Annotated in this window: 48 protein-coding genes and 4 pseudogenes (2 of these 52 cut by a window edge); 4 read left to right on the forward strand and 48 right to left on the reverse strand. The window is 31.7% G+C overall.

Annotated elements, in window-relative coordinates:
- From BQ7474_RS05560 to BQ7474_RS05595, 8 genes are all read right to left on the reverse strand, one after another.
- Positions 1-93 carry the 5' end (the start) of an IS3 family transposase gene (locus tag BQ7474_RS05560; RefSeq protein ID WP_159429564.1) on the reverse strand. 759 nt of this gene lie to the left of the window's left edge, so 93 of the gene's 852 nt are visible here — the first part of the coding sequence; its start codon is at positions 91-93; its stop codon lies off the left edge, out of view.
- Entirely contained in the window at positions 57-623 is a 567-nt protein-coding gene (locus BQ7474_RS05565) for a helix-turn-helix domain-containing protein (RefSeq protein ID WP_073997051.1), read from the reverse strand. The genes BQ7474_RS05560 and BQ7474_RS05565 overlap by 37 nt, the downstream gene beginning before the upstream one ends.
- Before the next feature lie 149 nt (positions 624-772).
- Positions 773-1,630: an Abi family protein gene (locus tag BQ7474_RS05570; RefSeq protein WP_073997985.1), complete on the reverse strand. Its 858-nt coding sequence runs from the start codon at positions 1,628-1,630 to the stop codon at positions 773-775.
- Positions 1,631-1,787: 157 nt separating this feature from the next.
- Entirely contained in the window at positions 1,788-2,273 is a 486-nt protein-coding gene (locus BQ7474_RS05575) for an NUDIX hydrolase (RefSeq protein WP_073997986.1), read from the reverse strand.
- A gap of 41 nt (positions 2,274-2,314) precedes the next feature.
- Complete coding sequence (locus tag BQ7474_RS05580; RefSeq protein WP_073997987.1) at positions 2,315-2,734, reverse strand: GNAT family N-acetyltransferase; 420 nt, start codon at positions 2,732-2,734, stop codon at positions 2,315-2,317.
- A gap of 45 nt (positions 2,735-2,779) precedes the next feature.
- The gene (locus tag BQ7474_RS05585) at positions 2,780-4,447 is read right to left on the reverse strand and encodes a recombinase family protein (protein ID WP_073997988.1); all 1,668 of its coding nucleotides are present in this window, start codon (positions 4,445-4,447) and stop codon (positions 2,780-2,782) included.
- Between the two features lie 93 nt (positions 4,448-4,540).
- On the reverse strand, positions 4,541-4,714 hold the full coding sequence (locus tag BQ7474_RS05590) for a hypothetical protein (RefSeq protein ID WP_040397510.1): 174 nt from the start codon (positions 4,712-4,714) through the stop codon (positions 4,541-4,543).
- Positions 4,715-4,978: 264 nt separating this feature from the next.
- A complete protein-coding gene (locus BQ7474_RS05595) occupies positions 4,979-6,154 on the reverse strand; it encodes an IS110 family RNA-guided transposase (protein WP_073997050.1) in 1,176 nt (391 codons plus the stop codon).
- An 824-nt stretch (positions 6,155-6,978) separates the two neighbouring features.
- Between BQ7474_RS05595 and BQ7474_RS05600 the strand changes: the two genes are divergently transcribed.
- Positions 6,979-7,944, forward strand: coding sequence for a phage integrase SAM-like domain-containing protein (locus tag BQ7474_RS05600; RefSeq protein ID WP_073997989.1), 966 nt, complete (start codon positions 6,979-6,981; stop codon positions 7,942-7,944).
- 77 nt (positions 7,945-8,021) lie between these two features.
- Here BQ7474_RS05600 and ltrA read toward each other — a convergent pair whose 3' ends face one another.
- From ltrA to BQ7474_RS05675, 16 genes and pseudogenes are all read right to left on the reverse strand, one after another.
- Positions 8,022-9,278, reverse strand: a complete 1,257-nt coding sequence (ltrA, locus tag BQ7474_RS05605; RefSeq protein WP_073997990.1) for a group II intron reverse transcriptase/maturase — start codon at positions 9,276-9,278, stop codon at positions 8,022-8,024.
- Positions 9,235-9,414: a hypothetical protein gene (locus BQ7474_RS05610; protein WP_073997991.1), complete on the reverse strand. Its 180-nt coding sequence runs from the start codon at positions 9,412-9,414 to the stop codon at positions 9,235-9,237. The genes ltrA and BQ7474_RS05610 overlap by 44 nt, the downstream gene beginning before the upstream one ends.
- Positions 9,411-9,563 (reverse strand): hypothetical protein, encoded by a 153-nt coding sequence (locus BQ7474_RS10605; RefSeq protein WP_159429550.1) that lies wholly within the window; start codon positions 9,561-9,563, stop codon positions 9,411-9,413. Before BQ7474_RS10605 ends, BQ7474_RS05610 begins: the two co-directional genes overlap by 4 nt.
- Before the next feature lie 296 nt (positions 9,564-9,859).
- Positions 9,860-16,720, reverse strand: a complete 6,861-nt coding sequence (locus tag BQ7474_RS05615) for a S8 family serine peptidase (RefSeq protein ID WP_073997992.1) — start codon at positions 16,718-16,720, stop codon at positions 9,860-9,862.
- 195 nt (positions 16,721-16,915) lie between these two features.
- Positions 16,916-17,083: pseudogene (locus BQ7474_RS05620) on the reverse strand (replication initiator protein A); the annotation flags it as partial.
- Positions 17,084-17,191: 108 nt separating this feature from the next.
- Positions 17,192-18,472: a hypothetical protein gene (locus tag BQ7474_RS05625; RefSeq protein WP_218188976.1), complete on the reverse strand. Its 1,281-nt coding sequence runs from the start codon at positions 18,470-18,472 to the stop codon at positions 17,192-17,194.
- Between the two features lie 773 nt (positions 18,473-19,245).
- A pseudogene (locus BQ7474_RS05635) lies at positions 19,246-19,566 on the reverse strand (23S rRNA (uracil-5-)-methyltransferase RumA); the annotation flags it as partial.
- Positions 19,517-21,307: a recombinase family protein gene (locus BQ7474_RS05640; protein ID WP_073997993.1), complete on the reverse strand. Its 1,791-nt coding sequence runs from the start codon at positions 21,305-21,307 to the stop codon at positions 19,517-19,519. The gene BQ7474_RS05640 and the pseudogene BQ7474_RS05635, both read right to left, overlap by 50 nt.
- A gap of 55 nt (positions 21,308-21,362) precedes the next feature.
- Positions 21,363-21,500, reverse strand: a complete 138-nt coding sequence (locus BQ7474_RS10685) for a hypothetical protein (protein WP_004838640.1) — start codon at positions 21,498-21,500, stop codon at positions 21,363-21,365.
- A 298-nt stretch (positions 21,501-21,798) separates the two neighbouring features.
- Entirely contained in the window at positions 21,799-23,151 is a 1,353-nt protein-coding gene (locus BQ7474_RS05645; protein WP_073997994.1) for an MATE family efflux transporter, read from the reverse strand.
- Between the two features lie 21 nt (positions 23,152-23,172).
- On the reverse strand, positions 23,173-24,918 hold the full coding sequence (locus tag BQ7474_RS05650; RefSeq protein ID WP_073997995.1) for an ABC transporter ATP-binding protein: 1,746 nt from the start codon (positions 24,916-24,918) through the stop codon (positions 23,173-23,175).
- Positions 24,919-26,631 carry an ABC transporter ATP-binding protein gene (locus BQ7474_RS05655; protein WP_019117373.1) on the reverse strand — a complete coding sequence of 571 codons (1,713 nt, stop codon included), beginning with the start codon at positions 26,629-26,631 and terminating at the stop codon, positions 24,919-24,921.
- 15 nt (positions 26,632-26,646) lie between these two features.
- The gene (locus tag BQ7474_RS05660; protein ID WP_073997996.1) at positions 26,647-28,155 is read right to left on the reverse strand and encodes an ABC transporter ATP-binding protein; all 1,509 of its coding nucleotides are present in this window, start codon (positions 28,153-28,155) and stop codon (positions 26,647-26,649) included.
- Entirely contained in the window at positions 28,143-28,817 is a 675-nt protein-coding gene (locus BQ7474_RS05665) for an energy-coupling factor transporter transmembrane component T family protein (protein ID WP_073997997.1), read from the reverse strand. Before BQ7474_RS05665 ends, BQ7474_RS05660 begins: the two co-directional genes overlap by 13 nt.
- A gap of 17 nt (positions 28,818-28,834) precedes the next feature.
- On the reverse strand, positions 28,835-29,437 hold the full coding sequence (locus BQ7474_RS05670) for an MptD family putative ECF transporter S component (RefSeq protein WP_019117833.1): 603 nt from the start codon (positions 29,435-29,437) through the stop codon (positions 28,835-28,837).
- Positions 29,438-29,578: 141 nt separating this feature from the next.
- Entirely contained in the window at positions 29,579-30,550 is a 972-nt protein-coding gene (locus BQ7474_RS05675) for a helix-turn-helix domain-containing protein (protein ID WP_073997998.1), read from the reverse strand.
- 325 nt (positions 30,551-30,875) lie between these two features.
- On the opposite strand from BQ7474_RS05675, the gene BQ7474_RS05680 reads away from it, so the two are divergent.
- Together BQ7474_RS05680 and BQ7474_RS05685 are read left to right on the forward strand one after the other, a co-directional pair.
- Positions 30,876-31,232: a plasmid mobilization protein gene (locus tag BQ7474_RS05680; RefSeq protein WP_073997999.1), complete on the forward strand. Its 357-nt coding sequence runs from the start codon at positions 30,876-30,878 to the stop codon at positions 31,230-31,232.
- A 1-nt stretch (position 31,233) separates the two neighbouring features.
- Positions 31,234-31,494: pseudogene (locus tag BQ7474_RS05685) on the forward strand (relaxase/mobilization nuclease domain-containing protein); the annotation flags it as partial.
- Between the two features lie 122 nt (positions 31,495-31,616).
- On the opposite strand, the gene BQ7474_RS05690 reads toward BQ7474_RS05685, so the two are convergent.
- The 20 genes and pseudogenes from BQ7474_RS05690 to murB all read right to left on the reverse strand — a co-directional run bounded on the left by BQ7474_RS05690 (position 31,617) and on the right by murB (position 53,384).
- On the reverse strand, positions 31,617-32,747 hold the full coding sequence (locus BQ7474_RS05690; RefSeq protein WP_073998000.1) for a toll/interleukin-1 receptor domain-containing protein: 1,131 nt from the start codon (positions 32,745-32,747) through the stop codon (positions 31,617-31,619).
- Between the two features lie 221 nt (positions 32,748-32,968).
- Complete coding sequence (locus BQ7474_RS05695) at positions 32,969-33,460, reverse strand: TIR domain-containing protein (protein ID WP_073998001.1); 492 nt, start codon at positions 33,458-33,460, stop codon at positions 32,969-32,971.
- Between the two features lies 1 nt (position 33,461).
- Positions 33,462-34,925, reverse strand: a complete 1,464-nt coding sequence (locus BQ7474_RS05700; RefSeq protein ID WP_073998002.1) for an SIR2 family protein — start codon at positions 34,923-34,925, stop codon at positions 33,462-33,464.
- The gene (locus tag BQ7474_RS05705; RefSeq protein ID WP_073998003.1) at positions 34,922-35,131 is read right to left on the reverse strand and encodes a helix-turn-helix domain-containing protein; all 210 of its coding nucleotides are present in this window, start codon (positions 35,129-35,131) and stop codon (positions 34,922-34,924) included. The genes BQ7474_RS05700 and BQ7474_RS05705 overlap by 4 nt, the downstream gene beginning before the upstream one ends.
- Positions 35,132-35,305: 174 nt before the next feature.
- Positions 35,306-35,592 (reverse strand): annotated as a pseudogene (locus BQ7474_RS10690) (DNA-binding protein); the annotation flags it as partial.
- Positions 35,593-35,704: 112 nt separating this feature from the next.
- Positions 35,705-36,874, reverse strand: a complete 1,170-nt coding sequence (locus tag BQ7474_RS05715; RefSeq protein ID WP_073997053.1) for an IS256 family transposase — start codon at positions 36,872-36,874, stop codon at positions 35,705-35,707.
- A gap of 93 nt (positions 36,875-36,967) precedes the next feature.
- A complete protein-coding gene (locus tag BQ7474_RS05720) occupies positions 36,968-37,522 on the reverse strand; it encodes a hypothetical protein (RefSeq protein WP_143179986.1) in 555 nt (184 codons plus the stop codon).
- 284 nt (positions 37,523-37,806) lie between these two features.
- The gene (gene istB, locus BQ7474_RS05725; protein ID WP_073998005.1) at positions 37,807-38,550 is read right to left on the reverse strand and encodes an IS21-like element helper ATPase IstB; all 744 of its coding nucleotides are present in this window, start codon (positions 38,548-38,550) and stop codon (positions 37,807-37,809) included.
- 1 nt (position 38,551) lies between these two features.
- Complete coding sequence (istA, locus tag BQ7474_RS05730; RefSeq protein ID WP_073998006.1) at positions 38,552-40,015, reverse strand: IS21 family transposase; 1,464 nt, start codon at positions 40,013-40,015, stop codon at positions 38,552-38,554.
- Between the two features lie 93 nt (positions 40,016-40,108).
- Positions 40,109-40,603, reverse strand: coding sequence for an FRG domain-containing protein (locus BQ7474_RS05735; protein ID WP_235821482.1), 495 nt, complete (start codon positions 40,601-40,603; stop codon positions 40,109-40,111).
- A 172-nt stretch (positions 40,604-40,775) separates the two neighbouring features.
- A complete protein-coding gene (locus BQ7474_RS05740; RefSeq protein ID WP_073998007.1) occupies positions 40,776-41,618 on the reverse strand; it encodes a nucleotidyl transferase AbiEii/AbiGii toxin family protein in 843 nt (280 codons plus the stop codon).
- A complete protein-coding gene (locus BQ7474_RS05745) occupies positions 41,615-42,202 on the reverse strand; it encodes a type IV toxin-antitoxin system AbiEi family antitoxin domain-containing protein (RefSeq protein WP_073998008.1) in 588 nt (195 codons plus the stop codon). The genes BQ7474_RS05740 and BQ7474_RS05745 overlap by 4 nt, the downstream gene beginning before the upstream one ends.
- A gap of 313 nt (positions 42,203-42,515) precedes the next feature.
- Positions 42,516-43,766: a 23S rRNA (uracil(1939)-C(5))-methyltransferase RlmD gene (gene rlmD / locus BQ7474_RS05750; RefSeq protein WP_073998009.1), complete on the reverse strand. Its 1,251-nt coding sequence runs from the start codon at positions 43,764-43,766 to the stop codon at positions 42,516-42,518.
- Complete coding sequence (pyk, locus tag BQ7474_RS05755; protein ID WP_407922700.1) at positions 43,766-45,544, reverse strand: pyruvate kinase; 1,779 nt, start codon at positions 45,542-45,544, stop codon at positions 43,766-43,768. Before pyk ends, rlmD begins: the two co-directional genes overlap by 1 nt.
- A 14-nt stretch (positions 45,545-45,558) precedes the next feature.
- Positions 45,559-46,518 (reverse strand): 6-phosphofructokinase, encoded by a 960-nt coding sequence (gene pfkA / locus BQ7474_RS05760; RefSeq protein WP_073998010.1) that lies wholly within the window; start codon positions 46,516-46,518, stop codon positions 45,559-45,561.
- 8 nt (positions 46,519-46,526) lie between these two features.
- On the reverse strand, positions 46,527-49,982 hold the full coding sequence (locus tag BQ7474_RS05765) for a DNA polymerase III subunit alpha (protein WP_073998011.1): 3,456 nt from the start codon (positions 49,980-49,982) through the stop codon (positions 46,527-46,529).
- A 30-nt stretch (positions 49,983-50,012) separates the two neighbouring features.
- Positions 50,013-50,906, reverse strand: a complete 894-nt coding sequence (gene whiA / locus BQ7474_RS05770; RefSeq protein ID WP_073998012.1) for a DNA-binding protein WhiA — start codon at positions 50,904-50,906, stop codon at positions 50,013-50,015.
- Between the two features lie 9 nt (positions 50,907-50,915).
- Entirely contained in the window at positions 50,916-51,632 is a 717-nt protein-coding gene (locus tag BQ7474_RS05775; RefSeq protein WP_073998013.1) for a tyrosine-protein phosphatase, read from the reverse strand.
- Position 51,633: 1 nt separating this feature from the next.
- Positions 51,634-52,482, reverse strand: a complete 849-nt coding sequence (gene rapZ / locus BQ7474_RS05780; RefSeq protein ID WP_073998014.1) for an RNase adapter RapZ — start codon at positions 52,480-52,482, stop codon at positions 51,634-51,636.
- Positions 52,482-53,384 carry a UDP-N-acetylmuramate dehydrogenase gene (gene murB, locus BQ7474_RS05785; protein WP_073998015.1) on the reverse strand — a complete coding sequence of 301 codons (903 nt, stop codon included), beginning with the start codon at positions 53,382-53,384 and terminating at the stop codon, positions 52,482-52,484. The genes rapZ and murB overlap by 1 nt, the downstream gene beginning before the upstream one ends.
- Positions 53,385-53,528: 144 nt before the next feature.
- Between murB and rpmB the strand changes: the two genes are divergently transcribed.
- The gene (gene rpmB, locus BQ7474_RS05790) at positions 53,529-53,717 is read left to right on the forward strand and encodes a 50S ribosomal protein L28 (RefSeq protein ID WP_073998016.1); all 189 of its coding nucleotides are present in this window, start codon (positions 53,529-53,531) and stop codon (positions 53,715-53,717) included.
- Between the two features lie 76 nt (positions 53,718-53,793).
- On the opposite strand, the gene BQ7474_RS05795 is transcribed toward rpmB, so the two are convergent.
- The 4 genes from BQ7474_RS05795 to pknB all read right to left on the reverse strand — a co-directional run.
- Positions 53,794-55,914, reverse strand: a complete 2,121-nt coding sequence (locus tag BQ7474_RS05795; protein ID WP_073998017.1) for a catalase — start codon at positions 55,912-55,914, stop codon at positions 53,794-53,796.
- A gap of 69 nt (positions 55,915-55,983) precedes the next feature.
- Entirely contained in the window at positions 55,984-56,646 is a 663-nt protein-coding gene (gene rpe / locus BQ7474_RS05800) for a ribulose-phosphate 3-epimerase (RefSeq protein WP_073998018.1), read from the reverse strand.
- Positions 56,640-57,509, reverse strand: a complete 870-nt coding sequence (gene rsgA / locus BQ7474_RS05805) for a ribosome small subunit-dependent GTPase A (RefSeq protein WP_073998019.1) — start codon at positions 57,507-57,509, stop codon at positions 56,640-56,642. The genes rpe and rsgA overlap by 7 nt, the downstream gene beginning before the upstream one ends.
- A protein-coding gene (gene pknB / locus BQ7474_RS05810; RefSeq protein WP_073998020.1) for a Stk1 family PASTA domain-containing Ser/Thr kinase crosses the window boundary here: on the reverse strand, positions 57,506-57,671 show its 3' portion. Its footprint extends 1,802 nt past the window's final position; the window shows 166 of its 1,968 coding nt (coding positions 1,803-1,968); the start codon falls outside the window, past its right edge; it ends in the stop codon at positions 57,506-57,508. The genes rsgA and pknB overlap by 4 nt, the downstream gene beginning before the upstream one ends.

The raw sequence follows: 57,671 nt of genomic DNA on the forward strand, positions 1-57,671 counted from the left end.
GTTTATTTCAAAATAGTATGTTGATCTTGGCATATCAATAGCTTTTAAAAGATATTTTAGTCTGTATCCTTCTTCTTTGAGTTCTTTGACAATCGCTGCTTTTTCGCCTTGAGTTGCGCAGCGTAACGTTCTTCTCTCAAGGCGATCTCTTTTTTTATTATTTCGTTTTCTGCTTTTATATATTCATTTTCTGCTCTAAGTTTTATTAGTTCTTCTCTTTCAGATTCATTAAGTTCTTTTGCTTTATGGTTATTATTATTTTTCATACTTGTATTTTTAGATTTACGGCCTTTCTTTTTATTCACAAGACCATTATATCCATAATTTTTATACTTGTTAACCCATGAATAAAGTTGTCCATCATTGATTCCATTTTCGATTGCTATAGATTTTATGGAATTTCCAGCTAACACTTTAGATATCATTTCTAATTTCTCATCAGCAGTCCAATTAATATTATTTCCGTGTTTTAAAATTTCTGGTCCATGAAGTTCTTCTAACTTAAACCATGTTCTAATTGAATCATGAAAGTTTTTTTCTTTAGCTCCTTCAGGTGTATCAGGCCATTTACCTTCTCTATACAATTGTACGCATTCTTTTTTGAATTCATAACTATATTTCATAAAAATACCCTCCTTACTGGTTTGTCCAGTAAAGAGGGTACATATCATTACTATTTTGCTGATTTTATTATACCATCCTATATTATGTAAAAAACAGCTCACTTGGAGCTTTTTTTCAGTACTTATTCCTTTGGCTTATCCTGAAATCATTAAAGAATGCTTTCCCATTTCTCTACAAACCCTAATTGCTTTAATTCTACTGATGGATATTTATTAATTATTTCTAACAAGTCACCATGAAATTTATCGTAATAATCATCTTCAGCTAGAATCTTAAGATTAATTATACTAGCAAAAATAGTATTATTAGATATTCCTTGGTTTAAATATTCTTTATATAACTTTGGAGTCTTGGTTAATTTAGCTCCATACAATCTACCATAATGAGCACATATATTTCTGACATAAGACAAGTTCTCAATCCAAGATTCTAAATAAATATAGTCAACCTCGAATTCTTTGGCAATCTCTTTCTTATCTTCATTCTCCATATTCTTGTACATTTTAGAAAGTGTGCCAAAACTTGCTACCTCTATCGCAGCATAGAATGGAATCTCTCCGCCTTTATAATTTTTTTCGAAGTTATGTATAAATGGCGATTTCTGATTTTTTTTTATTTCTCTTTCTAGTTCCTTTATGGTACTCTCCTGAAAATTCTTTTTCTTATAGTTATTTAAATCTTTATATCCAAAGTTCCCATATTTTAATGAAAAGTAATTGGTAATTACAGCTCTTAAATGAACTTCTATATGCTCTATCAACGAAAACAAAATATGTCTAAGTTCCATATCAAATAAATATAGGTCAACTATATTTTCAAAAGTAGTTCCATCTATGTACTTTCCGTTTTCTTTTAAAGTTATACTATAAGCCTTTACAAGCCTATAATAGGATACTCTGTTAAGCACACTTATTGCATAATCTTTATCTTCTATTTCTAAATCTAAAGATATTAAATTTTCTATTTGCTCATTTACATCAATGGGAGCTTGATGAGATTTCTTCACGCTATTATTCCTTATAATCAAAAGACCCGACTTGGTCCGCATTGTTAAGAGGCGTGTCGGGTACTGTTAATTATTATAATATACCATTGGCGGTTATTTATCAATTATTATGAAATAATGTTTATGGAACGATCTATTGCCATAATAGTGGTATTCATTAATATCTTTCATCTGAAATTATATGCTCTATTCCACTATGCTCCGATTTAAGATATTCTTTAATAAATGTCGGGTATGCCTTGCATTTATCAAGCTCATCTATAGGCACCCAATGCATTGTCTCTTTAGCACCTGACGCTGTAGTGCTTTGGCTTGTAAAGTCTCTTTTACCCATGGGCTTCATTATATAGTAGAATGTAAGCTCATGAAAGTCTACTCCTTTTAAGCCAGAGCTTCCGATGAAGAAGTTCTCATGTATCACGGCAAAATGGTCGACTTCGTAATTAAGGCCTGTCTCTTCAAATACTTCTCTCTTCACGGCTTCTTCTGATGTCTCGCCCATGTGAACCGCTCCGCCAACTGAGTAGTAATAGTCGTCCTCATCATTTCTTGCAAGCAGAATGCAGTCCTCTTCTACTATTATGGCTGCCGCTCTATATCTAAATGCTTTTTTATCGTTAATAATAGCGCAATTATTCTCCATAGTTTTCTCCTTTATATACTTTCTCATCTAAGAACCGTAACTTATGGTTCAAATGCAAACAAGTTCCCAAGCTGAATTGAAAATCCAAGTGATTTATACATTTGTATATCGCATTGTGCACAAGCAACAGTCATTGAACTTATAGCACTTGACCTATATGCAAATTGAACTAGCTGGCGTGCTATTCCTTTATGACGAAAGTCAGGACATATGAAAAAATCTTCAAATATTCCACTTGGCATATAGTTAAAAGTTGAAAAACCAACTGTTATTGAACAGCAGCCTACCAATGAACTACCTTCCCATGCTCCGAAAAAGAATATTTCCCCTTTGCTTATTGCATCTTTCAGACGTTTCTTGGATATGTCATTCGGTATATCCTCTCCTATTTCTGCTTTATATTGCTTTTGAAGTTCCCACAAAAGATCAATTTGTGAAGCGTATATTTCCTTGTAATCCATTCATAACCTCCAGATAAACTCCTATTATATTATAAATCCAAATTCTTACTTTTTGGACATCAATACTACCGTCTCAACGGAACTATCATTGTCCAAACTTAAATTGATATCCTCATCTATCAATGGAAGCTTGAAAATAAGCGATTTAACCCATCTACCCGATTCGGTCTTTTCTTCATATATTTCTATTTTTTCTATCAATTGATTGAATAATCTCTTCTTATCGACGTCTGAAAGCACTGAATATAGCTTATGAAAATTAATCAAAATCTTATAAATATTATCAGAAGTTATCTTTTCTTCTAAGATAGCTTCTTTTCTTTTTCTGCTGTCTGAAATCTGTAATTCTACATAATCTAATTGATCATAGATTGCATCTAACCTTAGATTTAAATCTTCAAATTTTCTTTCATAATGTTTATCTTCAAAATATAAAGAATCAATTTGATTTATCAAAGATGCTTTTGTTCCCAATAATTGTCTTTCTTTAGCCATGTGCTTGTCAATGATTTTATCTATTTCATCAGTATCTATTTGTATATTAATTTTTTCTTCTAATTTTTTTGCGAAACTTGGATTACTAATTATTTTTGTTATTATTGTAGCAACTTCGTTATCGATTGCATCCGCCTTAATTTGTTTACTGAAGTTACATTTATGTCCATTCATCAATTGTCGATGTTTACATGAATAGTAGTAATAATCTTTGTAGTGTTCTCCATTCTTCTTGCGTTTGCGGCTTTTATTTCCATATAAACCTGCACCACAAACTGGGCATTTTATAAGGCTTGACAATAGATAAGTTTTCTCATCATTTCCTCTATTTATCTTTTCATATTTCTTGGCTTGTAACTTTCTCTTTTTCTGCGTTAATTCCCAAAGTTCATCGTCAATAATAGCTTCATGTATTCCTTTACTTATAATATAATTATCAGCTTTTTCTTGCGAAATTTTCCCTGTAATTTTATCCTTTTTTGTCTTTCTTCTACCATAGGCAATTTTCCCATTATATACAGGATTATCTAAAATTTGGCGAATTAATGAAGCAGAAAAATATGGTGATTTTCCATTTTGTCTGATAGGTTTTCTTATGTCTAATGATGCTAAATATTTTGCAACTCCATTTGCTCCCATATCTGAATTAGTGTATAAATCAAAAATCATTTTTATTGCTTTAGCTTCATTTTCATTAATTATCAATTCTCCATCTTGAAGCTTATACCCAATTGGAGCAAAACCACCATTCCATTTTCCTTCTCTTGCTTTTTGTTTTCTGCCTTCCATGGTTTGAGCGATGATGTTCTCTCTTTCCATCTCAGCTACTGCCGATAGTATAGTTATGACTAATTTTCCTGCATCTTTTGAACTATCAAGGCCATCATCAACTGATACCAAATATACCCCATGCTCTTCCATTACTTGCAAAGAATTTAATGTATCAGCTGCATTTCTACCAAATCTAGATAATTTGAATACTAAAACACAATCAACGTTGTCTTTTTCTTCTTTGATATCATCTAACATAGTTATAAAATTGTTTCTGCCAATTATTGATGTCCCTGATTTTCCAGCATCTTTATAAACATCTACTATCTCTATATCATAAGCTTTAGCATATTGTTTTATTCTTTCTTCCTGAGCATCTAGGGAATAGCCATCAATTTGCATAGAAGTAGACACTCTAGTATAAACATAGGCTCTTTTCTTTTTCATGGAAACACCTCCTTTAAATAAGTTTGGATAAAATAGCAAGTTCTTTTATACACTATATTTTACTATATTCCAATTTAAAAACCAACAAATAAACTAATTTGTTGGCTTTAAGTCCTCATTATTATTTTCATCATTTTTCTTATCCAAATCTAAATTAGATTCTAAAATTTCTGGTGGCATATCTAGGCTTTTAAAATCTATTTGATCTGCATATTTCTCTATAAATTCTTGTAGTAGACGAGCAAGCCCGTCTAACTCATCAGCCATGATAACCACCTCCTTAAAAAATTTCTTCACTTTTTATATGCCATAATTTTTTTAGAAAGGTGTTTTTTTAGTTTTTAATATTCATATTCTACTCTTTTTTTTATCCAAATGACTTTATTACATATTAAAAATAGAAGATTGAAGAAATGGAGATGAAAAAGACCAGCTATCAAATGTCAAGAGAAAATAAAAAATAATTTATCTTGAAATTTAATGCACGTCAAACAAGCCTAAAAATTTAGGCTTAGAAAAATTAAATAACAACTAAATATTCGGTACGTAAGTTTTGTTATCTCTTAAAACTGCAAAAATTATGTTAGTAAGTTTTCTAGCAACAGCACCAATAGCTGTACCATGAGCCTTACCCCTTTGTCTAAGTTTTTGATAGTAAACAGACAAAGCAGGGTCCTTAAAGGCAGCTACACTAGCAGCAAGCCAAATAGCACGTCTAAGATAAGGAGAGCCACGCTTAGAAATCTTCGTATCGGTTGCATTAAAATTACCAGATTGCTTAACAGCAACATCTAAACCAGCATAAGCAACTAACTGGTTAGCTCTCTCAAAACGAGAAATATCACCAATTTCTGAGAAAATAGCACCACCTAAGATATCGCCAATACCAGTGATAGAAGTAATAACAGGGCATAAAGAATTAATCATAGAAGAAATTTCATCTTCAATATCAGCTATCTGATCTTCAAGAAAAGAAATTTGAGCAATAATCTGTTTAATTTGAAAAGAAAAAGACTTCAAAGCAAACTTAACACCAAAAGAATTAGAAGCCTTCTCTTGAATTTCTTTAGCCTTATCAAGGCCAAAGTGCCCCTTACTACACTTAGACAACATCTTAGCAAGCTCATCAGCAGGAATAGAAATCATATCTTCAGGTAAAGGGAACTTACTCAAAAGCTCTTTAGAAGCAACACCATAAATATTAGAAAAAAGCGAAGAATACTCAGGGAAAACCTGATCTAAAATAGCAACAAGCTTTCTTTTCCAATCAGAAGCTTCATCAACAAGAGCAAACCTAAACCTAGAAAGATTTCTTAAAGCAAAAGTATCCTCATCAGAAAAATGAGAAACAGAAAACTCACCAAACCTAAGAATTTGAGCAATAACAAAAGAATCAACAGAATCATTCTTAGTCTGTCTAATATACATCTTTCTAAAAGCATCAGACTGAATGGGATTAATAACAACACAAGAAAAACCTAAATCAATCAAGAAAGAATAAAGAGAAAGCCAATAATGCCCAGTAGCTTCCATACCAATAATACAATTGTTAGAATCAATCGAAAAAGAGGAAATAAATTTCTGAAACTTCTCTAAACCCCTAATAGAATTAGAGAAAGAAAAAGACTCAGAAACAAGTTTCCCATTAGAATCAATTATTGAGGCTTCGTGGTTGTTCTTTGCAATATCAACACCAATGTAAAACATAAAATCACCTAGCTTAAATATAAATTTAGATAGAGAAAGAACCCTCAATAACTTTACGACAATCAAACCTCGTTAGACATACAGCAACGAAATGTGCTATCCAGCTCATACTGATAAAGACGTAAAGAAGAGGCGTAACCCTTTTTAAGGAAGACTAGCTTCAAGGAGGAAATCTACGACCTCTATCTATACAATTATTATCCCACAAGAAAGTGGGATAGAGAACAAAAAGTAGTATTAAATACTACAACTATAATATACGAGGAGGAAACACAATTTGACATTCGTAAAGGAAAAAAGAGATGATATAACTCTATTATCTCAAAAGGTATGTCTTAGATATACCTCAATTATATCACCAGATAAAAAACGGTAGTCCTACTTGCTAGGCTCAACTATTTTCAAAGTAATAAGGTCCGGCTACGGTAACTTTATTATTTCAAAATAGTCGAAGCTCTTGAATTGATGCCATTAAAATTCATGATCTCAAGGGTTCTTCGATATGTATTTATTAGAAGAACCTAAATGGTAATTTTTAAAGAGTCATCTTTGAAAATTACCAGTTTAGGCAGGAATATTATGGTTTAATAAATAATTTATGAAATATTAAGGATAAAATGAGGAAAAATAAAGAATGAAAATTACCTGTTTAATCAAATGGCAAAATCTAAAAGTTATATCAAGACGGTGTCTGCTGAATTGAAATAACAATAATATTTAAGCCTATATTATTTAGATTTTTTAGAGCATCTTAAGCTCGTAAAAAAAGGAGGAGGCTAATTAACAATAATATAGAAACCAAATTTATTTAGGAGGATTCCAGAATGTCAAGAAATAAAAATAGCTTACAATTTGAACTATTTAAGAGAGCATCTGAAGGATTAAAAGGAAATACAACCAGAAAGCAATATAAATATGCCTGTAAGAAATTTGCAAGCTGGTGCAAAGAACAAGGAATTAAACAAATAGAAAAAGTAGATAAAGATTTAATACAAAAATACTCAAACCATTTACAGGAAGATCCTTTTAAGTTTTCTGCTGGTACTATTCATACCTACCTTGCCCCTATTTGCAAGGCTTGTGGAGTAAATATGAGAGATATTAATAAGCCTAGGAGGAAATCTAATACCATAACCAAAGGTAGACAAGAAGCAGAAAATCCTTTTGGAAAATTACAAGAAACTTCACCTGAATTTAAAAGGCTAATTACCTTACAAAAAGCTGTTGGTATAAGAAGAAATGAACTTGAAAATCTAAAAAGAGAGGATTTTATTAAGGGAGAATATGGCATATATTATGTCCATGTAAGAAAAGGAAAAGGCGGAAAAGAAACTTTTCAAATGATTCTCCCTAAAGATGTACCTATAGTTAAAAATATATTCGAAGAAGTTCCTACAGGTCATAATGTATTCTCAAAAGATGAGATGAATAATAAAATAAATCTTCATGCCCTAAGAAGAGAACACGCTAATGATTTTTACCAATTCTTTGAAAATACAATATTAACAGTTAATGGATTCGCTAGATCATTAAGAGAAAGACTTATTAAAATGTTTGAAAGAGGAAATTATGATTTATATAAAGCAAATCCCCAAAAATATGAAGCTAAATTAAAACGATTTATTGATGATATGAATGATACTCCCTATGAACTCAGAGGAGAAAATAAAAAAAGAGCTATCCAAAATGGGAAACCCGTTATCTATAATCGTCTAGCCCTTATGGCTGTTTCTGTACTGGCTTTAAGTCATTGGAGATTAGATGTTACTGTAGTAAATTATATTGTATAAATCGAGTAGGAGGTAAATGATTAATTCATCTACCGACCTCTCACACCACCGTACGTACGGTTCCGTATACGGCGGTTCTACCGTTTAATTTGAACTTTATTGTAATAGCTGACTAGGGATATATAGCCCCTTTCAGCTATTCTTTTGTTGTTAAGAGCTCTGCTCAGTATTGGGCTTTTTGCTATTCTCCAATAGGATTTGCGTGTATTTGCCCATTGCCAGGCTTGAAATTTTGCTGTTCCTAATTTTACTAAGTTTGTAAATTTGGTTTTGATTTTTTTCCAGCTTTTCCATGCACACATTCTTATTCTTCTTCTTAACCACTCGTCTAGGTTTTGAAGATGGTTTCTCATATTTGCCAATTTGAAATATTGTATCCATCCTCTTATGATTTGGTTGATTTTTATTCTTCTTTGCTTATAGCCTAGTGCATTACTTCTGTTTGTTACTTCTTTTAGTTTTGCCTTTAGTTTCTTTAGGCTTTCTTTGTGTACTTTTAGTTGGGTTCCGTTGTTATGGTAAAATCCATACCCTAGATATTTTGTTTGGCTTAATTTTCTTATTGATGTCTTTTCCTCATTTACTTTAAGTTTTAATTTTCCTTCTAACAGCTTTTTGACTATTTTGTGGTATCTTTCGGCTGCTTTTCTATTTCTTGCAAATATTAGCATGTCGTCTGCATATCTTACAAATTTGTATCCCCATTTTCCAAATTCTTGGTCAGCTTCGTTTAGGTAGATGTTTGCTAGTAATGGACTTAAGGGTCCACCTTGTGCTACTCCTTTGTCTGATTTTACTTTTATTCCATCTATCATTATTCCTGATTTTAGATATTTGTGTATTAGGGATATTACGTCTCCATCTTTTATTTCTTCTGATAGGATTTGTATGAGTTTGGATTGGTTTACTGTTTCGAAGTATTTTTCTAGGTCTAAGTCTACTACCCAGGTGTTTCCTTCTTCTGCTATTTCTTTTATTCTTTTTAGGGCATCATGCGCGCTTCTATTTGGTCTAAATCCATAGCTGTTTTCTGAGAATTTCTTTTCATAGATTGGGCTTAATTTTTGTGCTATTGCTTGTTGTATTACCCTATCTGTTGTTGTGGGTATGCCTAGATTTCGTTTCTTTCCATTTGATTTTGGTATTTGTACCCTTTTTACTGGTTTGGGTTTGTATTTCCTTGCTCTTATTTGTCCTAGTATTTTCTCTTTGTTTTCTTTTAGATATTCTAGAAGTTCTTCTGTTGTTATTCCATCTATTCCTGCTGTACCTTTATTTGATTTTACTCTCTTAAAGGCTTCGTTTAGGTTGTTTCGATGGAGTATTTTTTTCAATTAGTTCATTTTTGGTATTTTCTTTTGAGTTAATCTTTTCATGACTGTGTCCAGCTAATTTATTTTCACTTGCCGAGCTATCTTTGATTAGTCTGGTTGATTTTCTACAGTCTTTGTCATGATTAGTTTCTTTCATAAATTTATACTTCCTGTAGTTCTGTCCTTCCTAGTTTTTACTAGTACTATGACTTCTGCTGACTTCTCACTATTCGTTGTTACTACTGTTTCGCTAGTGAGACCTCCTCGGGTAAGGGCATGTTCTTTCCTCTCATATATCTGCCACATTTACATTTACGTATTCCGTGTAGTTATTGGACTTTGGCTTGTAATGCAGTCTTATCCTACGTACCTGCCTTATGTAGTTTCTGTTCGTCAGACCAAGAGTTTGCCTAGGGCTTCCTTCAGATTCCACCTCACGATGGACACCCTTGCCTTTGGCTATGTGTTTCCCACTACCGGGCACACTTAGGACTTTCACCTGCTAGAATATGCTCATGCCGAGCACACAAAAATACCAGAGCAAGCCTAAAGCTAACTCTGGCATAAGGTCTAATATTTGCTTAGCTTATATTAGGTCTTTTTTATTTTCTTTTTTTAGTCTTGAATAAGGCAAGGCTTGCTGCAAATAGTCCCATAACTACTGATGATAGGCTCTCTACTCCTGTTTTAACATTTGTACTTGTTGGAGCTTTATCATTGTTTGCTTGTGATTTGTCATCACTTCTTTGTGTCTTATTTTCTTTTACTTCTTCTTTTTGGGCTTTTGATGGAGCTTCTTCTTTATCCTTATCTTCCCTTGGACTTTGAACTAAGTTATCGTCTTTTGAAGGCTCTTCTTTAAGCTCTTTAGTCTTAGAGCTTACCTCTACTACTAATCCTTGATTGTCTTTTGGATTTTCACTCTGAGGAGCTTGTTTTATTTCAGGGATTTGTGGATTTTCACTCTGAGGAGCTTGTTTTATTTCAGGGATTTGTGGATTTTCTGAAGGATTTTCTGAAGCTTCTTCTGATGGTTCTTCGCAAGGATTGTCTGAAGGTTCTTCTGTATCACTTGGGCAAGTTATATTCCAAATCTTTGAATAATCCTCATCTTTTTTCTTTGTTTCATCAAAAGTTTGTTTATTTTCTTCTTTAACTTCTTTATGAAGCTCGTAGAAGTCTGGTTCAACACTTAGATCAGACTCAGCAAATAGGAAGGAACCTTGTGCTTTGATTTTTTCTTTTCCATCTTTGTCTTTGACTTTCCAACCCTTAAAGCCTTTACCTTCTGGAAGTTCTCCCTTGTATTCTGGTAATTGGAAGTCCTCTCCCTTTACAAGTTCATTTTCCTTATTACCTATTGTAATCTTGACTTTTTCGGGATCTACAGGAGTTAATGAGCCAGTTTTTTTGTCAAAGCTAAATTCTTTTACCCTAGTATTGTTTGCAAAGTCTTTTACTACAAACTTAATTGTTAGCTTATCATCCTTGATATCTTTGATATCATCTAAAGACTTGTATTCTTTACCATTTACAAAGATTTGTTTATCTTGGATTTCTCCAGCCTTATCCCCATCTCTCTTGTCTGTAACATTGAATTTGATGAATTTATCTTTATCATATTCAATAGCTGTGTTACCATCATCTTTTTGTTCGATTTCTGGTTTTATAGCATCATAGAGGAATTGATAGTGAACACCTACAGCCTTGGCATTGAGATTACTATAACCAGTTTGTAGGTAGACATTGCCATCCATATCTTTAACCTTATCTGGGAAGCCATTAGCCTTGTAGTCCTTCATTCCCCAATCCATGATGTCTCCATCTTTTACATCAAGCTTAATATTAAAGTCTCTTGTATTATCAATGTGTAAATCACCATAGATTAGGTAGTTGTCAACAACTGACTCGTTAACTCTCATTTCCCAGTTGAAACCACCCTTATCTCCTATCTTTCCTCTTAAATAGAATTCTGGTTTTCTTACATAGATTTTATTGTCCCTTGTTGGATTGAAATAGTTTCTATCCATAGTCAAATCTACTGGTTTTGCATCTATAAATAGCATAGCTCCGTCTTCCTTGATGGCTTCTACGTTGGATTTATCATCTCCAATATATTCCTTACCATCTTTGCCAAGAAGAACTAGTTTAGAAGGATCATCTACAAGATTTCCATCCTTATCTATAGCTTCCCCCTTGTCATTAGTTTTGAATTTAAAGACTTGATATCTAACTATATTAAATCCGTCCAAGGCTGACATGAGAACTGATTGAGCGCTTCTACCATCTTCAACATTTCTACTATCACAGTAGATTGTTTTTTGTGATAGGGCCTTGATGTTAGGGGCAGTCTTTTGGATTTTTTCTATAACTTCCTTGCTATAAACTCCATTACCATCAAGCATATCAGTTTTTCCTGGGTTAAATGTCGTAACTCTTAGGGCATATCCCTTTCTTACAATCATATTATCATTTAATACATATTGACCCTTTTCATTATCGAAGAACATCTTGTTTGTATCCATCTTGCTTAGGTCTTTTGGTTTTTGTTTAGTTAGTTCACCTTCACCTAGTTCGATAATATTTCCATAGCTTGAAGCATATGGTGAAGCTTCCTCGGCTTCATCCTTCTTTTCTGGCATCCTTATTATAGTTTTAGCTTTTGTTTGACCCTTATCTTTTACGATAATATTCATATCTCCAGTAAAGGATAGGCCATCGACTACATCATTTGTGTTTGCAAATAAGTCAAATGTTAAAGTTTTGGTTTGTGGGTCGTATTTACTTGCCTTAATTTCTATTAGTTTAAAGTCATTACCATAGTAGGCCTTAGCATCTTTTGATACATTATTTACTTCTCCAAGAATTTCAAAATGGCCATCCTTTGATGGACTTAACACTCCACCAAGCTTTGATTTAACATCATCAAGTTTCTCAGTTTCATATTCTAGATTACTTCCATCTTCGTAGGCTTTTACATTTCCTTTTTCATCATATAGATAATCAAGCTCTACTGTTTTCATTCCACCAGTTGTAAAGTCTTCTATTTCCTTATATTTCTTTTTAATTAGTTTCTTTAGGTCTTTATTTTCAAATTCTCTAATTGTCGAAATATTTTTATCTATTTCAAGGCTAGCTTCTCCCTCAACTGAACTTTCTTCAGCTGGTTTTGAGTCTTCATCCTTAGCTTGATTATTATTGGTATTTTCCTCTGAACTCTTTGCATTTTTGAGTTTTTCTTCAGAAATTTCTCCAAGTTTTTCGTAAGAAGAAGAATCTTGTTTAGGATCTATTAGGTAATAAGAAATCATTCCCTTTGCATCAGCTTTACTATCAAATTTTATCCTATGGATTTTGGTGAAGTTGCTTGCACCATCTAGGGCGATTACTTCTATGATTTTTCCTCTTAAATCTCCTGCACCGCTAATTTCGTAGATAGTATTTCCTTTATCATCAAGCTTTCTATGTCTACCTTCGCCTTCTCCAGCATATTTAACATCAAGGTTTCTTTCAACATCACCGTACTCATCAACTATAGCTGCGCCTGCATACCATACTTCGTTGGCTACTTCTTCAAATTTCTCTGGATGGTCTTTTTGATCTCTTACAAACAAGGTTTCGTTTTTGTACTCATCTTTTACCTTGTGGTAGGTATCTTTTGCTATTAATTTGATTTTGTTTGGATTAGAGAAATCAACACCGACAATTGTTGGAGCTGTATTGTCAACTTTTACTGGTATATAAGAAACTTGCCATGGATAATCCTTAGTTAATCTATATTTGAACTTGTAGAAGTATTGACCCTCAGCTATTGGTTCAAATTGACCCCTAAGTTTTGTTTCCAAGTCTTGGTTATTATTATCATCATTAGCGCCTTCTTCTCTTCCTCTAGGATTGTAAATAAGGCCATCCCATTTCAAATCTCCCATAACTTTTAACTTGGATGACTTAATACCCTTAGCATCGTTTCTCTTTGAGTTTAGGATTCCTCTGATGAAGTGCTCTCTAGTTACAACCTTGAGGTCTTTTTGTCCTTCGCCCTCTTTGTCAGTATTTACAATTGAGATTAAGCCTTCTCTTGCACTTCTTAGAACGAGTGGGGAAGGTGTTAGCCCTGTTTCGATTTGAACTTCTTGTGGTTGTCCCTTATTATCAAGTGGATAAATTCTTGCGACTTTTGATTCGCTTTGTGATGGATCATGTAATCCGTGGTTGTTATTTAGTGCAAATAAATCAGGATCTTGATCAAGTGATTTTGTATTTCCATCTTTTCTGTTTTGGATAACGGCTGCTGGATTGAATTTATCGATGTCATGTTCTCCACCTATACCCTTGTTCAAGGTTCCAGGTATTTTTGGTTTACCATCATCGTCATAACCTTCCATGGTTTTTGATTTAGAGCCTTCTTCCCAAGCCCACTTGTCAAGGATTGGCTCCTTGTTCCAATTTCCAGCAAATCCCATAAGTGGCATTGATAGAGATGGTTGGAATACTGTCTTGTTTTCCTTGCCACACATTGCCTCAAGTTCTTCTTTAGATTCAAGTCTAATGAAAGATTCTACAAATTGGTTTTTATCTTTTGCTTCTCCTACATTTATTACAGCCTTCAATTCATATGAAGAGTTTGGAGCAATTGTAAATACATCGTGTTCAAAGCTAATATTTGCACCCTTAATCTTTGCTGGATGAATTTCTGGAACAATTTGTTTGCCATCTGATGATTTCTCATCCTTGTAAGTTTCATCAAGTTTTAGCCTGTCGGTAAGGGAATCTGTGGTGATTGCAGATGATGAAGCCTTAAATGTAAGAGGCCTATCTGATGTATTAATCAACTTGATTGTGAAATATTTCTTTTCTCCCTTAATTTCTCTAAGTGATATAGATCCATATGAGTTTACTAGACCTGCGGAGTCAACATTTTTGAAGCTTGCTATAACATCACTTCTTAGTGCATTAGCAACATTAATTAGACCTGCACCTTGTTGTCTTGGCGAAGCATAATATAGTGATTTTTCCTTCCAAGCTGTTGGATCCATCATAGGTCTTGCTGTGTTTTGTAAGGCAATCTTTGTAAGAGTAGTTAAGTCGATTTTATCGTCATCTGTTAGGTTTTTGAGGACAGGTTTTTCGAGCATCTCTTTTAGTTTTGGTCTAATTAATACTGTTGATGCTGCAACTACTGGTGTTGCCATACTTGTTCCTGACATATAACCATAGGTTGATTTGCCATCAATTACATTTAGAGTTGATTTGATGTTCTTTCCTGGTGCTGATACATCTGGTTTTAGAAGGAGGTCAACCCTTGGGCCCCAGGATGTAGAGGCTGCTGGCACGATTACTTCTTCTTTATAAAGTTCCTTGTCTGTATCAGGAGCGAAGTTAAAGTCTAGCTCTTTCTCATCACCAAGCTTTGGACGGTTTTTGTTGAAGCTTTCCATATCAATTGGATAATATTGGTCAAGCTTATCTTTGAAGTCTTCTTTCTTGTTTCTCTTAACCTCAGTTTTATTAGCTGGATCAATCATATTCCAAATTTTAAGTCCATCATCACCAGATACTGAAAATACTTGGCAAGTTGTTCCTTCATCTTCTTCGTAGCCCATGGCTGGAAGCTCTGTCCAGTTATCCCTGTTGTAGTAGTTAACGGTATTTACAACCATGATTGCGCGAGCACCCTTATCGGCAGCTCTTTTGAAGGCGTATTTTAAATCCTTTGTATATATTCTATCCATAACGGCAATTTTGCCTCTAAGATTAAGCCCAACTAGATCTTCATCTTGACCCTTGCCTATATAAACAAATTTCATTTTGTCAGCTATTTTGCTTCCGTCTTCATTTCTAATAATCTTATTTTTATCGAAGAAGGTACCGATATTTCTATACTTGAAGCTTTCGCCACCAATATTTACCTTATCAAACTCTACTATTTGATTTTTAGCTGATGCAACAGCTATGGCATCTTCATGGGCAGCAGTTCTAGTTACATTTCCTGTATCGGTCATCTTTAGTTTGTTATTAGCAGCTAAGTCCCATGATGAGCTTGAAGCAGATGTTGCATAGTTACCAGTAGCAACTACCATAGGAATCCCCGCTTTTCTTAAAGCCCTAACTGCTTGCCAATATTTCTCACCTATAAGACCTGTTCCTGTAAATCCAGAAGATACAGATACTACATCAACTTTATGTTTGATTGCATCTTCAATAGCGTGAAACATTGTTTCATCACCAGCAAAGCCATCACCTGAATCTGAGTACATCTTGTAAGAAAAGATTTGAGCATTTGGTGCTATTCCGTCTATTCCATTGTACTTAGCTATATCCTTATCAGTATCATTACCAGCAAGGATTCCCGCTATATGCATACCATGTGGATCATGATAGTCAGAACCATCGTCATATTTTTCGACAGTAATTTTGCCACCGTTATAATAGTTAAAGGCATGAGGAATTTTATCACTCAACCAAAAGTCCTTGTCAGTTCCCTTCATGTCCTCTTTTTTATATCTCATATAAGGCTTAGCATCATCGTCAATTCTCATAGCCTTGTGCCTATAATCAGTCCCAGTATCTATGTTTGCAATTACCATACCCCTACCATCAAACTTCATTATCATGTCTTTGTTGATAGCTTTTAGGTAGTCGATAGCTTCGTTGACACCAATTTCTTCCCTAGCGTGATTCATCATTGGCTCAACTTTTTGGGATCTTTCTACAGATGAGATTCCTTCGATGTGTTTAATCAAATCAAGATTATCTTGTTTTGTTTCAATTGCACAACCATTAAAAATTGTGTTATAGGCATACAAAACTTTTGTAGAAGAAAGTTTTGATATTTCCTTCATTGCCCTTTCCCCAGCCTCTTTATCTTTAAATTCGGCTATGTATATGAGCCTTCCCTCGTCTTTCTTCTCTACAGCTATATCATCTTTCTTTTCTTCAGTAGATGAATCCTTATTAAGGTCAGCTTTATGTGTAACTTCTGTTGCTTTCCCTTCTTTTTCAACAGACTTATCTTCTTTGAGGGAAGTTTCCAAAGCAGGAGCTTTGTCCTTGTTTGCATCTTCTTTATTTTGTTCACTTTCTTTATCAGAAGCTTCTTCTTTTTTTGCTTCTTCTTTTTTTTGTTCACTTTCTTTATCAGAAGCTTCTTCTTTTTTTGCTTCTTCTTTTTTTTGTTCACTTTCTTTATCAGAAGCTTCTTCTTTTTTTGCTTCTTCTTTTTTTTGTTCACTTTCTTTATCAGAAGCTTCTTCTTTTTTTGCTTCTTCTTTTTTTTGTTCACTTTCTTTATCAGAAGCTTCTTCTTTTTTTTCTACAGTTGCTTCATTTTCTTCAAAAAGACCTTGGTTATTTGCTTCTAGCGGTTTTTCTTCTTCGCTACTGGCAAAGGAAGGCTCGTTAAATAAGAATGAAATAGACAATGCGGCAATTAATGTCGCCTTAATAATTCTTTTATTATTCATTTATTCCCCATATCCTCTACTAAATATTTTTTTAACATGTTAAATATTAATTCATATTAATATACAAAATATAAAAATGTGATAGCGATTTTCAGTATCACAAAAGCATAGTAACACTTTTATATCAGCTTGTCAATATAATCATTAAATATTTTAACACTTTTTCAAGATTTATCGCACTCACTAGATTAAGCTTATATAGCCATTTATTTTGTGGTTAGCAAATAATTTAAGCATATATGAATACAAAACTTTAGCTTCAATAGAAATACTCTCAAAAATTTCATCTTTCATTAATACCATAGGTAACCTAATGAAGTAATACATCTCAGATTGCCTATTATAAAAATAATCAAAATTCATTCTTACCTCCTTTCTTTGAAATAAAAAAAGACGACAGAATTATTACTTTCTATCGTCTGAGATTCACATATTAAATTTTCATCATTAGATAACCTTAAAAACTCTTTTTCATCCACTAATATTGTCTTTAATATATATTTTCCCTTTTATAATTTCAGGTATATGTTTTGATGTAATCTCATATTCTATTGATTCTGGAAGGTTTTTAAACATTAAAATAGAAGGAAATGCCATTGAAGAGTTGTGTTTTAAATACTTTATATCGAAAATCAAAATATCGGAATCTGAGTTTTCAACTTGCTTATATGAAAATATGTCATCTAATAAATCTCGATAATCATATTTGTTATCTTCATATTCATCCTTAATGCTTTTTGTTAAAATTGGACTAAGTCTATTAACATGTCTAAAATTTAAATTATCCACTTTTGAATCTTCATATCTATTAACAGTATCACTCTCTTGAATTGAAAATATGAAATCAAAAAGTTTCATTTCATGTAAGTCTTCTATAATATTCATGCCTGGATCAGGTAAATCTTTATGTTTAAGAATGTATCCTTTTGGTATAATCAATTTAATATCAATATCTTCATCAAATGTATTACCTAAATTTGAAATCATTAATTTAATAACTTTAACATTATCTATATATCCAAAATACTCGTTACATTCATTATATTCTTTTATACTAATATAAAGTTTTTTTAACAACGAATAGCGTTTTTTCTCCTCATCAGTTCCATAATACGAAGGTCCACTACTCCCAAATGGAAGCTGTAGCTGAGAACTATAACTCTTTAAGTTTCCCAAATTCCAAAAATTTTCTTCAATGTTAATTTGATTTTTATTAGCAAAATCATTAATAGCTTTTATCCATTCGTCACTAATTTTTACATAATTATTTATCCCACTAAGTTTACTAATTTGTCCATATGATTTGGTAATATTAGTTAATTCGTTAAAATTATATTTTTCTGAACTTATATCTTTACTACGTTCTGGCAAAATAAAATTATTTAAAGTTTCAATACTCTCTATTATTTTATCTTTTTGATTGTTAATAAATTTTGACTCTAACAACTTATTCATACTTATTGAACAATATTCTTCTGAAAATGTATTTAAATCTCTTATTTTTAACATAGGATTTAATATTTCACTTTTCGAGTTTCCTAAATCCCAAATTAATGATAAAAAATATAATGATAAATGATTGGTAAATTGTCGCTGAAAATCAAATTTATCATCAACTATTGCGTATATTCCTTTATCCTTATATTTTCCTCTAAATTCTAACACTTTTTGATATTGTTCTTGATTGAATTCGGAAGGATTAATAGGAGCATTCAAAAAATACATAAATACTTTCTTATTAGCTAAAAGCATCTCTTCTATTTCCTCTTCTGTACCAGATCCATACTTATCAGTTGGTGTACCAAATCTTGTCCAAAAAACTGCAACTGCAGCATCACAATTTCTAACAAATTGTTTATTTAATAATTCTTGTGGTTTATCACCTGATTCAGGATAACTATTTGTAGACCAGTGTTTAGTAACTACTTCGATATTATTTAAATCACCAAAAGTTCTATTAAAGCTTTCAACACTTTCTTTTATTATTTCTAAAAAATCTGTAACATCGCCTGGACAAGATATTAATTAATCATATATGGTTACCCCTTTTCTTGGCATCTAACTACCTCCTTATGTTGATGTACTCTTTACAATAATTATTATATAATAATTACTCTAAGCAGCACACCAACTATTTATTTTTTGAGTTTTAAAATTTGGTAGAAGTTTTGAACTCCTTATATTTACATAACTATTTGCCTCTATCACTATTATGACACGAAACCCACAAGCAAGTTCAAGCACCTCCATGTCTTTATTCAAATGAGGACGAATGTATTCGCAAACTTTATCATATACTCCTTTATTTTTTTCATGCAAGGAGCATATAGCTTAGCAAATTTATCCCAAAATTTTTTATTGCTTTTATCAATCATTTCAACGCTCCTTTAAATATAAAAATGATCATATCAATCTTTATATTGAGCTTGTTCTCTCACTGATACCTTGTAAGAAAGGAATAATAGCTGTTCCTATACCGAGCATGAATGTCTTAAATGCTGAGAGTCATAGGCAGTCATTCCTTTCTATTCAATCATTTTGAAGTGTCTCAAGGCATCCGTGATGGCTTCTTCTTTTTCAGGTGTACACTGTGGAATATTTTGTTTCTCCTTTTTAGACTTATTGTAATGTTCTCGTAATTCTATTCCACATTTCCTTTTTATCTGTGCAATATATAATGTTGAAACTTTTAATTGAAATTTATTCCAAACATATTCTTTGATTTGAGTATATGTTGCTTTGCTCTCCGCACTTGTCAAATCCATCTCATCCAGCTCAATTTCAACACTTATGTGCTTATCGACATCGAGTTTGGACAAAAGTGCTACCGTCTCCACATGCGTTGTCTTTTGATTGGGAACATAATTTTTTATCCTCGTCATTCTTGTAGGAACACAATTTATTAATGTCATTGTCTTTGGCATTTTTTCTTTTGTCTTTAAAGTTATTAGAATCTTGACTATCTTTAACTCCTGTTTTGAAATAGAATGTTAAGTCATATGGATGAACTGTTCCGTCTTTGTCAATTCTACCCACCACAACTTTATTAACTATGCTTTCAAATACTATTCTGTTAAATTCCTCTATAATTTCTCTATTTTCTAAGACCTTTTTAAATTGCTTTAGTCTTTCTTTAATAGAGTTTTCATCTTTGATAGTTAGCTCTAGTGTTTTCTTTTCATCAAGTAATTCTTCTTTTTGTTTTGTAAGTTTTTTATACTTTTTAGCATAAACTTCTTCGTCTATACTATCTTCTAAATGAAGATCAACTAACTTTCTTTCTTGACTAATAATTCTGTTTAATTGGTTTTCTAACTTTTTCAAATCTTTGACTAAAGTATTATCATTTATTTCTTCTTCTACAATTTTTAAAAAGTCATCTATTACTGTTGAATCTGCATGATATAATTGCCTATAGCTTTCAACGAAAGCTTTTTCTATTGCTGCTTCTTGTATTCCTTTTGAATGAGGGCAATATTTTTTACCTTTTTTTGTTGACTTTACACATTGCCAGTTAATTTTTTTGTAAATGGAACTGGTGTGCCAAGTTCTTCTTGAAAGTATCTCTCCACAAAATCCACATTCCAGCATACTTGAAAAAGCGTATTGTCTTGATAGTTTTTCTCTTTTTCTATCCTTATTAGCAATGGTGTTTCTATTTTGTGCTCTCCTGAGTCTAATCTCCTGAGCCTTCTCAAAATCTTCTTTTGATATAATTGGCTCGTGATGATTTTCAATATGATATTTATCAGATTCACCAAAGTTTGCTAGTCTTCTTTTTGTTATGGGATCAACTGTGAAGGTCTTTCCCATTAGTATATCGCCAATATACTTTTCATTTTTAATTACTCCTAACACTGTAGTGTCAGACCATTTTGTTTTACCTCTAGGAGTGAGATATCCTTGTTCTTCTAGTTCCCTACCAATGACCGAACCACCATTGCCTTCTAAATATCTTTTAAAGATATATCTAACAATCTTAGCTTCTTCTTCATTTATAGAGACACTTTTTGTTATAGGGTCATAGTCGTATCCAAGGCAACCTTGAAAACCAATAAGCTCCCCTTTTTCCATTTTCATTTTTAGTCCTTTTTTCACATGGGCTGAGGTATTTTCTACTTCTTGTTGAGCTACTGAACTTAATATTGTTAATAGTAGCTCTCCATCCATTGTCAAAGTATCTATATTTTCTTCTTCAAATACTACACCAACATTATTTTCCTTTAATAATCTTACATATTTCAAAGTATCTAATGTGTTTCTAGCAAATCTTGATATAGATTTTGTTATTATCATATCTATATCTCCATTTTGACAATCGCTAATCAGTCTCATGAAATCAGCTCTTTTAGTAGCAGTTGTTCCTGTTGTTGCTTCATCTGCGTATATACCAGCTAAAGTCCAGTTCTTATTGTTTTTTATTAGATTTGTATAATAATCAACTTGCGATTTGTATGATTCAAGTTGGTCTTTACTATCAGTGCTAACTCGACAATATGCTGCAACTCGTTTTAAATCTAAATGTAGTGCATTTCTATTTCTTGCTCCTGTATTTGAAGCTTTTATTAATTTTACTTTAGTATTCATTTTACCTCCTTCCCATTTTGTATCTTTCTACAGTGTTATTATATCACAAATTTAACTACTTTCTATCTCTCTTCTTATAATCATTTTCTATTCTATTTTTTATTTTTGTATATTCCTTATCATTAATTAATTTAAGATCATAAAGTCTACATAACATAGCAACTCTCATACTATAAATCTTTATTGCTTGCATTTTACCTCCTATGTAAATTATTTTTTTACCTTGATAAGTGGATTAAATTTGAAATATGCTAATCTCACATAATCAATTTCAAGAATATTCACACTTCAAAGTATTTTGATTTTTATAGAAAGATGATAAAACACCCCTCACTTTATAAAGTGAAATTTGCCCTCTTTGGTAACCAGAATTTTTATTTTTCTATAGTCTTTTTGAGTTTTAATGATTAATTTGAACATAAAAAGAGGACTTATGCTATTAGGCATAAATCCTCTAAAATGAAAGAAACTTTTTCGATTGTTATTTGTATTTAGTTTTTCAAACTAATTTTATCCATCCTATTTAATTCCCCAAACATCATTACTACACCAGCTATTATCATAATTAAATCTACAAGGGGTTCTGCAAACCATACTGCTTTAACTCCAAATATCATTGGTAAAATAATCATGGCAGGTACGAATAAAAATAACTGTCTTAGCATTACTATTATGCCGGCTTTTTTAGCGTTTCCTATTGATTGGAAGAATGTTATAGTCATTACCATTACTCCATATAGGATAAAGATAGAATAAAATAGTCTAAAGTTTCCTATTCCCTGAGTTATAATACTTTCTTCTACTCCAAATAAAGAAAGAATATTCTTTGAAAATGCTAATGCTGGTATCCAAAATATTGATGCAAGAACTAATCCTCCGATAGAAAATACTTTCATAGCTTCTTTTACTCTGTCGTATTTTTTCGCTCCAAAATTTGTACCAACTACAGGTTGTAAACCTTGACTCATTCCCCAAAGTGGAATGAATGAAAAGGCATATACTCTAAGTGTTGCTGCCATCAAGATAGCATTTGTATCTCCGCCATATTTAAATGACATTTTATATAGCATTGTTTGTTGAATCATAAATAAAATTTGCATCATCATAGCAGATGACCCTACGCCAAACATTTCTTTTTTTATTTCCTGATCAGGTTTGATTTTATTTATTTTTACTGCTTTACTTTTATATTTGAAGTAATGGAGTGTTATTATCGCTTGAACAAATTGTGCTGTAATAGTTGCAAGTGCAGCTCCTTCTATTGCGTATCTTCCCATTAATTTCATTAGAATTGGATCAAGAATTATGTTTAAAAAAGCCCCTAGCCCCATAATGAGCATTGCTTTTTTCATTAATCCTTCTCCACGCATAACCATGTTTGCTGATTGAGTAAAGTTTACAAATAAAGAACCAATGAAAATTACTCGTAAATATCTGATACCATATTCTTTAATTTCTCCACTTGCTCCAACCATATCTAAAAAATGTGGTGCAAGTAAAATTCCGCCTATTGTAATAATTGATGAGAATAGAATAACCCAAAAGATTAAATTCCCCATAATTTTATCAACTGTTTTTTGGTCACCCTTTCCTATAGCTCTTGATAAAACTGATGCTGAACCTACACCTATGAGTGTAGATACTCCACTATTAAAAAAGGTAAGTGGCATAGCTACACCACAAGCTGTCATTGCAGTTTGTCCTATAATATTTCCTGCAAAAATTCCATCCATTAGTGGATAAAGACCTATTACTATCATTCCTATTACAGCAGGGACAGATAATTGAAAAAGTAAATCTATGGGTCTTTTTGTTAATAATTGTTCTTTCATATCTTGTTTCATAAAATCATCCTCTATTAAATTTTATTCAATTTTCCAACCAGTAGCTTTTTCTCTTTTCTCAATAAAACTCTTGTATATGTGTGATTTTTCCATAAGCTCTTTATGTTTACCAATACTTTCAATATTTCCTTTATCCATAACAACAATTTGATCAGCATTTTTAATAGTTTCAAGTTTATGTGCAATCACAATTACAGTTTTATCTTTTAACAAATTGTTTAAAGCAGTTATAAGTTGTTGTTCATTTTCTGGATCTACACTTGAAGTAGCTTCGTCAAGAATAACAATTCTGCTTGGTTTTAGCATAGCTCTTGCTATAGATATTCTCTGACGCTCTCCTCCAGATAAATTTGAACCACCCTCTTGTAAAACTGTGTCATAACCATCTGACAACTTCATAATAAATTCATGACACTGTGCTTGCTTAGCAACATTAATAACTTCCTCATCACTAGCTTCTGTATTTCCGAACTTAATGTTGTTTTTTATAGTGTCATCAAATAAATAGACGTCTTGAAAAACAAAAGTGAAATTAGATAACAGATTGTCATACCTAAAATCTTTTATGTTATTATCATCAATCAATATTTCTCCAGAATCTACATCCCAAAATCTAGCTATCAAATTACAAAGTGTTGTTTTTCCACTTCCAGAACCACCTACAATTGCTGTAGTCTTACCTTTTGGAATATCTAAATTTAAACCGTTAAATAAGTTCTGTTCGTCATATGAGAAGTCAACGTCCTTTAGATTTATATCTCCTTTTTCAAAGCTTGTTCTTGTGCCTTCTGAAATTGTTGGTAAATTCCTAAGTTTAGCAATTGAATCCAAGTTTTGTATAGCTATTCCTCTAACGTTTTGCATACTTCCAGCCATTTCAAAACCAGAAAAAACAATAAAACTAGACACTACAAGCATTACAGCTTTATAGTGATCAATTTCTCCTATACAAAATCTATAAATAGCTGAAAATATAATAAGACAAATCCCTAATTTAAATATAATTAGAAATATCAAAGCAGCAGGTGCTACAGTTTTTTCAACATTTATAAAGCCTCTTCTATTTTTATAAATCTCTCTGTCCAATTCTTTAGTCATTTCACCACTTTTTCCAAATGATTTAATAACACTAATACCTTTAACATACTCTAAAGTAGATGCGTTTAGATTTATTTTTAAAGCTTGTAATTTTTTAGTCAACTCATCTGATTTCTTTTGAAAGATAACATTGCATAACATTCCTAAGAATAAAGTTCCTAAAATTATAGAACCTGTAACTATATCAAACGGAATCATAAATATCGCCATTATTATAGTTTGAATTACTCCCACAAATAAAGTTTCTATTATATTAACTCCTACGGTTTCAAGTTCACCTATAACTGTGGTTAATCCGCCTGAAATGTTTCCAAGGCGATTACTGCTAAAATATCCCATATTCACTTTTTTTAGCTGATCACCTATATATAGCCTATTTTCTGCTCCCATATTGTAAGTTGCGATGTATTTATTTCTATCAGCCATATAACTAGATAATATTTTCCCTACTACACTTAGTAGAGCTATTGCAAATACGACATAGATGTCTTCTTGTGTAATATTTCTTCCTTCAAATATATTTTGAAATATTTTAAGTAAAAGCAACATTGTAGCTCCAAGGGATATTCCTTCAAATATACTTTTTAATACTTCAAAGAAAAACATCTTGCTAATTTTGGAAGATTCTTTTCCAGCGACCCAATATAACTTGTGAATTAATTCTTTCATTTACTCACCCCTATCGTTTGATAAACTTATATGTGATTTCCACATTTTTGCATATGTTTCACTTTTTCCAAGAAGTTCTTTATGAGTTCCTTCTGCTTCAATTTCCCCATTGTTTAATACTATGATCTTATCGGCTCCTATTATTGTAGAAAGCCTATGAGCAATCATAATAACCGTTTTATTTTCAACTAATGCATCTATAGATTTTTGAATTTCAGCTTCATTATCTGGATCAGAATATGCTGTAGCTTCGTCTAATAAAACTATTGGGCTATCTTTAAGCAAAGCTCTTGCTATTGTAAGTCTTTGTCTCTCTCCTCCAGACAAGTTGCTCCCAGATTCTCCAATTATGGTTTCATATCCATTAGGAAGACTCATAATAAAGTCATGACAAGAAGCTTTTTTACAAGCGTCTTTTATCTCTTCAATACTAGCATTTTGATTTGCCATTCTCATATTATCTATAATACTTTTTCTAAATAGATAATTTTCTTGTGATACATAGGTTACAAGTTCCATGTTCTTTTCAAGAGAAACATCTTTAAGATTTACATTTCCTACGGATATTTTTCCTTTATTAATATTCCAATATCCCGCAATTAGCTTAGCAATAGTGGATTTTCCACCGCCAGAATAACCAACAATAGCTGTAAGTTTATTTTCTTTTGCACTAAAGGATAAGTTATCAAAAACTTTTTTCTTATCATTATAGGCAAAACATACATTTTCAAAATTAATATCGTATGATCTTATTTTTTCCTCTCCATTACCTCGTTCTAACTCTGGTAACTCCATAACATTTTTTATTTCATCTATTACAACTCTTACATTCGCCATAGTATCCATATGACTCATAGCTTTAATCAAAGGTTTGTAGCAGGCATAAGATAATAAAACACACATTATTAGATTGCCTACTTCAATACTTCCATTCATATACAAGTATAAAGAAGTTGGTAAAACAAATAATAAAGTTGATGGTAAAACTTCCATTGCTGCTGTCATATAGAAACAAACACTTAAATACCAATTTAGCATACTGTCTCTATTACTATTTACAGCATCTACAAATTTTCCATATGATGATGCAGATTTATTGAATGCCTTTATAACTTGAATACCTCTAATATATTCAACAGCTGTTGTATTCATGTTTTTTGCGGCTTCTTGATAATTTCGTGATTTTTCTTCATATCCACCCATCATTAGAATTGAAAATAACACCCCTAGTGGTAATGTAATAAGATTTGCAATTCCAATCCTCCAATCCATTATAAAAATAATAACTACTAAAGCGATTGGAATGATAAGATTAGCTATTACTTCAGGAATAACATGAGCTATCGGTTGCTCAATTTTATTCAAAGTTTCTACCATAAACTGAGTCCATTCTCCACTAGATCGTTTTTCAATTTCTCCCATTGATAATCTATTAATTTTTCTTACAAGTTTCTTTCTTTCATCCTCTATTATGCGAAATGCTAAGTTGTGAGAAATTAAAGTTGAAATCTCATGAAAAATAACACTTCCTATTAACCCAACTAAAATAAGCAAAATTGGTCTTATATAGAATTCTAATTCTGTATTATTAATTGCTATATTTTGAGTAATCTTAGCTAAAGCAAAATATGGTACAACACTACAAAAAACACCAATTACTGCAATAATAACTGATGATAAAATTTGTCCTATATGCTTTTTTAAAACTTCCATTACGCACCTCCTAAATTATTTAGCCTCCATAGCTCTTAACAGCTGTCCTATATTATCAATATAAAAATCTTCTGTTATTATCCCATTCTCTAGTTTTACAAGTCTATCACACGTCTTTGCTATAAATTCAATATCATGAGAAATTATCAAAAATTTTGTTCCTTTTTTTTGTTCCTCTTTGATTAATCTCCCCACCTTATCCATACTCCTGAAATCAAGCCCTGATGTCGGCTCATCCAATATAATAAAAGGTGTTTCTCTCAACATAGCTACGCATAGAACCAATCTCTGTTTTTGACCACCTGATAAAGTTGCTGGATGCTTATCTCTTATATCAAATAATCCAACTTTTTTTAAAAGTTCCTCTGCTTTCGTGATATAATCTTCTCTATTTTTTAACCCAGTTAATAATTCATCCATCAAATCTTCCCCAAATAATTGAGAGTCTAAATCTTGAGGAATATACCACACTTTGCTTAACCTCATCTTTTTATTAGCTTTGAGTCCATTTATCTTTATTTCTCCATCAGTCTGATTTTGAATCCCAGAATAAATTTTACCGAGTGTACTTTTACCTGTTCCATTTATTCCTACTAAAGCAATAGTCTCATTGCTATCAAATTTAAGTGACACATCTTTTAGTACGAAATTATTTTTATATTTTTTACTAATATTTTTCACCTCAAAATCAAAAGAATTGTCACTACTAATTTCTTTTTCTTTAACTTTGTGGTCATCTACAACAATATCATCAAGATTTATTGAGCGTAAGCCCAATGCATTTAAGTCTTTTGAACTAATTTTTTCAAATTCTTCTGCTTTATAACTATTTGTTAAAGATCCATTTTGTATCAATAAATACCTATCAGCTATTCCTTTTAAATAAAATAACCTATGCTCAACAATTACTATAGTTTTCCCTTCATTTTTTAAGTCCATTATAAGTTTTGAAAATTTATATATTGATTTCAAATCAAGATTTGCAGATGGTTCATCAAATACATATATAGATGGTTCGATAGCTCTCGCTGAACAAATTGCTACTTTTTGCCTAATTCCATAGGATAAATTGTATATCCTATTATTTAACAATTTATCAATATTCATTTTCTCACTTGATTCATTTACTCTTCTTATTATTTCATCACGCTTATATCCCAAATTTTCCGGTCCAAATGCAATTTCTCCATTAACTTCATTGGCAAAAAATTGGCTTCTAGGATCTTGAAATACATTACCGACTAACTTTGCTATCTCCCATGATTTTAAATTTTTGATAGATTTACTATCAATAAATACTTCTCCATCTAAATTTCCTTCGTAAAAATTTGGAATTAATCCATTTATAGCTCTTGTCAAAGTAGACTTGCCACATCCCGACTCCCCTATAATTACACAACATTCACCATCTTTAATGTCTAAATTTATATCTTTCAACTGTTCATCTTTATTGCTATTATACGAAAAAGATAATTTCCTAATTTCAACTTTATTATTCAATGATGCACCTCTCATATAAGACATAATATAAATAAAACAAAGCTTGTAGTTATTATAATTATGTCTAATTTACACAACCTATTGCTATAATATGAATCCCTTTTTATTGGGTTTTCAATTCCTCTAACAATCGCTGCTGCTGATAATTCATCCCCTACTTTTATAGAACGAAAAATTAAAGGAACTATAGCATATTCAAGAGTCCTCAAAGGATTTGATAAAATATGAAAAAAGTTACCTGTAAATCCCCTTACTTTCATAGCTTCTTTTATTGTTCTAAATTCCCCAGCAATTGTTGGTACAAATCGAATAATTACCGTTAATATAAGTACAAAATTTCGTGGCAACATTAATTTGTGAAATATTGAAATTAATTTTCCTGATGGTATCTTAAAAGTTAAAAATCCTGCCATGATTGGAACTATGAATTTATACAACATTCCCAAAAGCATTGGTGAAATTATAACTACACCACTAGGTATCATTTTTAATAACCAAAATGTAGTAAAACTATATATCATAAAATAAATAATGCTCTGCTTGATAAAACCAAAATATGCTAAAAGCATACAAAGCCATCCTACAAACAGAGCATGCATATAGTAACTTTTTGTAAATATTGACACCATACAGGAAATTATAGTTAAAAAAAGACAAGTTATTCCACTTATTTTTTCTATTTTCATTTCCCATATATCTCCATTTACTCTAAAATACCCGCCTTTTTAAAGTGCTTTTTAAGAATTTTTTGTGCAAACAAAACACCTAAAGCAGATAATATAACGGTTATTGTTACACCTAATAATAGTAGTTTTGGTGAAGATACCAAATTATATTGCAATGTTAATGTCTTATCTGCAAACCCACTCTCTAAAGCTTGCTTTTGATAAGATTCCCAAGCTATCCAACATGGAACTCCTATTCCCATGAACATACCAGCACCATAAACACTCCAGCCAATCATATTTCTTATTGGATTTATATAAGTGTCTTTGCCTATCATTACTATTTCACACAAAATAGCAAGTCCAATAAAATATGGAAGCATAAACACATAACCCATAGCTGCTGTGATAAGACCATAAATTAATATCCATATAAATAATAGCCCGTGTTTATTAAGTCTGTTAGCTGCTACTAAGTAGAAAATAGCTCCTATAAACATTTCAATTCCAGCAGTACCATAAATATATACAACTGGAACAGCAACCGTACTCATTCCAATAACAATAGAAATTGCATAAAATAAAGCAATCATAATAGCTACTGTTACTACATCTTTTGTAGTCATTTTTTTATTGTTCATAAAACACCTCCGTTAATTAATAAAATGTACATAGAATGTGTATAGAGAATATTTACAAAAAAATATCCATCTCAACTTTATTATAAAGTAAGATGGATATTTTCTTTATAACCTGACAGCTCTTTATTTGCTCTAAAAATGTCAGATGGATTTTTTTCTATATTCTTGAGGAGTTTGCCCAAAATGTTTTTTGAATGACTCAGAAAATTTACTAGGATTCAAATATCCTGACAAATCAGAAATCTCTCCTATCGACATTAAGGGTTTATGAATTAATAATTTAGCAGCGGCTTCTAAACAATTTTCCCTAATAAAATTACCTATTGAGCTTCCAGTTATGTATATGAAACATCTCTTCAAACTGGATTCTGAAATAGCATATTTTTTTGATAAATCAGAAATAGAATATCTTTCAAAAGGATTATTTAGAATCGTCTTATATGATTCTACAGTTGCTTCATATACTGGTTCTGAAAAAGATGTTAACTTAAAAGTATCTGAACTTTCAACTAAATTTAAAAATAATAACAACTCTATTGTTTTTATAATTGAATAAGAAAGTCTTATTCTAGAATCTACTCTATAAAGTTCACTAATAACATGGTCTATCTCATGACGTGAATGAATAATTAAAGCTGCACCATTTTTACACAGACGATCTTTTATTTCTAACAAATCAATTTTTGCATACGGAAAGTATTTATCAATAGAATTTTGTGCCTTTTCAATATCAATAAATATTGAAAGTCCCACATATTTTTTTGTTGGTATGCACGAATCTTCAAAAGGAACTTTGCCTATTTCGATTACACTTAGATCGCCTTTACCTATCAGAGCGCGTTCATTATTTTCAAGTTTAAACTCATAACATCCCTCTAAACAATGATCTATTTCTAAAACCCTGCTTTTAGGATTTATTTTTTGATATGCTGTCTCCATATTTAGGTTATTATAAGATAATTGAACACCTTCAAATAAATTGTAGCAACGCATTTCACCACAGCCAGTAGAATTTTCAATTGTATAAATTTTACATTCATCAGTAACCTTTTTTTCAGAAAAAATATATCCTTCAAGTACATTTTCTATAATATCTTCATGATTTAATTCCAAAACTCTACCTCCTAATGCATCATAATAATTAATTAAATTATACCCAAAAATTAGATTTTATACTAAAAATACACTATAGCATATTAATCGTACATCTATATTTTAAGCTTTTCTATTAGATACAAACATTTCAATTTTATGGTATAATGGTAATAATTAAATAACACGCTTAACGCTTATAACTTTAATAGCAAGCACAGTAAGTGTACGGACACTTACGAAAAAATTAATGGAGCAGACCTTTACGGATTGCTCCATTTTCTTAATTTTTACCTTGTTAGGGAGAACCCTAAGACCCCGAAATATATTTATAAAGGAGAATAAAATGACAAATAGATTTAGAAATGAAAGAATAGAAATAAAATTAACTAAGGAAGAAAAGGAAGTTTTTGAAAAGAAAATGAAACTTGCAAATTGCAAAACAATGTCCCACTTTCTTAGAAAATGTGTTTTAGAAAAGGAGATTTATGTTGTAGATTTAGAACCATTTAGAAACCTACAATGGCTACTTTCAAATGCAACAAATAATATAAACCAGATTGCAAAAGCTACTAATACAACTGGTGTTATTTACAAAAATGATATTGAATCGATGAATAAACAAATAGAAAAATTATCAAGAGAAATATGGCAGATCCATTCCCTACTTCTTAATAAATCAAAAGAAAGTTCTGGTGATTAGTATGGCAATTACAAAAATACATCCTATAAAATCAACTCTAAATTTGGCAATAGACTATATAACTAAGAGTGAAAAAACTGATGAAAAAGTCTTGGTATCTACATTTAAATGTCATCCATCTACTGCCCATATTCAATTTATAAAAACACGAGAAGATAATGATACTAAGGGTACAGTTTTGGCTAGACATTTAATCCAATCTTTTCTACCAGGAGATGTTAATCCTATAAAAGCTCACGAGATAGGAATGGAATTATGCAAGATTACTCTTTACAAGATCTAATACGTGTGAGCTTTATCAAATACAAAAGATTTATAGAATCTACATGTGCAAGGAGATAGAAAGGTAGCAATCTCCTTTACATTAACGTAATTCATCTTAGTTCAATAATTTTCTATAATAATTTCATCAACACTTTTTATTTCAGTGTAACCTTTGTAGAAAATAGGGATATCTTCTTTTTTTAAATTGGGTGAAATATAAACATAAATTTTTTTATCCAAAGCGTCTGCATACCCAAGTTCCCATGAACACCATTGTGATTTAAAAGAAGATTCTGTTAAAAAAATTATAAAAATCTTACTCTGATGTATTCTTAGTTTAATAATTTCTGATGTTGAAACATTACACCATTCTCGTTTCAAATCGTATTTATCATTAACCCAGTCTATATAAGCCACATATCCTTTTGTATTTAGGTTTTTATAAAATTCAACTATTTGATTCATATCACTAGAGTTATGAGATATAAAAACATCAAATTTTTTTACCTTCTCTAAGTCATCTACGTACAGTCTCTGTTTTAAAACTTCAGGACCTGAATTGTTTTTTACAATTTCGTTATCAATATAATTTTTCTTTCCTTTTTTCTTACGTCTTAACATAAATGGTAATCCAATAGATTGAATGTAGTTTTGGGCTTCTTCTTTTAAAGAAAAATTTCTTGTACATGAATTAACCTTATAAAAAAACTCAGTAATATTTGGTGATTTGTATTTTGAAAGTTCTCTCATTATCTCTAATTTTTGATGCAAGTCATAGGTTTTAAAATATTTATCTATAAAAAAAGATGTATATTGCGGTTCTATTTCTTGAATAAATCTTAATGTGCCGTCGTCTTTTTGTTTTCTTTTATCAAATTTGGATTTTGATATCTGCTTTATTTCATTCTTTAAATTTTCCATATCATCTTTTTCCAAAATAATTCTATTCTTATCTTTTCTAAGTTTATTCACACTATGAAAAGAACAATCTAAAATAAAATTATAAGGTTTTCTAAAATTATATCTGCTTTTTTTCCCATAATTAAGCAGAACCATATTTTTGTTATGCCAAAAATTATACTGTTTATTCAAATCATCCCACAAATGTGGGTATAACTCTTTAAATGTATTAACAATATCATCATCTGAAAAAGTATATGGCATTAACTTCAAAACTTGTTGAATTGGCTTTTTAAATTTCTTTTTGTAATCAATGTATATTTTATTGAATTGTCTTGCCGTTTTTCCCATAACCAATTACTCTTTTATCCAACTTGAAAGTGGAATTATAGATTTTTTGTTTTTATATTTTATCATAATATAATGTCCTGACTTTACCTTTTTCCTGAATAATATTACTCTCACTCATCGAGCTAAGTTATATGAATATATTCTGGATACTCATTTCCTTTTCAGTTACACTTATTCTTTTTAATAACCCATCACGTTGATGTTTTTATCAACTTACACATTTATTTTCCTTTTTTTCGTGCTGCTTTTTCAATCCAACTTCCCAAATTATAATATCCATTGTCTTCCAAATAGTCATACAAATCATCACAAATATAGTCAAAATACGCAGGTGTATCATGATTATAATATCCAATAATAGTATGTGGATTACCCTTTACTGTTGTCCTTTGAGTTATCATATCTCTAAGATTATGTATATGAATCCCAATTATTGCATTTCCTCTTTCGATGCTTTTTCTTATTTCATATTGGACAAATGGACGGTTTAATGTTTCTTTACCAATTAGGACTACAGTAACTGAAGTTCCTTCTAGTTGCTTATCTATCCATTTGCAAACAGCATTTTCACCATTCCTTTTAATTTTTTCAAATTCCGCCTTATCAATAAAACCTGCAGCTTCTTTGCCTTGAGTAACCCAACTATTTCTTACTATCATCGATCTATTGATATCCTCATCATAATGAAAACTAAAAAATACTCTTCTTGCCATATTAACATTCCTCCTTACTGTTAAGTCTATTTATTATTTTAATTATTGCATCAACATTAGTGTCTATATCACAAAATTTAGTAATATACTGAATTTCTTCATCATTTAAAATATTTTTAACCATATCACTATTTTCAGAATATAATTCCTGAGATATAAACCCAGTAAATGCTAATGGTATATTCACTAATTGATATGATTCAGCAATATTAAATTCTTTTTTTACACCATCAGCTTTAATAATTTCTCCATCCTTTTGTTTATTACCAAACATATAAATTGCTATACCACATTGAGAAATCATTTCATCTCTATATTTTTCCCAAGTTGTCCTAAGTTGCTCACTATTTATTGCACTTAATGGGAAAGGCATCAGTTTTAAGCTATCTTCAATTTTAATGTCCCTGTGATCATAACAATATTCAGTGATTCCATTTATTACATAAGTCCCTACACCTAATCCATATCCATTAACAACTTTATATCCGTTCTTAACAAGTTCAAAAGATAGTTTCCTGATAAAATCCTTAGCTTCTTGTGCATCTAATGGAGTATAAGTTTCTGCACTTCCAGAAATAAACACAGTTTTTCTTTTATACCTATTTAATATGATTTTTAATATCTCCGTGATTTCTTCATAACTATCAATTAAGCATATTTTTATTCCATATCTGTCTAAATCAGCAATCTGTAGGCTTTGTTTAATTAAATCATATTTGTATTCGTCCATTGCTTTTTTATATTCTTTTTCGTCTTCAAACTTGTTCCTATTAGGTTCAGCAATTTTTTTTAATATATAATAATGTGGTCTGTTATCATCTCCCAGCAAAACTCTCATTTTACTAAGTACAAAATTAAAATTTGGATCACTAAAACTGAATCCTAAAAATAAAAAAGTCTTTGTCAGCAATGTTCCTTCTAAAACATCTCTAAATAATTTTCTACTATTAATTCCATATTCTTCGTAATCATCTCTAGTTATTACTGCATCAGATGGACTTTGAATATCTCCATGCATTTTATATACAACTGCATCATAATTTTTATATGAAAGCTGTAAATCCTTATCACCCTTTCTGACAGAAACATTTTTATTATTTTCTTTCAAGGCGTCTTCAATTAACGTATCAAAATTTGTTGTCCAATATGTAGAAATTGGAAGCTGTGATAATATATTATGGTTTTCCGTAGGTTTTTTATTAGAGGGAAATGAAGCTGATAAAAGTTCATTAATAGCACTTCTTTTCTTTTTATTACAATAAAACTGAGCCAAAGAAATCAAATCATGCTTTTCTTTTGATATATCTAATTCCAACTCCTTTGCAGGTTTTTCTAATAACTTTTCCCAATTATAGTACCCAGCATTTATAGAAAGTCCTGCGCCAGCAAAAATCGCTAATTCATCACTATACAATGCCTGTTCAACAATTTCAATCAATTCTTTTTTCTTAATTATATTGTTCAATTATTCTCCTCCGCAATAGAAATTAGTTCCCCAAAATCAGTATCTAGAGAAATACATATTCTGTATAAAATTTCCATACTAACAAATTCGCCTTTTCCCATCTTTGCTATCGTCGCTGGAGCAATACCAACCTTCTTCTGCAAATCTTTTTTGTTCATATTTTTATCTATCAAAAGTTTCCATAACCCATTATAGTTTATTTTCATAATATCATCCTTAATATTCATATAATTGAATTTTTTCTTCGTATATTATACCATAGTTTTATTAAATAAAAAATCAGAGCAGTCCAAAGACTGCCGAATTTTATCCCTCGTACATTCGATGTAATATTTCTTACTTTACTTAGTTTTTTCATCTGTTCTAAAGCTTTTTATTTATCCTAATATGGTCTTTTCATCTTTATCTTGACTATTTACTTGTTCTTTTGCTTTTAAGAGCTTAGAAGATAAAATACGGACATTTTTATGTTCTTTCCCTTTGTTATCAATACTTGTTTTTACTTGTCCAAATATTTTAACAAAATCTCCTTGTTTTGGTTTTCTGAATCTTTAATCTTATCGCAATATGATTAACAATTGATATAAATTTCCATCGTCATCTTTATAAATAATTGAAAATTACTTACTTTAAAGTTTTCTATAGTATAGTTTTCGACTCCAACATTGATTTAATTTTAAATATTTTCTTTGTTTAATATATAATTTATATAAAATGATAATTTCTTATACCTCAGTCAAGTCCATAATATTGTGTAAAATTTACTAGCACAATAATTACTATTTCATTTTAATATACAATTTAGAAGATGTTATCCAATCCTCATTGATATCAATGAGGATTGCGCCTATTAATCGTATAGCTGATTCTTCATTTGGGAATATTCTAACTACTTTTTCTCGTCTTCTAACTTCTTCGTTTAATCTTTCTAAGCAATTTGTTGATCTAAGTCTACTATGAATTACATCATTAGCTAGGTATGCAAAGGTATCTTCAAATCCTTCATCTAAGGCGTTTAATGAGTTTTCAAATTTCTTTTCGTTTTCGTATTTTAAGAAGATCTCATCCTTCATTTTTCTTGCTATGTTTATATCCTGGATTTTAAATAGTGTTTTTATATCAGTTCTAAAGTCTTCAGTGTTTTTCTTTGGTGCTTTTGATAGGATATTTCTTAAGAAATGTACCTGACATCTTTGCCATATTACATTTACGAATGTTTCTTTTATTGCTTTTACTAGGCCTTTATGGGCGTCTGATATGACCATTTTAAGGCCGCATAGCCCTCTAGATTTTAAATATTCAAAGAAGTTTGACCAAGAGTATTCACTTTCGCTAGAGCTTAAGTCTAAGCCTATTATTTCTCTATTTCCTTTTTCATTTATTCCTATTGCAATATGACAGGCCTTTGATACTACTCGATTGTTTTCTCTTACTTTTATGTATACTACATCTACAATTACATAAGGATATTTAATCGAACTTAGGTCACTATTTCTCCATAGTTTTACTTCTTCGTCTAACTCTTTAGTTAGGGATGATACAAAGGATTTAGAATATGTTTTACCACACATGTTTTCTATTACCTTGGATACTTTCCTTGTTGATACTCCTTGAATATACATTTCTAGCATGGTTGCAAGTAGGGCTTTTTCATTTCTTTGATATCTTTCGAATAGTTCTGTCGAGAATTTACCATCTCTTGTTCTAGGTACTTTTAAAGTTAATGTTCCTATTTTTGTTGTATAGTCACGTTCGTAGTATCCATTGCGATAAGTAGTTCTGCTAGGATCTCTTTGATAGGCTGTATTTTCTAAATATTCGTCTCTTTCTTTTTCCATAAGTTCATTAAAAACTTTTGTTAAGATAGATTTAGCAATTTTATTATCTACAGATTCATTAATTAAATTTTGTATTTCTTCTTGATTAATTGTAAAGTGTAATTGGGTCATTTGTTCCTCCTAGTTGGTTTTTGTCGTTGAAAACATTGTACTAGTTTAGGTTTCAAATGACCTTTTCTTTTTACACAATTATACGGACTCTATCTATACCTCTTCTATATAAAAATCTTCTAGTAATTCAAATTTTGATTTTCTTACTTTACTCTTTTTATGCACATATTTTGCTATGTTATCAGGATCGTTAAATAATTTTTTTCTATTTATCCCCAATAAATCTAAATCTTTTACAATTTCTATTTTATTTTCAATTTCTATGGAAATATCAGGAATTATTTTCTGTATATAGTCTCTATTTTCTTGCCTATTCAAAATATTAAGTGGTGAATATAAGATATTTTGATAAATAAATCTACCAGATTGTAATGTCATTCTATCAAAATTAATATTAGGGTAATATAATATCATTGGAAAATCAGGTACTTCATAAATATTATTACTATACTTTTGAATTAACAAATATATAAAAGTTGTTAGATATATTATTACATAATCTTCTAATTTCTGTACTTTTAGTTCAAATGAATAATTTGTTAATTTTGATAATTGAAAAAAAATATCCCTCCACATATTCAGCTCTTCATTTTTATTTTTAAGAAATACTTGAAGTAGCTTTTGGTTTAATTCATTTGGCCTATCCATAATGTATCCTTCTTTAATCCCCTTATCATACCAATCTACAGATTTTATTATTTCAGACGTAAATACATTACCTTTACTTTTTTTTAATAAAACTTTGATCATATTTAAATTATTAGATAATGAAATTATGAATCCTTTTCTATTATTCTTATAAAATTCTAATAATTTATGTAAATGTCAACCGAAAATTGGTCCACAGTTATTATCGAAAAGTGGTCCACATATAGTAAAGATATTGACCACACTTGTCCTTTCCCCTAGGGGAAAGACTTTTTACATATATTTCATATATTCTTTGACCACTCCATTGTATCTTCCATCCTATAAGATTTTTCTCTAGACATATCCATAATATGGGCCCTATGAGCAAGTCTATCTACTATAGCCCCAGTAAGCATAGGATCTTTAAAAACTTCCTCCCATCTTTCAAAGTTTAAATTCGTTGTTAAAATTATCGAACCCTTATCATTTCTAGATGATAATAGGTTAAAAAGAATCTCACAGCCTATCTTATCAAAGGAAACATAACCTAGCTCATCTAAGATCACCAAGTCATATTTTTCAAATTTCTTCTTGTAGTTAGTAATTTGATTTTTACTCATAGCCTCCTGTAGTTCTATCACAAGGTTAGGAACAGAGGTAAATAGTACATTCTTTCCAGCAATACATGCCTTAATACCTAAGGCAGTTGCATAATGAGTTTTACCACAACCAGGTGTTCCTATCATGATTATGTTTTCTTTGTTATCTATGAATTTTAGTGTTTCAAGATATTCAAATTTTTTGTTTAGTTCTAAAGAATATTTTGTTTTATCAAAGTCTTCTAAGAATTTCTTGTTGATAAATTTGGCATTTCTTATTCTTCTTGCTATGCCGTTGTTTTTCCTTCTTTCTACCTCTCTTTCTAAGAAAAGTTTTAAGAATTCTTCGTTAGATAAGTTTAGATTTGATGATTCTTCTATTAAATCCTCATATGACTCTCTTAGATAAGAGAGCTTAAGTATGTTAGAAGCTTCTTTAATATTCATCTTAGCCTCCAATTACAAGGCAGTCATAGGAGGCAACTATTTTTCTTGCCTTTATTTCTATGTCAGCTTCTTTTTTATCGGTTTTCACTATATCTAATACATCAAGTTCTTTCTTAGTGTTAGAATAGTTATTTAAGATATCAACTATTTGATCAATATCCTTATCTTTGTTAAGCTCTACTAATTCTATGAACTTCTTTGGGTTAGAGGTAAAGTATTTATCGAAGATGTTTTTTAAATCAGGATGACTTTTTAAGGCGAGAGAATTACGAATTGCACCTGGTTTGCGTGCTAATGATTTTAGGTAATGAGTGATGTCAATGCTATATTCATTAGCACCATCTTTTCTTTTATGAACGGCTAGAAGTTTATCATTTACATATATTTTAATTTCCCTAGCATAAGCTCTAACAAGAACAGTTTTTCCTACCATGTAATCTGGTAGTGAATACTTGTTTTTATCAACTTGTATTAAAGAATACTTATCTACCTTAGCAAAAGATACTTTTGATAGTTCATAAGTAGGTCTTAGGACTAGAAGGTGTTTCTTTTCCTCATTAATCTTAGAGTCCTTATTTAACTGGATAAGTTTAGAATTTAAGTACTCTTGTGCTTGATCAATTGAATCAAACTCGTATTTTTCACAAAAAGCATTCTTTCTAATTATCCTAACACTTCCTTCAACATGACCTTTTTCATTTCCTGAAAAACAATTGGTTACATTGACTGAAAAGCCATAGTAGTTGGCAAACTCTATTAATCTTGGGTTAAGTTCTTTTTCATTTCTACCTATGAACTTACTAACAACATTTCTCATATTATCATAGACTATTTCTCTATACATTCCTCCAATCATATTAAAAAATCTTACTTGTGAATCAAAGAATACATCTTGATTTTGACTTGTGTATAGATAAGCCCATCTAAAATTAGATGCTGGGGAACTCATAACAGCCATATTTAAACTAACAAGTTTGCCATCGATTACAAGCTTAAGTTCACCAAAGTCATATTCTAACCTATCAGCAAAATCATATACTTGCTTAATGAAGCATTCTTTAGAAGCTTCTCTTTTCTTTCTAACATAAACTGCTATTGAAGGATAAGATATATCAAAACCCTTATCAACAATCATCTTATGAATCTGAACAACGCTTAAAGCTTGCTTATGATTACCCAAGATAGAATCCTTTCTTTTCTCACTTTCTAAAATCTGATCAAGATACTCATCTACTTCTTTTGTATATTTGATCTTCTTTCTATTAGAAGAATCGTAGGAAGGCGCCTTGGCAATTTCTTCTTGAACTAATGCTCTATCTAAATTAGGATTATCTAAATTCTTAACATCTTCCTGGTACTTATTCCAATATTTAGCTACAGTCTTCCTATTAATCTTAAGTATTCTAGATACTTCTCTATTTGAATATCCTTGATTTTTAAGTCTTATTATTGCATTCTTATCCATTAATTTAATCACCTCACATACCTCCGTACCTATACTTTACATACGGAGTACAAACTAAAACAAGTGGACCATTTTTCGATTAGAATTAATCGATTATTGGACCACTTTTAGTTTATCATTTACAAATTTATTATAAAACATAACTTTTGTTTCATTTTGTTCGATTAAATCATTATAAAAGTATTGTATTTTTCTTCCTGAAATTTCATCACTAAATTTTATAAAATTATTTTTCTTAAATATATGAATATATCCTGTGTTTTCAAAGTTATCACAACAAGAAAAGTATAACGCAACTAAAGCTGAACTTGTAATATCTATTAAATTTGTAGGCAACCCATGGTGTTGCGAATAAGATATGAAATTTGACTTTTCAATATCACTTAATTGCGCACTAACTTCATAGAAATATTCATCTATCATCTCATCAATTATAGATCTATCTGAATCGTTAAAATTATCTCTATAACATGATGCTGCAATATTTGTATATTTCCTAGATTCTCCCCTAAAATATGCATCCAATAAATTTTTTTCTTTAAGAATTTTAATATAATCATATAAACTGCGAGCTCTTAATACTTCCATACTACCTCCTTATTGTTTACACTTTTTTATTATCTACTTAGGCTGAACAATTGACATACAATTTTTTAGTTTTAAATACTCTGATCAAAAGGTAAAAAAGAATTAGATTAATTCCACTTCTTTAGTCTTTAATATTTTCTTGCCTATGATTTGCCAGACAGTGTCTGTTTAATTACATCTCGTTAATTCTATTTGATAAAATTGTAACCACACCAACAACCTTATCAAAGGTCAAATCTCCAATACACTTATTTTCACTGAGATATACTTCCCACAAGGATCTTAGGTATGAATCTTCTTTTATATCCTCAATTATTTCCTTATAGTCTTTCATTATCTCCTGACTTCCTCTTTTCTTTGAGGTTCTTTCTATTGCTTCTTTTAAAACTTTATAGTCTATCTGGTCTTTTTTTAGCTTGTAGAGGGTGTATAGGTCGTAGAAGTCTCTCATTCGTGTTGTTGTTATATTTCTTCTGATTATAGTTTCGTATTTTTCTGCTAAAATTGTTTCTATTGGATATGCCATTATTTTTATATCTTCTTTGCTAAAGATACAAGGATAGGTGTATTCTATTTCTCTTGGCGTTATTGCATCTCCTGTTGTTAGGTCAAGTTTCATCGGATTTTTAGTTTTCCCAACATTTGCTATTAGTGAAATTCTAAAGTTCTTGTACTCGTCTTCTTCTCTTATGTAAGAGATATCTTTTATTTCAAATTTTATCCCATCGTCTATATTTATATTTATAATTTCTTCTACAATTTCTTTTATTCTTTCTTCTTTTAGGGCTATACCTTTAATGGTTGTATCCATGTCCATAGTTGTTCTATTTTCAATCCCAATTAAAGATGATATAAGGAATCCTCCCTTGATTACAAAATTATTTTTGTATTGTGATTTAGATAGTCTTTCTAAAAATCTTTCAAAGAAATATATTTGCAAAACTTCTTGCGACTTTAGATTTTTCTTCTCTGCAAGACTTCTTATCTTGCCCTTTATACTCTCGATATTAATCACGATAATACCTCCATATATTTTCTAATTTCATCTTCTATTTTAAATAGTCTGCTGTATTTTATGAGTCGTCTTAGGTTCTTATTTGGTGATTTGAAGTATCTTTTCATTGCTTCTGTAAAAATTTGCTTATCTATTCTTTCTCTGTCGATTATGATATCGCAAATTGTTCGATCTATATCGTAAATTGGAATGAGGTTACCTTGTGGTGATTTTATTTCTGTCTTTCCTATTTCGTATAATTCTTTTTTTACATAGTGGACTTGCAGATCCTCGTATCTATTTTTAATATGGCTTGCATTATAGCCTTGAGGTACAGATATGTGAAATACATTTGGAGTCCTGTCTGATAGATCATGGAGGTAGAGGGCTGTTTGATGGGAAAATATAATCCTGTTACTATTTGATGATATTAAAACAAAATCGTCTATTACTTTTCCTTTTAATTGATATAGTCCAGGTCTTAATCTTTCTAATTGTCCGCTCTTTGTTAATTCTGATAGATTATGCCTACTATATCCAAGGTCTTCCGCTTCTTTGTTGGTAATTACTAAATTTTCTTGTATATATTCTTTAAGTGTATTCATAGTCTCCCTCCTCTCGTTTACGCTTTTATTATATGATATAAAAGCGAATATGTAAAGTTAGGTTGTGATTGTTTTATCTTTTGTAAAGGATGTAACGAATCCTTACTCCCTTCAATAAAAAAAGAGCAGCCTTTTAAGCTACTCTTGTAGAAAGTACAAAATGAGTTAATTATATTTTTTGTGTTTCCTCATACTAGTCTCAAAACTACTCTTACGTCCATATAGTTTTTTTGAGTCTTTTTGACGTATCCTTCTTCATCTTTTTCAAAGACAAAATGCTTGTAAAACTGCTTAAAATGCAGGATTTCTAAATTTATATCTTTTGTATCAACGCTATAGTCTCCACATGCATAGTCTGAGGGAACATATCTACTGCCTTTATTTTCTTTAGTTCATAGCCCCTATCCATAAATCTTTTGATATCCCTAGCTAAGGTTTGAGGGTTGCAGGATATGTAGACTATTTTTTCTATGCCTGAATTTGCTATTGTTTTTACTACATCTTTATCTAGGCCTGCTCTTGGTGGGTCTACTGTTATTGCATCAATTTTTTCTTTTTTTATAAAGTTATTATCGATGAATCTTGCATTTTTTGCTATGAATTTATAGTCTTTGAGTCCATTTCTTTTTGCATTTTCATTGGCATCTTTTATGGCATTTTTGTTGATTTCTACTCCTACAATGTGGTCATCATTTATTGACATGGAGCTTGTTGCAGATCCACAGTAGAGGTCTAGGAGTTTTTGGTTTTCTCCTAAGAAAACTCTTGCAACTTTATATAAGTTTACTATTTGGTATTGGTTTACTTGATAGAAATCGTCGGCAGATATCTTGAATGCTTTTTCTCCAATTTTAAAGTCAAGATTCCCAATGCCACTTATGTGGATTATCTCTCTACCGTTTATGAGGTTAATAAGATATTTTGAATTTTGGTATATCTTTCTAATATATTCTTGTGATTTTTCAAAAAATTTGCCATGGAGATTTAATAATATATCTTTGCCGTTAGTTCTGATTGATATTTCTTTTATCAAATCATCACAATTTTGGTTGATATCTCTACTTATTTTTTCGATTTCTGATAAATTTTCTGATATTATCTCACTTGCGAGCATACAATCGTCTATTGTTACCATCTCATCGGAATAATTCTTAAGATAGTTAAGTCCTCCATCTTTATCTACTTGCAAGCGAATTTTGTTTCTATAAGAAAATTCTGGGCTTTCTAATATTTCAATATCTTCTATTTCAAGTCCTGTTGATTTTTTGATTGCATTTTTTATCAAGTTCTTTTTTAATTCTATTTGTGTGTCATAATTGATATCCATTATAGAACAACCTCCACATTCATAAAAATATGGACATGGAGGTTTTCTTTCAAACTTGCTTTTTATATTTGTTTTTATTTTCCTAGCCTCTAAGAAATTTCTCTTTTCGGCTAAGATTTCGGCATCGAGAGTTTCGCCATAGACTGCGTTTTCTACAAAGACTGTTTTGCCTTTAGTTTTCGCTACTCCTCTGCCGTCTTGGATGATATCAATTATCTTTAAATCTTCTAGGATCATTAGATAACTTTTGTTTCTCCTTTATAAATTACTCCGCCGATTGGATCGACTGTGATTATATCTCCATCATTTACTAAGTTTCTGATGTTAAAGGCACCTACTACGGCTGGGATTCCAAAGTGTACTGCTGCTATAGCGGTGTGGCTTGTTAGTCCACCTTCTTCTGTTACTATAGCTTTTGCCTTTTCGATATATTCTGTGATATCAGAGTCTGTAAATTTGGCTACTAGGATATCTCCTTCTTCAAATTTTTCTTCTAGTTCTTTTTTAGTTGATGCTAGACATACTTTTCCTGCTACAGATTTGGTTCCTATACCTGTACCACTTGTGATGATGTCGCCAATGATGTGAACTTTGATTAGGTTTGAGTTTCCTGAGATTCCTAATGGAATACCAGCTGTAACTACTGTCAAATCGCCTTCATTGACATAATTTTCGTTGATAGCTCCAAATATTGCTCTTTCGATTAGTTCATCTGTCTCTTTGGCTTCTTGGATTACTATTGGATATACTCCCCATACTACAGATAGTTGTCTTGCAACTTTTTCTGTTGTTGTGGCTGCAACTATATTTGTTCTTGGTTTAAATTTAGAGATTACTCTTGATGTATTACCACTTGATGTACATGAAATGATAGCTGATGCTTCAAGTTCCTTGGCAATTTCACAAGTGTTTCTTGCTATGGAGTTTGTTACGTTGTTTAAGCTTGATATGTCTGTTTCGTATACATTCTTATTAAAGTCATCTGATAATTCTGTTGTTATGCAGATATTTCTCATTGTACGAACAGCTTCTACTGGATATTTTCCTCCAGCTGTTTCACCAGAGAGCATGACACAGTCTGTTCCGTCTATGATAGCATTTGCAACGTCTGTTGTTTCTGCACGAGTTGGCCTTGGGTTTCTAATCATAGAGTCAAGCATTTGTGTTGCAGTTATAACTGGTTTTGATGCAAGATTTGTTTTCCTGATCAACTCTTTTTGGACAATTGGTATAAGTTCTGTACGAATTTCTATTCCAAGGTCACCACGCGCTACCATGATACCATCAGATGCTTCGATAATTTCATCGACGTTGTCTACACCTTCTTGAGATTCTATTTTTGATATGATTTTGATGTTTTCGCCACCGTGGTCTTCTAGTACTCTTCTGATGTCGTATACGTCTTCTTTTTTGCGGACGAATGAAGCAGCTATGAAGTCAATATCATTTTCTATACCAAACTTGATATCGTCTATATCTTTAGGTGTTATAGCTGGTAGATTTGTCTGACGTCCTGGAAGGTTAACTCCCTTATGGTTGGATAAAACACCGTTATTTAGTGCTTTACAAACTACATCTGTACCATCTTTTATATCAACTACTTCTAGTTGTACTAGACCATCATCGATAAATATTTCGCTTCCCACTTCTACATCTTCTGGTAAACCAGCATAAGATACTGATACAATATCTTGATTACCAATTACATCCCTAGTTGTAAGGGTGAATGTATCTCCTGGTTTTAGGAAAATTTCATCAACGTCAAAGTTACCAGTCCTAATTTCTGGTCCCTTAGTATCTAGCATGATAGCTATAGGTGTATTTAATTTGCGTCTAATTTTTCTTATTGTTTTGATTTTTTCTAAGTGTTCTTCGTGTGTACCATGGGAAAAATTAAGTCTTGCAACATTCATCCCACTTTTTACAAGTTCTTCAAGGATTTCTGGAGCTTCAGATGATGGACCAATAGTACAAACAATTTTTGTCTTTTTTAAGTGTTCTGGCATTTGATTCATATTATGATTCCTTCCTATCTTGAAAGATTATTTGCTAATGCGTATAGTTTCTCGTTAAACTGTGACTTAGAGTTTATTGCTTCATCAATGCTAACTTCAATTAGTTTTCCATTAGCATAGCCAATAGCAAGTCCTGTCTTCTCTTCTTGTAAAAGTTCTACTGCGTGAGCTCCCATTGTTGAACCTAGTAGCCTATCAACTGTTGATGGTGAGCCACCTCTTTGTACGTGACCTAATACTGTAACCTTTGTTTCAATTCCTGTCTTTTCTTCTAGTTCATTTGCTACAGAGTATGGGTCACCAACTCCCTCTGCTAGGGTTATAAGGTGGTGAAGCTTACCTCTTTTTTTGCCGTGTTCCATTTTTTCTATGATTTCATCTATTGAAAATTCGTGTTCAGGTACTATGATAGATTCTGCACCACCTGCAAGACCAGAAAATAGTGCCAAGTCGCCACAGTTTCTGCCCATTACTTCTATTACAACAGCTCTACCGTGAGAACTGGATGTATCACGAAGTTTGCCTACAGCATCTGATACGGTTTCCATAGCTGTGAAAAATCCAATTGTAAAGTCAGTGTATCCCATATCATTGTCTATGGTTCCTGGTATTCCTACGGTTTTGATCCCAAGATCTGAAAGAGCCTTGGCTCCTTGGAAGGAACCATCACCACCAATTACTATAAGGCCTTCAATACCATAGTCTGCCAAGATTTGAGCTCCTCTTTCTTGACCTTTTTTACTTTTAAATTCTAGGCTTCTTGCAGTACCTAGTATAGTACCACCCTTATGTATGATATCTGCAACAGATGATACATTCATCTCATAGATATCACCTTTCATCAAGCCATCGTATCCATTTCTGATACCCTTAATTCTCATTCCACTATTTAATGCTGTACGGACTGCCGCTCTTATAGCAGAGTTCATGCCTGGCGCATCGCCACCACTTGTTAAAATTCCTATAGTTTTCATAATTCTCCTTAATTTAACTTAACATTTTCTTTTCCAAGAAAATTATACAGTTTTTCCATTAAATTATCATTAACATTAATCCAAAGTCTCTGGTCAAGTTTGACTGATTTATTCTTATCCGCAAAATATATCACAACAGGGGTATCTCCCTGGGATTCTTGTAATATCCTCTTCAAATTATTATACCTGTTATATTCAGTTTTCAGGTATAAAACATCAAGATTCAAACTTTCTATGTCTATAAATTCTGATGTAAGTAATTTCACATCATTTTCATCTACTTGTAATTTACCCTTTACTAGGACTACATTATCTTCATCAACTAAATTTCTATATTTTCTGTATGTCTCTGGGAAAATAACCATCTCAATTGTTCCGTACATATCTTCCAAGCTTGCAAAGGACATAAGGGTCCTCGACTTAGTCATTATCTCAGATTTGCCAGTAATAATTCCTGCCATTGTAACATATTTGTTGTCCAATCTCTGGATTTCTAAGTCTGTCAAATCTTCTTTGAATGAATTCTTGAAGTTTACTAGCTTTGATAGCCTATCGCTTGCATCACTTAAAGGATGGTCAGATATATAAAAACCTAATACGTCTTTTTCCAATGAAAGTTTAACCTTTTTTGGATACTCGTTGATTTCTGGCATATTGATATCGTTTGTTGACTTACTATCTGTATCATCGGCAAAGTCTAGTAGGTTCATTTGCCCTTTTACATTTATTTTTTGACCTTCATGGACATTTGTCATAGCCGACTCATAAACAGCCATAAGCCTACTTCTCTTATAGCCCATAGAATCAAAAGCACCAGCCTTAATAAGTGATTCTAGACCTTTTTTATTAAGGGCCCTTGAGTCGTATGCCTCAACTCTTTCTAGGAAATTTTTGAAATTTGTAAATTTCCCTCCCTCATTGCGACTGCCTACGATTGCATTTATGAAGTTTATACCTAGATTTTTGATGGCAGAAAGACCAAAAATAATTCTGCCGTCTTTGGCATGGAAATTTTCATAAGAAATATTGACATCTGGAGCAATCAGCTCTATTCCCATTGCCTTTGTTTCGCTAATATAAGTATAGAGCTTTGAGGTGTTATCCATGACAGATGATATGAGATTTGCCATGTATTCTTCTGGGAAATAGTGTTTCAAATAGGCTGTTTGAATGGCAACCAATGAGTATGCGGCTGAGTGAGACTTGTTAAAGGCGTATTTGGCAAAAGATATCATTTCATCATAAATTATATTTGCATTTTTCTCACTTACGCCATTTCTGGCACATCCTGGAACCAAAACATTTCCATCTTCATCTACCTTACCGTGAACAAAAACTTCCCTATTGGCTTCCATGACATCCATCTTCTTTTTACTCATGGCTCGTCTTAGATTATCAGCTTCTCCTAGAGAAAATCCTCCAAGCTGTTGAACTATCTGCATTACCTGCTCTTGGTAGACTATAATTCCATAAGTTACTCCTAGTATTGGCTTTAATTTTTCATCAATGTAGGATATATCTTCTGGGTTGTTTTTGTTGTGGATATATGTTGGTATCTCATCCATCGGTCCTGGTCTAAAGAGAGAGTTTGCTGCTATAAGGTCATCAAAAACTGTCGGTTTCAAATTTTTCAAGAAATTTCTCATACCAGCAGACTCAAATTGGAATAAACCTATGGTTTTTGCCTTATTAAACTGTTTTATGACATATGGATCATTTTCGTCAATATTTTCTATGTCAATTTCTATACCACGGTTTTTCTTGACATCCTTAATTGTATCTTTGATTACTGTAAGATTCCTCAGTCCCAAAAAGTCCATCTTTAGTAGACCCAACTCTTCTATCTCGGTCATATTGTATTGAGTGACTACTAGATCATTGGATAGGGCAAGAGGTACTATGTCTGTCAAGATTTCCTTGCTCATTACAACTCCAGCTGCATGTATGGACGTGTGACGTGGAAGGGCTTCTAGTTTTCTTGCAGTGTCAATAAGTCTTTTACTTTCTGCATCATTTTGGTAAGCTTCTTTAAACTTTTCTGATTCCTCAAGGGCCCTATCTAGGGTCATATTAATGACTTGTGGAACTAATTTTGCAATCCTATCTACCTTGCCATAAGAAATATCAAGAACTCTTCCCACATCTCTTATTGCATTTCTAGCCTGCATCCTACCAAAAGTTACAATTTGAGATACGTGGTCCCTGCCATAAAGTTCATTTACATATTCTACTACTTCGTCACGTCTGACATAGTCAAAGTCTATGTCTATATCTGGCATGGATACTCTCTCAGGGTTTAGGAAACGCTCAAAGATTAAATGGTATTTGATCGGGTCTATTTGGGTGATGTCTAAGGCATAGGAGACAATGGATCCTGCTGCCGATCCACGTCCAGGCCCTACTGCTATGTCATGGTCTTTGGCATATTTTACAAAGTCCCATACTATTAGGAAGTAATCTATATATCCCATATTGTTGATTACTGTAATCTCTTTTTGGGCACGGGACCTGATTTCTTCTGTCACATTTTCGTACTTTTTTGCCAAACCTTGGTCAACCAAATCTGTCAAATATTCAAGATTTGTAGTGTCCTCTGGTAATTTGCTAAAGTATGGAAGGTGAGGATTGTGAAACTCAATTTCTAGATTGCACATATCTGCAATCTTTTGGGTATTTTCAATTGCCCTGTCATAATCTTTAAAAATCGCCTGCATTTCGTCATAACTTTTTAGGTAAAATTCATCGGCAGGCATTTTCATCCTATCTTCATCCTTGATCAAGGAACCTGTTTGCACGCACAAGAGTACGTCTTGGTAGTAGGCGTCTTCCTTGTTTATGTAATGAACATCGTTTGTCGCAACAAGTTCTATGTCCAAGTCTTTGTGTATTTTGTTTAAAACTTCATTAACCTGTCTTTGCTCTCTTAGTCCATGATTTTGTAGTTCCAAATAATAATTTTCTTTGCCAAATAAATCCTTGTATTTTTGCGCTGTTTCATAGGCTTTTTTGATATCATTTTCTAAAATTCTCTGGTTTACTTCACCATTTAGGCAGGCGCTTAGGGCAATGAGTCCATCCTTGTGTTTTTTTATAAAATCAAAGTCAATCCTTGGCTTGTAATAAAAACCATTAACATAGGCTTCGGATACTATTTTTAGTAAGTTCTTATATCCCTCTTTGTTTTTGGCAAGCAAAATCAGATGGTAATAACGCCTATTGCTAGGGTCTTTTTTTAGATGATCATCTTCTGATATATAAACTTCTGAACCTATGATTGGCTTGATGTTCCTAGCCTTAGCTGCTTTATAAAATTCTATAACTCCATACATTTGCCCATGATCTGTTATGGCAATAGAATCCATATTTAATTCTTGACACCTATCAAGCAGTTGATTTATCCTAGAAAATCCATCTAATAGTGAATATTCTGTGTGCACATGTAGGTGAGTAAATTTATTTTCCATACTTAATCCTTAATTAAAAAAGACTTGTTTTCACAAATCTTCAGCCATCTTAATAAATTTCTGTAACCTATAATTAACCTTGGACTTGCTCATAGGCGGATCTAACATTTGTCCCAATTCTTCTATAGCAGTATATGGATTTACTAGTCTAAGCTCAGCTAATTCTTTCATCTCATCTGACAAATCATCCAACATACCAGCGTTAAATATAGCCTTTATGGCATCTACTTGCTTTAATGATGCAGTCACAGTTCTATCAATGTTGGCTTTATCAAAATTAGTTTGCCTATTGATATTATTTCTAATTGATTTCATGGCTCTTACATCTTCAAGCTCAAATAAGGACTTATTGGCAACAATTATAGCCAAAAAGTCTGAAATCTTGTCGCTATCTTTAAGATAGACTACCTTTATTTCTCCCTTGTCGTTAATTTTAGGATTTAGGTCAAAGATATCCATAGACTCTTTTGTTAGTACAGATTCTTCTATAGAATTTGTTGAAATCTCAAGATTGTAGCCTCTTTGAGGGTCGTTTACTGATCCTTTCAATACAAAGGCAATTTTAAGATATGACTTTATATCATCAAGGGATACATCTTCCAGATATGAATCCTTGTTTATAAAAAACTCATTAGACGCATCCATGAGTTCTTGAGATATGGATTCCTCTTCGACAATTACTGAAAATAGCCTATCTTTATCCATATCTTTTATCTCAAAGATTGGAGAATAAGCATATACTTTTTTGATTAGATTGTAAATATATCTGGCTATGGTATTTGAATAAGTCTTAAAAATCACCTGATAGCTAGCTCTTGAAATCCTGATACTTGAAATATACTGAAAGAATGTAAGTAGTTCAGCACGAGCATCTATAGGCTCTTTTTTTAATACTTCTTTTTTACATCTTTTTGAAAAAGACATTTTGACCACCTAGTCCACTAATTTGTTCTTTACCTTATTAATTGTATTTTCATCTACGCCTGCATAAGCTAGATAATTTTCAAAAGAATCGTATTTACGAGCTACGTATTCGTAGGCTTCTTTCATATAATATGGATTGGTAATCCTAAATATAGAATATGGTTCGTGTTCGTCATATCTTTCTATATATCCAAGGTAGGCAGATGAAACTTCATAATCTGCTATGATGTCAGATCTACCGACATTAGCAAGACCCATCAAAATCATAGAAACTATACCAGTTCTATCCTTGCCCTCTTGGCAATGAAATAAGCTTATGCCATCAGTTTTTGCAAATACTTCCATTATCTCTTTAACCTTAGGGTAATTGTCTATAAGATTTCTATACGTAGACCCAATAGACACTTCTTTATTGATAATTTGTTGGATTTCTTCCTTACGGAATTCTTCAGATGGAGCTAAAGATATATGATTGTAGTTGAAGTTTTCTTTGATTAGCTCATGAGATTTGCTATCAAAGGGAATCTCTCCTGCTCTTCTTAAGTCGATTATTGATTCTACACCATAGTCTTTTAGTGTTTTTATATCATCAATTTTTATATCATCGAGGGTGGCTGTCCTCAAAAATTTGCCCCACTTGGTGACCTTGCCATCCATAGTTGGCACACCACCAAGTTCCCTAGCGTTTTTTACATCTTTTAAGGGTAGTCTTTTGTAATATTGCATTTTACCACCTATCCTTTTCTCTGTGTTTCATAATTAATATATAATCATCTTCTTTCATTTTTTCATACAAGCGTTGAGCAATGTAAACTGACCTGTGCTTGCCCCCTGTGCACCCAATTGCAATGGTTAGGGTATTTTTGCCCTGATTTTTGAATTCGGGAATTAGTTTTGTTAATAACTTATAGATATCATCCAAAAACTCATCAATTATAGGAAATTGATCCAAATAAGCCTTAAGCTTTACATCTGTTCCATTAAGTGGCTTAAGATCATCAATGTAAAATGGATTTGGCAAAAATCTTACATCAAAGACAAAGTCAAAGTCCTCGCTAACCCCATACTTATAGCCAAATGATAAGAGATTTATTATCATATTGTTCTCGTTAGATGCTGAGTCTTCTATAACTTTCTTAAGTTCTTTTGCATTATAATTACTGGTATCAATAAATCTATCAGATATTTGCCTTATTTCCTTTAAAAGTTCTTTTTCCTTTTCTATTCCATCGGCTACATTGCCAAAATCACCCAGTGGATGAGGTCTGCGATGTTCATTGTATCTAGTCAAAAGCACACTATCATTACAATAAATATATATTATTTCAGTATCTTCATTCTTCTCTTTGAGATTTAGAAAAGATTGCTTCATATCGCTATCTAGATTGTGAGAACGGAAATCTATTACAACTGCCATTTTTTCTATGGGATTTGCTTGAGTTTCATTTAGTTCGATGAATTTCTCTATCAAATATGCTGGTGAATTGTCCATAGCATAGTAACCCATATCTTCATAAGCTCTTAGAGCAGTTGTCTTTCCAGATCCGCTTAAACCAGTAATTATCTTAAGTTTCATTATAAGTCTCCGATTAATTTAACCTCGCGTTCTAACTTAAAACCTGTTTTATCATATACAATGCCAGCAACTTCTTCTATAAAGGCAAGCATATCGGCACTCGTAGCTTCTCCTGCATTTATGATAAACCCACAGTGCTTTTCGCTAACTTGGCAATCTCCTACTCTGTAACCTCTTAGTCCACATTCATCAATAAGCTTTGATGCGTATGAGCCTTCTGGCCTTTTAAAAGTAGAACCTGCAGATTTCTTATCTAGCGGTTGCTTAGTTTCACGTCTATTTGTATAATCCTCGTATTTTGCCATAGCTTCGTTTTTATCGTCATTTTGTAATTTAAAAGTAGCGCTAGAAACTATAAGATCTTGGTCAAATATTTTTGAATGTCTGTAAGAAAAATTCATCTGATCATTTGTAAAGTTATATTCATTTCCAGCTAGGTCAAATGCTTTTACACTTATACAAACATCCTTGATTTCCTTGCCATAAGCACCAGCATTCATAGAGACTGCCCCACCAACTGAGCCTGGTATACCAGATATTTCTTCCATACCAGTTAGTCCATGAGCAATTGAATATTTTGCTGCTTTGTTTAGTGAAGTACCTGCAAGAACAGTAAGCTCAGTTCCATTAAGCTTGATATCATCATAATTGTCAGCTAAGACTAGAACACATCCTCTTATACCCTTATCTGTTATTAGAAGATTTGATCCAAGTCCTATTACAGTTGTCTTTATATTGTTTTTGTTGTTAAATCTCAAAAGTTGTTTTAATTGATTTTCATTTTCTACTTTAACTAGCACATCAGCTGGTCCGCCGATGCCCCAAGTTGTGTAATCTTTGAGAGCTGTACCATAGGAAATATCCCCAAAGTCCTTGCCCTCGTAGATAGATTTATAATCCATACGTCCTCCTAGATTTAATAAATTAAATCTTATTATTTACTATACCTTAATTTGAATTCTTATCTGATATAAAAAAATTTGTAATTTTGCTCTTAATTTGGTAAAATAATAAAGATTAATTGTAAAAAGCTAGGAGGTGTTTATATGGCAAAAGCATGTGATATTTGTGGAAAAGGTACAAGATCAGGTAATACTGTTACTTTCTCACACAAAAATGTTAACAGAACTTTTAAACCAAATGTGCATAAAATAAGAGCTATAGTAGATGGATCTCCAAAATCAATCAACGTATGTACTAAATGTTTAAAATCTGGAAAAGTACAAAAAGCATAATATAATGCTTTTTTTATTTTGAATTCAAAATAAAAATCCACTAGGTAGGATTTCCCGCCTAGTGGTATTTTTTTGACTAATTTGATCCGTCTCTATCCCAGAATCTTTGTTTGCTTAAGTTTTCTATAAATTTATCTACATCCTTGCCATCCTTAGTTACCATTACACCATCTGCTTTTTGTTTATCATCACTAAGGATATCACTAGCATCTCCTATAATCCATAATGGTTTGTAGTGTTTAAAAGTTTCTTTTACAAACTCGCCTACATTTTTCTCAAAAGCATGGGATGGTTTTTCTGGTACTACTACAATAAGAGCATCTTCAAGCACCGGATGCACTGTTTCGTATCTGTGAGTTACCATTAAACCATCTTTTGTATCTTGTAAGTTTTCTTGGATGATTTCTGGTTTTGCTTTTTTATCTTTAAGAGCTTTTGTAAGAGTTTTAAAGTCAAAGTCATCCTCATCATCAGAGTAAATACCTACTTTTAGTGTATCAGGCTTAAATATAGTATCTTCTTGTGAGAATTCTGGCATTCTAACTTTTAAAGCTTCCTTAGTAGGTTTAACACCTGCTGGGTCAAATCCTCTCTCAGCATCTGGCCTATCAGCACCTATATTTTTAGCAATTTCTTTAGCTAGGTCTTCATCAACATTGGCAAACATATCTACTACATTTTGTCTTATCTCTGGCCTTTTAACCTTAGCAAGTTCAAATGAAAAGGCATTTTTGATGTGGTCTTGTTCTACTTCACTTAAAGATTTGTAGTAAGCTGTAGCTTGGCTAAAGTGATCTCTAAAGCTTTCTGCACGAGCTTGAATTTTTCTAGCATCTATTTTTTCTTGGTAGTGCTCATATCCACCCTCTTCAGGTGTAGCATAGTATGGTGATTGGTCATCAATAGATGATTTCATATATGAAACTGGTCCTTTTGGAATCATATGTTGGTGCCATCCATCTCTTTGATTGTTATTAACATCTACTATTGGTCTATTAATTGGAATTTGTGCAAAGTTTGGTCCGCCAAGTCTGATTAGTTGTGTATCCGTGTATGAGAATAATCTACCCTGGAGTAGTGGATCATTAGAAAAGTCAATACCTGGTACAACATTACCTGGGTTAAATGCAACTTGTTCAGTTTCTGCAAAGTAGTTGTCTACGTTTTTATTTAAAGTAATTTCACCTATCTTGATTTTTTCAATATCTTCTTCTGGCCAAACTTTCGTAGGGTCAAGGATATCAAAGTCAAAATCAAATTCTTTTTCTTCTGGTAAAAGTTGTACACAGAAGTCCCAAACTGGGTAGTCACCCTCATCTATAGCATCATAAAGGTCTTTTCTATGGCTATCTGGATCATTACCAGAAACTTTTAAAGTCTCATCCCAAACCCTTGAGTGAACTCCTAATTGTGGGTTCCATTGGAATCTTACAAAAGTTCCCTTTCCTTCTGCATTTACAAATCTATAAGTATGGACACCAAATCCATCAATCATTCTAAGCGATCTAGGTATTGCTCTATCACTCATTTGCCACATTGTCATATGCGCAGACTCTTGGTTACGAGTTACAAAATCCCAGAAAGTATCGTGAGCTGATTGGGCTTGTGGTACTTCTGTATCTGGTTCTGGTTTTACAGCGTGAACAAAGTCAGGGAATTTAATTGCATCTTGGATGATGAAAACTGGCATATTGTTACCAACTAAGTCATAGTTTCCTTCATCAGTATAGAATTTTATAGCAAAACCACGTACATCACGAGGGGTATCAGTTGATCCTCTAAAGCCTGCTACTGTAGAAATTCTTGTAAATAAAGCTGTTTCTTTTCCTTCTTCAGTAAATAATCCAGCCTTAGTATATTCACTCATATCTTTTGTACATTTAAATACCCCATGAGCACCTACACCACGAGCATGAACTATTCTTTCAGGGATCCTTTCGTGGTCAAAGTGTTGCATTTTTTCTCTAAAGTGGAAGTCTTCAATAAGAGTTGGTCCTCTTTGACCTGCTTTCAGAGAAAATTCTTCCTCTGCCATTTTTAGACCCTTATTTGTAGTAAAAGCCTTGCCCTTGTTATCAACCTTATTATTTTTTAAGTCTTTTTGTTTAGCATTATCAGCTACTTTTTTAGCTTTATCTAATCCTGGAGGAGTTAGAGGGGCTTTCTTGAAATCATGTTTTTTATCTTTTTTCGTCATTTTATCTCCTTCCAATATATTAATATTTCGTTTGTATATATTTACCCCTAATAAAAAAAAAGCCACTAATCAAAGTGACTTTTCTTTAAATATTTGGTAGTATTTATTTATTTTTTCTCTTATATCGCTAGCAAAGACATCTGAACCAGCTACAATTATATCACAACCTGCATCTATTACCTTATCGACATTTGTAGTTTTTATCCCACCATCAACTTGGATTTTGACATCTAGATTATTATCATCTATGTATTTTCTAAAAAATCTGATTTTATCTAGCGAATCTTTCATAAAGCTTTGACCTCCAAAGCCTGGTTCTACGCTCATTACAAGCAAGAGGTCAATCTTATCAAGGTAAGGAAGCATTAACTTCATATCAGTTGCCGGCTTAAAAGTAAGGCCTACTTCCATACCATTAGCTTTGACTTCATTTATAGTTTCATCTAGATTCTTACAAGCTTCATAGTGAACAGTCAACCTATCTACACCTGATTTCTTGAAATCTTTGATGTATCTAATTGGCTCTTCTATCATAAGATGAGTATCAAAATAATAATCAGTAATCTTTCTAAGATCTCCTATAACCTTGAATCCAAAAGAAATGTTTGGAACAAATATTCCATCCATAACGTCTACATGGAGCATTTTTAAATCTGTTCCCTGAGTTTGTCTTATGTCTTCTTCTAAATTTGCAAAGTTACAAGATAGTATTGATGGAGCTAGTTCTACCATTTATTTTCTCGCCTTTCTTTTAATTGATTAAACAGCATTTTGTAATTATCATACCTTGTTTGTGAAATTTGACCTTTTTCTAAATCCTCTTTCACTTGGCAATTTGGTTCGTTTATATGATTGCAATTTTTAAACTTACAGTTTGCGTTTTTCATTTCTCTAAAAGTGTATTTGAGTAGATTCTCATCATCTATAAAGTCAAAATCAAAACTATCAAAGCCTGGCGTGTCAAAGATAAAGCTATCTTCATCTATGGCAAAAATCTCTGTATGGCGAGTTGTGTTCTTCCCCCTTTTCGATTTTTGGGAAATCTCACCAATTTCTATATTTTTTTCTACAAGATTATTTAAAAATGTGCTTTTACCTACGCCTGATGCTCCTGAAACTGCAGAAGTTTTTCCTTTTAATATTGGGATTATCTCATCTATTGGAAAGTTATTATAGTTATCTATACTTACTATCCTGTAAGAAAGAGGTTCGTATATATCAACTATTTGATCGATTTTATCATCAGTTGTTAGGTCGATTTTTGACATTATAATGACTACTTCGATATTTTCGTGTTCGCACATAGCCAGATACTTATCAAGGTTAAATAAATTCAAAGGTGGGTCATTGATAGTTACAAAGACTAACATTTGGTCTATGTTTGCTATGTTTGGCCTTTTGATTTCATTTTCTCTATCAAGTATTTGGGTAATGTAGGCTCTATTATCTTCTGTTAATTCTAGCTTAACATTGTCTCCAACAAGGGGTTTGATTCCTCTTATGCGAAAATTCCCCCTTGCCTTTGACATATATATCTCGTCTTTATTTTTTACAAAGTAGAGATCTTTTTGTGATTTTATAATTTTACCAATCATTGATTTACCGCAGTTACTCCGTAGGATTGTCCATCTACAACTATTTCTAGATAGGCTCCTACACTTGCTTTTACGTTAACTATGAGCACTCCGCCATTGTTTTCTACTTCTGCATAAGTTTGTGTTCCAGAATACATGCTTTGGCCTCTTTGACCATTTACT

The sequence above is a fragment of the Anaerococcus urinomassiliensis genome (assembly GCF_900128425.1).
Classification (GTDB): Bacteria; Bacillota; Clostridia; order Tissierellales; family Peptoniphilaceae; genus Anaerococcus; species Anaerococcus urinomassiliensis.

Bases quoted from the DNA above. Each gene is read 5' to 3' on its own strand.
- BQ7474_RS05565 (WP_073997051.1), bottom strand. From the start codon at position 623: ATGAAATATAGTTATGAATTCAAAAAAGAATGCGTACAATTGTATAGA.
- BQ7474_RS05575 (WP_073997986.1), bottom strand. From the start codon at position 2,273: ATGGAGAATAATTGCGCTATTATTAACGATAAAAAAGCATTTAGATAT.
- BQ7474_RS05580 (WP_073997987.1), bottom strand. From the start codon at position 2,734: ATGGATTACAAGGAAATATACGCTTCACAAATTGATCTTTTGTGGGAA.
- BQ7474_RS05585 (WP_073997988.1), bottom strand. From the start codon at position 4,447: ATGAAAAAGAAAAGAGCCTATGTTTATACTAGAGTGTCTACTTCTATG.
- BQ7474_RS05590 (WP_040397510.1), bottom strand. From the start codon at position 4,714: ATGGCTGATGAGTTAGACGGGCTTGCTCGTCTACTACAAGAATTTATA.
- BQ7474_RS05595 (WP_073997050.1), bottom strand. From the start codon at position 6,154: ATGTTTTACATTGGTGTTGATATTGCAAAGAACAACCACGAAGCCTCA.
- BQ7474_RS05600 (WP_073997989.1), top strand. From the start codon at position 6,979: ATGTCAAGAAATAAAAATAGCTTACAATTTGAACTATTTAAGAGAGCA.
- BQ7474_RS05610 (WP_073997991.1), bottom strand. From the start codon at position 9,414: ATGAAAGAAACTAATCATGACAAAGACTGTAGAAAATCAACCAGACTA.
- BQ7474_RS10605 (WP_159429550.1), bottom strand. From the start codon at position 9,563: ATGTGGCAGATATATGAGAGGAAAGAACATGCCCTTACCCGAGGAGGT.
- BQ7474_RS05615 (WP_073997992.1), bottom strand. From the start codon at position 16,720: ATGAATAATAAAAGAATTATTAAGGCGACATTAATTGCCGCATTGTCT.
- BQ7474_RS05625 (WP_218188976.1), bottom strand. From the start codon at position 18,472: ATGCTTTTAGCTAATAAGAAAGTATTTATGTATTTTTTGAATGCTCCT.
- BQ7474_RS05640 (WP_073997993.1), bottom strand. From the start codon at position 21,307: ATGAATACTAAAGTAAAATTAATAAAAGCTTCAAATACAGGAGCAAGA.
- BQ7474_RS10685 (WP_004838640.1), bottom strand. From the start codon at position 21,500: ATGCAAGCAATAAAGATTTATAGTATGAGAGTTGCTATGTTATGTAGA.
- BQ7474_RS05645 (WP_073997994.1), bottom strand. From the start codon at position 23,151: ATGAAACAAGATATGAAAGAACAATTATTAACAAAAAGACCCATAGAT.
- BQ7474_RS05650 (WP_073997995.1), bottom strand. From the start codon at position 24,918: ATGAAAGAATTAATTCACAAGTTATATTGGGTCGCTGGAAAAGAATCT.
- BQ7474_RS05655 (WP_019117373.1), bottom strand. From the start codon at position 26,631: ATGGAAGTTTTAAAAAAGCATATAGGACAAATTTTATCATCAGTTATT.
- BQ7474_RS05660 (WP_073997996.1), bottom strand. From the start codon at position 28,155: ATGTCTTATATGAGAGGTGCATCATTGAATAATAAAGTTGAAATTAGG.
- BQ7474_RS05665 (WP_073997997.1), bottom strand. From the start codon at position 28,817: ATGAAAATAGAAAAAATAAGTGGAATAACTTGTCTTTTTTTAACTATA.
- BQ7474_RS05670 (WP_019117833.1), bottom strand. From the start codon at position 29,437: ATGAACAATAAAAAAATGACTACAAAAGATGTAGTAACAGTAGCTATT.
- BQ7474_RS05680 (WP_073997999.1), top strand. From the start codon at position 30,876: ATGACAAATAGATTTAGAAATGAAAGAATAGAAATAAAATTAACTAAG.
- BQ7474_RS05690 (WP_073998000.1), bottom strand. From the start codon at position 32,747: ATGGGAAAAACGGCAAGACAATTCAATAAAATATACATTGATTACAAA.
- BQ7474_RS05695 (WP_073998001.1), bottom strand. From the start codon at position 33,460: ATGGCAAGAAGAGTATTTTTTAGTTTTCATTATGATGAGGATATCAAT.
- BQ7474_RS05705 (WP_073998003.1), bottom strand. From the start codon at position 35,131: ATGAAAATAAACTATAATGGGTTATGGAAACTTTTGATAGATAAAAAT.
- BQ7474_RS05715 (WP_073997053.1), bottom strand. From the start codon at position 36,874: ATGACCCAATTACACTTTACAATTAATCAAGAAGAAATACAAAATTTA.
- BQ7474_RS05720 (WP_143179986.1), bottom strand. From the start codon at position 37,522: ATGGATAGGCCAAATGAATTAAACCAAAAGCTACTTCAAGTATTTCTT.
- istB (WP_073998005.1), bottom strand. From the start codon at position 38,550: ATGAATATTAAAGAAGCTTCTAACATACTTAAGCTCTCTTATCTAAGA.
- istA (WP_073998006.1), bottom strand. From the start codon at position 40,015: ATGGATAAGAATGCAATAATAAGACTTAAAAATCAAGGATATTCAAAT.
- BQ7474_RS05735 (WP_235821482.1), bottom strand. From the start codon at position 40,603: ATGGAAGTATTAAGAGCTCGCAGTTTATATGATTATATTAAAATTCTT.
- BQ7474_RS05745 (WP_073998008.1), bottom strand. From the start codon at position 42,202: ATGAATACACTTAAAGAATATATACAAGAAAATTTAGTAATTACCAAC.
- rlmD (WP_073998009.1), bottom strand. From the start codon at position 43,766: ATGATCCTAGAAGATTTAAAGATAATTGATATCATCCAAGACGGCAGA.
- pyk (WP_407922700.1), bottom strand. From the start codon at position 45,544: ATGAATCAAATGCCAGAACACTTAAAAAAGACAAAAATTGTTTGTACT.
- pfkA (WP_073998010.1), bottom strand. From the start codon at position 46,518: ATGAAAACTATAGGAATTTTAACAAGTGGTGGCGATGCGCCAGGCATG.
- BQ7474_RS05765 (WP_073998011.1), bottom strand. From the start codon at position 49,982: ATGGAAAATAAATTTACTCACCTACATGTGCACACAGAATATTCACTA.
- whiA (WP_073998012.1), bottom strand. From the start codon at position 50,906: ATGTCTTTTTCAAAAAGATGTAAAAAAGAAGTATTAAAAAAAGAGCCT.
- BQ7474_RS05775 (WP_073998013.1), bottom strand. From the start codon at position 51,632: ATGCAATATTACAAAAGACTACCCTTAAAAGATGTAAAAAACGCTAGG.
- rapZ (WP_073998014.1), bottom strand. From the start codon at position 52,482: ATGAAACTTAAGATAATTACTGGTTTAAGCGGATCTGGAAAGACAACT.
- murB (WP_073998015.1), bottom strand. From the start codon at position 53,384: ATGGATTATAAATCTATCTACGAGGGCAAGGACTTTGGGGATATTTCC.
- rpmB (WP_073998016.1), top strand. From the start codon at position 53,529: ATGGCAAAAGCATGTGATATTTGTGGAAAAGGTACAAGATCAGGTAAT.
- BQ7474_RS05795 (WP_073998017.1), bottom strand. From the start codon at position 55,914: ATGACGAAAAAAGATAAAAAACATGATTTCAAGAAAGCCCCTCTAACT.
- rpe (WP_073998018.1), bottom strand. From the start codon at position 56,646: ATGGTAGAACTAGCTCCATCAATACTATCTTGTAACTTTGCAAATTTA.
- rsgA (WP_073998019.1), bottom strand. From the start codon at position 57,509: ATGATTGGTAAAATTATAAAATCACAAAAAGATCTCTACTTTGTAAAA.